The sequence below is a fragment of the Rathayibacter sp. AY2B7 genome (assembly GCF_002931635.1).
Classification (GTDB): domain Bacteria; phylum Actinomycetota; class Actinomycetes; order Actinomycetales; family Microbacteriaceae; genus Rathayibacter.
Map to the genome: position 1 here is coordinate 1 of NZ_PSUC01000014.1, position 42,705 is coordinate 42,705.

Here is a 42,705-nt window from a genome sequence, read left to right on the forward strand (position 1 = left end):
GGCCGAGCGAGTCCAGCGACACGGCGCTCGCCTGGGTGCCGCCCGCGTTCCCCGCGGTGTTGCGCCACCTGGAGTCGCTGCGCAGGGCACCGGCGGCGGCGGAGGAGGCGAGGTCGGCGTGAGCACCACCGCCCCTCCGCGGGCCCTCGTCACCGGGCTGCTCGTGACCGAGCTCTCGGAAGGACCCGACGGGACCACCGTCTGGACCCGCCGCCTCGGAGAGCAGGCGCCGCTGCCGTTCTCGCCGGTGCCCGTCCGCCTCGCAGCGCCCGATCCCCGGATCGTGCCGGGAGGCGCCGACCCGTCGATCCGCCGCTACCGCACCACCGCCCGCGCCCTGCTGCCCGCGCTCCTCCACGAGCTGTCGGAGGAGGCGCTCGTCTCCGTCGGCCGCGAGTGGAAGGGCGCGCTGGACGCGCTCCACGGCGCCCGGCCCGCCGGGGAGCCGCTCCCTCCGCGTCCGCTGCAGCGCGCCCGCGGCTGGCTCGCCGGTGGCTGGGCGCCCGCCGCCGAGGAGCTCGGCGTCGGCGGTCTCCTCGAGCTCGCCGACTGGGCGGAGGCGGTCGTCGCCTCGCCGGCCGCGGTCGTGGTCCACGGCCACCCCGGCCTCGCCCACCTCGTCGTCGACGGGACCCGCGTCGCTCTGCTCACGGGCGAGGACGTCGGGCTCGCCGACCCGGTCTGGGACGCCGCCTGGGTGCTCGGGGAGCTCGCAGAGCTGCACGCCTTCCACCCCGCGCTCCGCCCGGCCCTCGACGCGCTCCGCCGGGGACTCTCGCTCGAGGAGGACCACGACGCCGAGCTGCTGCGGGTCGGCACCGCGTTCCGGCTGGCCCAGCACGCCGTCGACTGGCACCGCTCCGGGGGCGCCAGCAGCGATCAGGCGCGGCTGCTGCTGCGCCTGTCCGCCGCACAGCTGGGGGAGCGGGCGGAATGAGCGCCCGCGACGTCCCGACCCTGTCCGCCGCCCTGCCCTCCGGCGCCCGCGCGCTCGTCGTGCACCGGCCGGAGGTCCGCAACGACTCGGTCGCCCTCGCCGTGCCCGCCGGCATGCGCCACGAGCGCGACGGCGAGGAGGGGATGCTGCACCTGATCGAGCACCTCGTCTACCAGGACAGCGAGGGGGTCGCCGGTCTCGTCCGGCAGACCCGCGTCGCCGAGAGCGGCGGCGTCCTCGGCGGTCACACGCACCTCGACTACTCCGAGTTCTTCGAGACGGGTTCTCCCGGGTCGGCCGCCGTGATCGCGGAGCGGCTCGTCGAGCAGGTCTTCCGCCCCGCCTTCCGGCCGGAGCAGATCGCGGAGCAGATCCGCGCGGTCGCCTCTGAGCGGGCCGCGCGCTTCGCCCCCGCTCCGGGCGGCGTGCTGCCGTGGCCGCACCTGACCGCCCGCTACTGGGCCGACGCCCCGAACGCGCACGACGGCAGCGGCGACCTCGACCTCGAGGGCCGCGCGACCGAGCCCGTCCTGCGCGCGCTGCACCGGCGCCACTACCGCCCGGCCGGCTCCGTGCTGGTCGGCGTCACGGCCGACGACCCCGCCCGGCTCCTGGACCGCCTGGTCGCGGCCCTCGCGGAGGCGCCCGATCGCCCGGCAGGACCGGTCGCCGTCCCACCTGGGACGGCCCGCCCCGAGTACCGCGCCGAGCCCGCCGCCCGCCGGCTCGCCGCGACCGCCGCCGCGCCGTCGACCCGCGTCTCCGACGAGCTGCTCGGCGACCTGATCGCCGCCGAGGCGCTCGCTGCGCAGGCCGGACTCGACGCGAGCGCCGGACTCTTCGGCCCGGGCGACACCGTCGCCGACGACCTCTTCGTGCTGGTCGACGACACCGCCGTGCCCGTCGATCCGTGGCACCGCCTCCGCGCCCTCGCGGTGAGCGACGACTCCGCCCTCGAGCACGCCCGGCACCGCGCGGTGCTGCGTGCGGAGCGGCTGGTGCACGACGACGAGCGTCTGGCCCGCACCGTCGCCCGGGATGCCCTGCTGCGCGGTGCGCCCGGCTTCGCGGGCGAGCTCGTCGACTCCCTCGCCGCGCGGCCGCCGCGCCCGCTGCTCGCGGACGCCGCGGCCCGCCTGGCCGAGCAGCCCTTCGCCGCACTGGGCGTTCCCGCCGCCTCCACCCCTCCAGGAAGGAGGAGCCCATGACCGCCGCACCCCCGCTCGCCGTCGTCGACGAGCGCTCCCGCTTCGCCGTCGTCGCCCTCGGCTGGCGCGACCCGGCCGGGGACGACGGGCCCGACCGCGCTGCCCGCCTCCGCTCGGCCGTTCCCCCCGGAGCGGTCTCGCTCGCGTGGACGGCGACGGCCGGGGCGCAGAGCCTCACCGCGGTGCTCCCTCCGGAGGGCGCCGCGGCCTGGACCGCCCTGACGCTCGAGCGCGCCCAGGGAGCCGGGGATCCGGTGCTCGCCGTGGTCGGGCCCGAACGCGCCGTCCGCGAGACGTCCCGGCCCGTCTCCGTGCCCGCCGCGGCTCCGCTGCCGAGCGCTCTGCACCAGTCCCGCGAGCAGGGCTACGAGAGCACGATCGTCACCGGCGCGGACCCGTCCGGCGATGTCGGCCACGCCGCGACGTTCCTGGCGCTGTGCCGCCTCACCGCGGGGGCCGAGCCGCTCGTCCCCGCCGCACTGCGCTCCGCCGGCGGCGATGCGGCCGCCCAGGTCGCGCGGGGCCTGCGCTCGAGCCGCCCCTCCCTCACCTGGCAGGTCGTCTCCCCGGCCGGCCACGGCATCCCGACCCTCGAGACCGTGCTGCGCACCGTCCTCGACGGCCGCGCCGCGCACGGGGAGGGAGCACGCGCCGCGCACGCGTTCGCGCGGGCGAACCTCCTCCGCGCCTGGCGGTCGCCCGAGACGCTCGCGCGCACCCTGGTGGAGTACGAGGTGATGGGCTGGGGCGGCGCCCTGGTGCTCGATCCGGAGTCGGCGCTCGCCGCGGTCGACGAGAGTGCGCTCGAGCGGGCGGTCGCGGGGCTCGTGCGGCCCGTCGCCGACGTGGTCGGCTGGGGCTGAATCCGGCGGGCTCGATCAGCTCCGGCCGGGACGCGTCCCCAGGTCGACGAGCCCGTGCTCGATCGCCGAGACCAGGATCTGCACCCGGTCGCGCACGCCCAGCTTCTCCATCACCTTCACGAACCGCGCCTTCACGGTCGACTCGGTGACGAACAGCTCCTGCGCCATCTCGCGGTTGCTCATCCCGCGGGCGAGCAGGCGGATCACCTCGAGCTCCTTCTCGGTGAGCGCCTCGAGCAGATCGGGGTCCGGCACCGTCTCCGCCGGCACCGACTCCTCGAGCCCCTTCACCACGTGGCGCGTGACCTCGGCGGAGAGCACGGACTCGCCCGCGAGCACCGCGTGCACCGCCGCGATGATCTCCCGCGGCTTCGTGTCCTTGACCAGGTAGCCGGAGGCGCCCGCGCGGAGCAGGTCGACGACGTAGCGGTCCGTGGTGAACGTGCTGAGCCCGAGGATCGCGATGCCCGGGTGCTCGGCGTGGATCCGCTCGGTCGCGGCGACGCCGTTCATGACCGGCATCTGCATGTCCATCAGGATCAGGTCGGGCTGGAGCGTCGCCGCCTGCTGCACCGCGATCCTCCCGTCGGAGGCCTCGCCCACCACCTCGATCGCCGGGTCCTGCGAGAGGTAGTCGCGGAGGATCTCGCGGGTCATCGATTCGTCGTCCACCAGCAGCACGCGGGTCATCGCTCTCGTCCTTCGTCGGTCGCCCCCGCGACGAGCGCACCGGACGCCCGGCCCTCGAGAGGGATGGTCATGGTCGTGGTCCAGCGGCCGCCGCGGGCTCCCGCATCCAGCCGCCCGCCGAAGACGGCGCAGCGGGCCGACATCGCCTCGATCCCGAGGTGCGAGGAGACGATCGGAGCCGCGGAGGCGATCGCGTTGGAGGAGCTCAGCTGCACCTCGCCCCCCGACACCTCGAGCCGGAGCTGCACCTCACCGGCGGTGTCGCCGTGCTTGAGCACGTTCGTGCCCAGCTCCCGGACCGTGCGCCGCAGCACCTGGCGGAGGCTCGCGGGCACCTGCGCCACGGAGCCCGCCACGTCGAGGCGGACCCGGAAGCCCGCGCGCTCGATCGCGTCGGCGACGTTCCGCACGTCGTGGACGAAGCCGACGGCGGTGGTCGTGGCGCCCGAGACCTCCGGGGTCCCGAGCAGGTCGGAGTCGCCGCGGGCGGGAGCGCCTGCCTCGTCCTCGTCCTGGAGGAGCGTCACGAGGCTCCGCAGATCCTGCAGCGCCTGCTGCGCCGCGTCGCCGATGCTCTCGAGGATGCGCTCGGTCTTGGCCGGGTCCTCGACCGAGGTCGCGCGGCGGGCCTGCATGGCGATGATGGTGACCTCGTGCGCGACGATGTCGTGCAGCTCGTGCGCGAGCCGGGTCCGCTCCTCGTTGCGGATCCGCGCCTGCTCCTCCTGGATGCGGTCGGCCCGGCGCTCGCTCCGCTCGCTGCGGCCCCGGAAGGCGTTCAGGCCCAGCCCGGCGGTGCCGCCGAAGAGGACGAACGCGCCCAGGACGTAGACGGCCGTGCCCATGGCGCGGTCGACGAGCAGCACCGCGGGCAGGAGGACGAGGGTGCCGAGCACGAAGACGAGCCCCGCGCGCCAGGGGAGGAGGAAGGTGACGAAGCCGACCACCACGATGGTCGGGAAGATCAGCGCCGCGAGCAGCAGCGGCGGGGCGCCGAGCATCAGGACGACGGCGTAGACGAGGTAGAGCGAGACCGCCGCGGGGATCGCGCCGGCGAGCAGCGCCAGGAGCGGCAGGTAGGGGAGCGCCAGCTCGATCCAGCCGCGGACCGACGTGAGGTCGACGCTGCCGCCCATCAGGTCGATGACGACGAGGAGCGTGAAGGAGCCGAGGAGGAGGGACCGGGTGATCCAGCCGCCGGGCAGCGTCCGAACGTCGTTCGTCCACCGCGTCGTCCCCACCACGGGACCAGGGTACCGAAGCCTTCTCCGAGCCCCGTCGGCCTTCCGTACAAGGGCGGACTGGTCTTTCGTACAGGAGCGGTGCGACGGGGCGTCGCCATGCTGGTGGAGCGGTCGAGCCGATCGCACCCCTCGATCACAGGAGAACGACCATGGCCCCGATCCTCGCCGCCGCCGCACTCGCCCTCGGAGCCGTCCTCGCTCCCGCCGCTGCTCCTGCCGCCGCTCCCGTGCAGGCCGCCTCGTCCGCCGGCGTGCAGACGGTCGCCGCCTCCTACGAGCTGCCGAAGGTGCAGAAGCCGGGCGGCATGGAGTCGATCCAGGACCGCGGCGCCCTCTGCAACCTCTTCGGGATGTGCTGAGCGCAGCTCTCGGACCGGGTCAGCCGTTCAGCGGGTCGTTGCCCCAGTTCATCAAGGAGTAGCGCCACTTCGTCTCGGTGACATCGCCCGAGGGACGCTGCTTCGCGTGCCGGTGCACGTAGCCGACGACCTTCGTCATGTGGGCGTAGTCGTCGTCGCTCAGGTCGGCCTGCTTCGTGCCGAGCAGGTCGACGATGCGGCGCCCGCTCTCGTGGCCGACGGACTCGCCGCCGCCCTCCGGCTTCTGGCCGACCTCCTTCGACTCGTCGGTGCCGAGCCACTCCTCGAGCTCCTTCGCGGTCATGTTCACGGCGTCGTGGAACTCGTCGCGGGTCGTCCGCTTCTCGTCGTCGGTGGGCATCGCGGGGCTCCTCGGGTCGGTCGGTGACCTCCAGCGGAGCGTGTCGGAGGGGGAGAGGTCAAGCCCCGTGCGCGGTTCCAGGGCGCGCGTAGCGTCGGAGGAGTCCGCACCAGCCGACCACCGCCGGCGTCCGCCGTCGGCAGAGAAGAGGCCCACATGCCCTCCCGCAACACCCTCGTCCGCAGTCTCCACGACCTCGGAGCCGCCGCCTGGTTCGGCGGCTCGCTCATGGGCGCCGTCGGCCTGAACGGTGCCGCGTCCACCTCGTCCGACCCGGCGGAGCGCCTCCGCCTCTCCTCGAACGGCTGGGCCCGCTGGACCCCCGTGCAGCTCGCCGCGATCGCCGCCCACGGCGTCGGCGGCATCGGACTCGTCCTCGCCAACAAGACCCGCCTGGCCAACCAGCAGGAGAGCCGCACGAACACGGTCGTCAAGACCGTCGTGACCGGGCTCGCCGGCGCCGCCTCGGTGATCGCCGCGGTCGCCGGAGCGACGCAGGCCAAGCACGCCGACGAGGGCGCCCCCGGGGTGACCGAGGCGTCGGAGCAGAACTCGCAGGAGCTGACCACGGCCCTCCGCGTGCAGAAGGTCACCCAGTGGGCGATCCCCGTGCTGACCGCCGTCATCATCGTCCTCGGCGCCCAGCAGGGCGAGCAGCAGCGCCCCGTGAAGGGCCTCTTCGAGACCACGGCACGGATGTTCCGCAAGTAGTCCCCGCGCTCGCGCGCAGAACGTCGGCCGAGAGTGCCCGCCGTCCCCGAGGGTGGAGGGCGGCTGCTCTCGGCCGACGCTCTGCGTGCGGGGTCCGGCGGCCGTGTCCGCGGCTGCTGTGGGGTCGACGACCGGATCGCGGAGGCGGACGCGCCTGTGCTCGTCTGCTCGGCGACGTCCCGCCGGGAAGGGTGATGCGTCAGCTGATCCCGCCCTGGTCATCGGAGGATCAGGGCGCCGATCTCGCCGATCAGGGCGGCGGGGCCGGAACCGACTCCGGTCCTCCTCGGACGGGGGCGGCGAAGTCGTCGCACGACTGAGGGCCCGACCGCGGCCGGGGAGTGGAGTGGTATCGCCCGTACGCACGGAGGCGATCCGATTGACTCCGCTATCTCTACATAGGTAGCGTCGGCCCTGTGCAGCCACTCCCTCGCCTCACGTCCGCCACCGCGGACGTCCTCCGGACCCTCCTCGATGCCGACGGCCCGACCTGGGGCATGGTCGTGATCAAGGCCACCGGGCGACCGGCGGGCAGCGTCTACCCGATCCTGGAGCGGCTCGAGGGAGCGGGCTGGGTGGTCTCGGAGTGGGAGGCCGCGAGCGAGCGGAGCGGCCCGCGTCGCCGGCTCTACGAGCTGACCGCGGAGGGCGCCCCGGCAGCCCTGGCCGCCGTCGAGCGGATGCGGTCGACCGCGCGGACGGCGCCGCGAGCGGCGGAGGCGACCGCATGAGCGCGCTCCTGCGGCTCCTGTCGCTGCTGCTGCCCCCGCTCGCCCGCGAGCGCTACCTCGAGGAGTGGCGGGCCGACCTGGCCGGGGCCGCCGAGCTGGGACTGCCCCGGCGCGGCGTCGTCCTCGGAGCGCTCGCCCTGCTGGTGAGCGTCGACCGCGACCTGCCCGCGCACACCGGCGAGGCGCGGGGCACGCTCCCGCGCCGCCTCGCCCGCCGCGGACTCGCGCTCTTCGCCGCGGCCGCGCTGATGCTGAGCGGCATCGCGCTGACCGGCGGCGGGATCGTCCCCGAGCCGGGTGCTGCCTCCGACACCGCCCTGGCCGCCGTCGGCGCCGTGCAGACCGCGGTGCTCGTCGCCGCCGTCGCGGTCGCGGTCCTCGGCGCGATCCACCTCCTCGGCGCCGCGGCGTCGGCCCGCACGGTGCTCGCGCGGATCTCCCTGGTCGCGGCCGTCGTCGGCCCGGTGCTCACCGCGGCCGGCCTCCTCCTCCCCGGACCCCTCGCCCTCGTCGGCCTGCCCGTCTCCCTCGCCGGACTCGTCTGCGGGGCGATCGTCCTCGGCGGCTCGCGGACCATCGCCCTCGCACCGCGGACGGCGACCCGCGCTCAGCGCCTCCCCGTCGCCCTCGCGGGCCTCGCGCTCGTGGCGGGCGTCACGGTGGTGGGCGCGGTGGATCTGCTGGTCTGGAATCCGCAGGCGAAGGTCCCGGGCGTGGCCCTGGCTGAGATCTACGCGACCATGTCCGAGCGCGACGGCTTCGAGTTCGGCTCCCACGCGATCTGGGTCACCGGCTGGGCCGCGTTCTGGACGGCCGCCGCGATCGTCGTGACGGTCGGCGCCCTCGTCGGCCGGAGGTCGCCGCTCACTCCGCGGCGGATCGCGGTGCTCATGCTCGCCCTGGTCGCCGGCGCCGTCGCCTTCCGCTTCTTCGCCGGGTTCGGCTTCGGGATGTCGGTCGCCGACACCTTCGTGACCTCCGGCGGCGACGGCTCCCTGGTCTCGGCGATCCTGCCGCCGCTCGGACAGCTCGCGCTCGCCGGCGCCGCGATCGCGGTGGGCTGGGCGCCCCGGGTCGCCCGGCCGACGGCGGCCTCCGCGGCCTGACAGTGCTCGTGCCGGCGGAGACTTGCGCCCGGGCGGCTCGGGATGCACGAGAACGGGGCTGCCTGCCGACGTACTTCCCTTCGTGGTGAACACGGACGGCCCGTTCCGGCGCGGCTGAGCGCCCGCCGACCTACTCCAGCCGGCGCAGGAAGCGGGCCGGCTGGTCGAGGAAGCCGCGCCAGGTCCGCACCAGGTCGAGGTCGTCGTAGCGGCAGGGGCGCAGGCCCGTCTCGTCGAGCTCGTAGAGGTCGGCTCCGGGGAGGGCCGCGAGGATCGGCGAGTGCGTGGAGAGGACGACCTGCGAGCCGCCGGCGACCAGGTCGCGCAGCTGCCCGATCAGGGCGAGGCAGCCCGACACCGAGAGGGCCGACTCCGGCTCGTCGAGGAGCCACAGCCCGCTGATCCGGGAGCGGTTCGCCACGATGTCGAGGAACGACTCGCCGTGGCTCCGCTCGTGGTACCCGCCGTCGATCCCCACCTCCTCCAGGTAGCTGAAGAAGCCGTGCATCGTCTCGGCGCGGAGTAAGAAGCCGCGCTTGGACGCCCCGGCCCCGCGGACCAGCTGGAGGTGCTCGGCCAGGTCCGACTCCGAGGCGCGGGAGGAGTGCATCGCACCCGTGGATCCGCCCTCCGCGTTCAACCCGTAGGCGAGGGCGACCGCCTCGAGCAGCGTCGACTTGCCCGAGCCGTTCTCGCCGGTGATCACCGTCACCTGGCCGAGGTCCCAGCCCTCGGCCAGCACCTGCCGCACCGGCGCGAGCGTCGCGGGCCACCGCGCGAGGTCGGCGGGGTGCTCGGGTCGGGCCTGCACGCGGCGCACCGGGAGGGTCGAGAACACCCGGTCAGTCAAGCAGGTCGACGCTCCAGCCGGCCTCGGCCAGCGCGCGGGCCGTGTCGGCGCGGGGCGAGTAGGGGAGGTCGTCGGCGCCGACCACGCGGTAGTCGGTGTCGCCGGGGCCGACCCAGAGGACGGAGTCGGACGGGCCGGCCCGGTGCAGCGCGGCGCGGACGGCGTCGGCCGGCTCCGCGATCTCGAGCACCTCGCAGCGCTCGACGCGGCGGGCGCCGTCGACCAGGGCGCGGCGGATCCGCGCGGGGTCCTCGAAGCGCGGGTGGTGGTCGATGACGATCACCAGGTCGGCGCGCTCGGCAGCGGCCCGGCCCATGGGCGCGCGCTTGCTCGGGTCGCGGTCGCCGTCGGCGCCGAGGAGGACGAGCACACGGCCGGGCGTCACCTCGCGGAGGGCGTCGACGGTGCGCGCGACCGAGTCGGGCGTGTGCGAGAAGTCGAGGAACACCCGCGGCCCGTCGGCGCCGGACACGAGCAGCGTCCGCCCGGGCCCGGTGACGTCGATCCCGGAGACGACCGCATCGGCCACCCGGTCGCGCGCGTGGCCCGCCTGGATCAGCATCACCAGCGCGAGGGCCGCGTTCGAGGCCATGTGGCGTCCGAGGAGCGGGACGGAGGTGATCGTCGACCAGCCGTCGCGGGCGGTGAGTCGGAAGCGGGTGCGGTCGACCGCGGTCTCGAGCACGTCGATCCGCCAGTCGGCTCCGTCCCCGGCCGAGAGCGTGACGACCGGGACGGAGGCCTCGCGGGCGACCCGGCACCCCGCCTCGGTGTCGACGACCACGACGCCGCGGCGGCTCCGCTCGGGCGTGAACAGGCGCTGCTTGGTGCGGAGGTACTCGTCCAGGTCGCCGAAGTCGTCGAGGTGGTCGTGGCTGAGGTTGGTGAACCCGGCGACGTCGAGCACAATCCCCTCCATCCGGGAGCGCACGAGCGCCTGAGCGCTGACCTCGATCGCCGCCGCCTCGACGCCGTCCTCCGCCATCCGGGCGAGGAGCGCGTGCAGCTCGGAGGCCTCGGGCGTGGTGAGGCGGCTGGCGACCACGTGGTCGGCGCTGCGGCGCTCGGCGGTGGAGCTCAGCCCCGAGACGACGCCCAGCTGCCGGAGCATCGCGTCGAGGAGGTGCACGGTGCTGGTCTTGCCGTTGGTGCCGGTCACGCCGAGGAGCACCGGTCCGCTCCTCGTGCCGTACACCTGCGCGGCGACCGGGCCGAGCGCGGTGCGGGGGTCGTCGCTGAGGAGGACGGGCAGTCCGGAGGCGCGCGCCTCGTCGAGCCCGCCCGCGTCGGTGAGCGCGGCGACCGCTCCTGCCGCCGCCGCGTCGGCCGCGAACCGGGCCCCGTGGCTCCTCCTCCCGGGGAGCGCGGCGACGAGGGCGCCGGGGCCCGCCTCGGTGTGCGCGACGGTCACCGCGGTGATGCGGACGTCGGAGCCGTCGCCGTGGAGGCGGAGCCGATCGCTCGCGAGGTCGGTGAGTGCGACGCCGGCGGCGTGGTGCGGTTCGAGGAGCCGGAACACCGGCATGCGGGCCTCCTGCGGGGCGGGCGGGGCGGCGTCGCGGAGGGCCCGCGGGCGCCGCCGGGCGACCGGAGGGGAGGACCGAGAGGCCCAGGCCTCAGCCTGCGCGCCGCTCCCCCCGATCGGGGAGGCCCTTGCCACCGCCCGCGCGGGCCGCCAACCGCCTCCGCCTACTGCCGCGAGAACGCCTCCTGGTACAGCGCCGCGAGCTCGGGGGAGCTCTCGCCGCTGAGGCCGCAGGTCAGGATCGTGTCGCCGTCGGCCGCGACCAGGTAGTCGACCCCGGTCTCGAACACGATCGGGGCACCGTCCACCGCCGTCTCCCTGCCCTGGGTCACCGTGACGCCGTCGCCGACCTCGCCCGCGTAGCGCTCGAGCACGTGCAGGGTGACGGTGCTCCCGTCGATCGAGCGGACCTCGGCCCGGAACGCGAGCTGAGCGGGGGCCAGCGCGGCGGCCGTCACCGGCGAGCACGCGGCCATCGGCCCGCCCGTGCTCGGCAGGATCAGCGTCGAGGTGCTGCCCCCGCCCACGCCGAGCGCGAAGGGCAGCAGGAGGGAGGCGGCGGCCCCGGCGCTCAGCGCGCCGACTCCCACGATCAGCCAGGGGGAGCGGCGGCGGGAGTGCACCGTCCGCGTGCCCTCACCCGTCGCGGCGGCGATCTGCTCGGCGAGCTCGTCGCGGTCGAGCGCGGGGAGGCTCCGCGCGGGGTCGACCGTGCGGAGGAGGCGGCGGACGTCCTCGTCGTCGGTTCCGGTCATCGGAGTCCCCCTTCGGGCGCGTGCGGGTCGGTGGAGTCGTAGAGCTCGGCGAAGCGGCGCCGCGCGCGATGGAGGCGGATCGAGACGGCGTTCGCCGTGACTCCGAGGACCGCGGCGATCCCGCGGACGTCGAGCTCCTCCCACGCCCAGAGGCGCAGCAGCTCGGCGTCCTGCTCGCGCATCCGGGCGAGCACGAGGCGCACGGTCTCCGCCGCGCCCGACGCCTCGCCCTCGTCGATCTGCACCTGCGGCGGATCGACGACCGCGATCCGCTGGGCGAGCATGACCTGGCGGCGCTGCATCCGCCGGGCGTTCTGCAGCTGGAGCCGGGCGACGCCGATCGCCCACGGCACCGGGTCGTCCTCGGGGACGTCGGCGCTGCGGCGCCAGAGCACCGAGAGCGTCGCGGCGAGCACGTCGTCGGCGGTGGCGGAGTCGGTGCGCCGCCAGAGGTAGCGGCGGACGGGATCGGCGACCGCGGCGGCGACCGCGGCGAACCGGTCGGGACCCGCGAGGGGAGCTGGCATGTGCCTCATGCTCCCTCCTGTCCGGGATCGGCGCACATCTTTCACCGGCGCGCCGAGCGGGACTCCGCGCTCTCCCAGCACCGAGGGAGCGCGGGTCGGCGCTCAACGCCGCGAGGCGCCCACGAACTCCAGCCAGCCGGCCACGAACGGCTCGATGTCGTCCACCTCGTTCAACGCGAGAGCGTCCAGATCGACTCCGCGGCACTCGAGCGTGAGGACGTGCCCCCGCACCCAGGCGGCCGCGCGCACGGCCCCGGCTCCCTCCCACACCTCGAAGGGCTCCGGAGCCCCGTCGACGGGGATCTCCGCGATCCGCGTAGGAGCGGGCAGCGCCTCCGGCTGCACGAACGAGACGGGCGCCTCCTCCCGGCAGCAGAGCAGCGCGACGTCGTGCCGCGGATCGCCGAGGGTCGTGCGGATCTCGACGGAGGGCCCCGGCCCGCCCGGGACCGCGTCGTCGGCGAGGAACGAGAGCCCCCGCGGGCCGCCCGTCAGCGTCCACTCCGCCAGCAGCCGCGGACCGCTCCAGCCCGAGACCGCCCAGAGCGGGAGGTCGCCGAACGACCCGCGGATCCGCGCGACCCGCTCGGCGAGGTGCGCGGAGAACTCCTCCTCGCCGAGACGCCGCGCTCCGTCCATGGCCCGATCGTAGGTCGGGTGCCGCGGCACGGCCAGACCCCTCGCTACTGTGAACGTCGACCCCCGCCTCCCTTCCCCGCCGAGGAGCCCCATGCCCATCTGGACCCTGCACGGAGACGGCCGCACCGTCGAGCCCGGCGCCGTCGTCGCCCCCGGCGAGCGGCTCGCCTGGCCGGCCACGATCGCCATCGGAATCCAGCACGTCGTCGCCATGTTCGGAGCGACGTTCCTCGTGCCCGTGCTCACCGGGTTCCCGGTCGCCACGACCCTGCTCTTCTCCGGAGTCGGGACGCTGCTGTTCCTCCTGATCACGCGCAACCGGCTCCCCAGCTACCTCGGCTCGAGCTTCGCGTTCATCGCGCCCGTCACGGCCGCGACCGCCGTCGGAGGGACGGGGTCGGCGCTCGCCGGAGTCGTCGCCGTGGGCCTCCTCTTGGCCGCCGTCGGCGTCCTCGTGCAGGTCGTCGGCCTCGGCTGGATCGACAGGCTGATGCCGCCGGTCGTCGCCGGCGCGATCGTCGCCCTGATCGGGTTCAACCTGGCTCCGACCGCGTACCTCAGCTTCAAGCAGGCGCCGATCACCGGGACGATCACGCTCGCCGCGATCATCCTGTCGAGCGTGTTCCTCCGCGGCTTCCTCGGCCGCGTCTCGATCTTCCTCGGCGTGGTCATCGGCTACGTCGTCGCCCTGCTCCGGAACGAGATCGACTACTCCGCGGTCGGTGCGGCCGACTGGTTCGGGCTGCCGCCGTTCACCTTCCCCGACTTCGCCTCCGGATCCACGTGGTCGGGCATCGCGATGTTCCTGCCGGTCGTGCTCGTCCTCATCGCCGAGAACGTCGGACACGTCCGCGGCGTCGCGACGATGACCGACGCCTCCGCCAACGCCAGCACCGGCCGGGCTCTGATCGCGGACGGCGTGGCGACCACCCTCTCCGGCGCCTTCGGCGGCTCCGGCACCACGACCTACGGTGAGAACATCGGAGTGATGGCGGCCACCCGCGTGTACTCGACGGCCGCCTACTGGGTCGCCGGCGTCACCGCGATCCTGCTCAGCCTCTCGCCCAAGGTCGGCGCCGTCTTCAACTCGATCCCGGCCGGAGTCCTGGGCGGCGCCACCACCGCGCTCTACGGCCTGATCGGCGTGATCGGCATCAAGATCTGGATCGACAACCGCGTCGACTTCTCGCGCCCGGTCAACCAGTACACCGCCGCGGTCTCCCTCGTGATCGCGATCGCCGGCTTCTCGTTCTCCTCCGGCGGCTTCGAGCTCGGCGGCATCGTCCTCGGCGCCGGCGCCGCCCTCGTGATCTACCACCTGGGCAACGCCATCGCCCGCTGGCGCCGCACCGGCGCCGACGACGGCGGCCCCCTCCCCGCCATCGGCCAGCTCGGCGGCGACCCGCAGGACCGCTGACCGCGGCCAGCTCCGAGACACCGCTCCAGCGCCGAGGCACCGGCCACGACGCGGTGTCTCGGTGCTGAGGGCGGTGTCCGGGTGCGGCGAGTCGCTTCGACGGGCCGGCGTCCCTCGATCGCCCGGGTCGTAGGGTTCGAGGGTGCTCGAACCCCTCGTCCCCGTGCTCTCCTTCACCCGCTACGACATGAGCGCCGCAGGATCGGCGGCATCGCTGTTCCTCGACCGCACCACTCTCTGCGGGATCTACGTCCTGGAGTTCGAGAACGGCCAGCGGTACGTCGGTCAGACCACGAACATCGTGAGCCGGTACGCGACGCACAGACGCCACCACGGCGACGTCGTCGCCTTCCGCTTCGCTCCGTGTCGACGTGACGACCTCGACCGCGCGGAAGTGGCCGAGATCCGGAGGCAGGAGGCCGAGCACAGCCTGCGCAACCTCGCGCTCACCGGCTGGCCGGGAGGCGTCGACGACCTCGGTGTCACCCCGGAGGAGGGGCGGAGCGTCCTTCTGCCCTGGAACAGGGCCGACCGTCCGCGTGTGGGCGAGGAGGGCGAGGCGACGATGCCGGGCCGGTTCTGGGAGCTGGTCCGCCGCGAGGACTACCTCGACCTCTCCGCCGCCCTGGGCAGGTACATCGGCGAAACGGTCCCCGATCCGTTCGGAACACAGCAGATCCTGTGGACGGTGTCCGCTCTGCCGTCCACGAGGCGGACGAAGAAGCGGCGCCGCCTCCTCACTCTGAGCTGCGGAGTGCTGGAGACGGTCTTCGTTCAGGAGGACCTGGAGACCGGGGAGATCGTCATCGCTGTCAATGTCGATGCACCGACGTTCGCGGAGCGGCTGGGTCAGCAGGGAGTCAGTGAGCTCCCGCCCGCTTTCGGCATCGAGTACTCGACCAGCTACAAGAGCGCGGAGGTCAGCTCCTGGGAGTTCGAGTCGTGGGAGCAGTTCTGGGAGGCGCTCGACTTCGAGCCGTTCGTCGAGGCCGCATACAAGCTCAATACGACGCTGATGCGGCGAGGCGGCAGCCCCCTCCGCCGTCATCACAACCCGTTCTTCGCCAGCGACCTGCTGTCCTCCGCGGTCAGGTTCGATGCCGAGGGCGATCGACCGATGGAGGAGCCGGCCGGCTGAGCGGCGCTGCCGCTCCCGAGACGCCGCCGTGCCGTCCGGAAGCCGCCCTCCCGCGGACGTCCCGGCGCGCGCACCGCAGCACCGCCTCCGCCTACCACGTTCGAGGGAGTCCGCAACCCGGTGCGTTCCCAGGCGGCTCCCGCCTAACGTCGAGCGTGACGACCGCAGCAGCGGAACGCCGCACACCGAGTGAGACAGCAAGGAGCACCACCGTGCCGCAGATCATCGAGACCGTCGACGTCAACGTCCCCGTGTCCGTCGCCTACAACCAGTGGACCCAGTTCGAGGAGTTCCCGCGCTTCCTCGACGAGGTCGAGTCGATCCAGCAGGTCACCGACACCCTCACCGTCTGGAAGGTGAAGGTCGGTCCCGTCGAGCGCGAGTTCGAGGCGAACATCACCGAGCAGCACCCCGACGAGCGCGTCGCGTGGAACAGCACTGGCGGCGAGACCGACCACGCCGGCGTCGTCACCTTCCACAAGCTCTCCGACACCGAGACCCGCGTCACCGTGCAGCTCGACTGGGAGCCGAAGGGCTTCCTCGAGACGCTCGGCTCGCTCGTCGGCGCCGGCAGCCACGCCGTGAAGAAGGACCTGAACAACTTCAAGGAGTACATCGAGAAGCAGGGCACCCCCGACGGTGCCTGGCGCGGCGACGTCGAGGCCTGAGCCGTGACCGACGCAGCCACCTCGTCCGAGGGCGAGAAGAAGGCGAACGGTCTCGGCGACGACGAGACCATCCCGCACTCCGAGGACGGGCTGGCGGTGGGGGTCTCCGGAGACTCGCACTTCAACCCCGAGGAGGACGCTCCCGAGGAGCCCTCCGAGAGCTGACGCTCTCCTCCGGGGAGCCCGACCGCTCTCCTCCGCGAGATGCCACTTGTGCATACGACACGCCGCGAGGCGTGCGCACAGGTGGCATCTCGCGGTTGATGGCTCAGCGCCAGGCCCGGGTGTACTGCGGGGGCACCGGCAGGTCCGCGCCGAGCTCGTGCGCCATCCGCACCGGTGCGTTCGCATCGCGCAGCAGCTCGCGCGCGAGCAGCACGACGTCGGCGTCGCCGTTCGCGACCACGCCCTCCGCCTGCTCCGCCGTGGTGATGAGTCCCACGGCACCGACCAGCGCACCGGTCGCCTTCCGCAGGTCGCGCGCGAACGGCACCTGATAGAGCGGCGCCACCGGGATGCTGGCGTGCACGAGTCCGCCGGTCGACACGTCGAAGAGGTCCACGCCCTCGGCGCGCGCCCACTCCGAGACGGTGATCGTCTCCTCCAGCGTCCAGCCGCCCTCGGCCCAGTCGGTCGCGGAGAAGCGGACGAGCAGCACGAGCTCCCCGATCTCGGCGCGGACCGCGCGGACGACCTCGAGCAGCAGGCGCGCCCGGTTCTGGAGCGAGCCGCCGTAGGAGTCCTCGCGGGTGTTCGAGAGCGGCGACAGGAACTGGTGGAGCAGGTACCCGTGCGCGGCGTGCAGCTCGATCACATCGAAGCCGGCGTCCGCGGCGCGGCGGGCGGAGGCGCGGAACGCCTCGACGAGGCCGGGCAGCTCCTCCGCCGCCAGTTCGCGCGGCTCCGCGTAGCCCTCGAACGCGACGGCCGAGGGAGCGGCGGTCGGCCAGCCGCCGTCCTCCAGCGGCACGGATCCGCGTCCGCTCCACTCGCGGTAGGTCGACGCCTTCCGGCCCGCGTGGGCGAGCTGCACGCCCGCGAGCGCGCCCTGCCCGTGCACGAAATCGACGATCGGAGCCCAGGCGTCGCGCTGCTCGTCGTTCCACAGCCCGGTGTCCCAGGGGCTGATCCGCCCCTCGGGGACGACGGCGGTGGCCTCCGCGATGACGACGCCCGATCCGCCGCGCGCGAGCCCGCCGAGGTGCACGAGGTGCCACGAGGTGGGCACGCCGTCCTGCGCCTCCACCGAGTACTGGCACATCGGCGCCGCCCAGAGGCGGTTGCGCGCGGTCCTCGAGCGGAGCGTCAGCGGCTGGAACAAGGCGGTGTCGGACATGTCTCTCCTGTCGTGCTTCTCCGCGGAACGCCGCTTCGGTACGCGATACGCCGATGAGGGCGCACGCCGACGGCTTCTCGCGGAGGGGGTCATGTGCTCCAACCGGGAGGAGAGCCCGGCTATGCCCGGATCAGCGCGGCCAGGTCGCCCCGGGCGCGTCCTGCCAGACGGTGCTCGGCGGAGCGAGCGACTCCAGCTCCTCGAACAGCGCGTCGGGGATCTCGAGCGCGTCGTCGGCCACGAAGGAGTCGTAGTGCTCGGCGGACGTGGCGCCGACGACCGTCGTCGTCACGCGGGGGTCGCGCGTCGAGAACTGCAGCGCGGCGGCGGCGAGCGGCACGCCCGCCCGGTCGCAGGCCGCTCCCATCGCCGCGACGGCGTCGACGATCTCGCGCGGCGCCGGCTGGTAGGCGTAGGAGGCGACCGGCTCCGGCCAGCGTGCGAGGGCGCCTCCGCCGTAGACCGCCGCGTTGACCACGATCACGCCGCGGTCGACGGACGCGTCGATCAGCTCCTCGGAGGAGCGGTCGACCAGCGTGAAGCGGTTGTGGGTGATCACGGCGTCGAACAGGCCGGTGTCGACGTAGTGGCGCAGCATCGGCGCGGGTCCGCCGGAGATCCCGATCGAGAGGGCGACGCCCGCCTCCTTCATCGCGACGAGCGCGCGGACCGGGCCGTCCTCGGCGAAGGCCTCGTCGTACGAGATGCGCTCCGGGTCGTGCAGGTAGAGGAGGGGGAGGACGTCCATCCCGAGGCGCTCGCGGCTCTCGTCGAGGCTGCGGCGCATCCGCTCGGCCGAGTAGCTGCCGGTGCTCGGGTCGCGGTCGAGCTTGGTGACCACGGTGATCCCCTCGGGGACGCCGCCGCGGGCCTGCAGGGCCTCGCCTATCAGGCGCTCGCTGTGGCCGCCGGCGTACTCGTTGGACGTGTCGACGACGGAGACGGCGCGGGTGGCGGCGTCGGAGTCGAGGACGCGCTCGAGGGCCGGCACCCGGTCGAGGTCGGCGACGCGCTCGGGGCGCCAGGAGGTGCCGAGGGTCAGCCGGGTGACGGTGGCGCCGGACGGGCCGAAGGGTCGGAGGCGGGAGGACTGCGGAGTCATCCGCTCAGCCTGGCAGCGCCGGGGCCCTCCCGCATCCCGCGGAGGATGAACGGTCAGTGGACGAGAGTGCTCAGCCCGACCACGCCGAAGCCCAGGAGCGTCGTCGCGAGCGTCCCGGCGGAGAGGTGGGCGATCCGGAGGACGGTGTCGGAGCGGAGCGGCGCGGCCGCCTCCGAGGTCGACGAGGTGTCCTGCTCGACGGGATCCATCCGCGGGGCCTTCCGCGGGGCTCGACGACCGGCGGCGGACCGGCCCGAGGCCGCCGTGACGGCCGGACGAGGGCCGGTGGTTCGGCCTAGGCTCGGCGCGTGACCGTCGATACCGCCGCCGACTCCTCCGGCCGCTCCGCCGTGCTCGACGCTCTCGCCACTCCGGCGCTGGTGCTCGACGAGGCGGTGCTCGACCGCGACATCGCCGCCGTCGCCGCGGCTGCCCGCGAGCGGGGCCTGGCGCTCCGCCCCCACGCGAAGACGCACAAGTCGCTCGAGATCGCCCGCCGCCAGCTCGCCGCGGGGGCCGTCGGCCTCACCATCGCGACCGTCTCGGAGGCCGAGGTCTTCGCCGCGGGAGGGATCGGCGACCTCTTCATCGCCTACCCGCTCTGGCTCGACGCCGAGCGCGCCGGGCGGCTCGGCCACGTCCTCGCGAGCGCCCGCGTGCGGGTCGGCGTCGACTCGGCGGAGTCGGCCGAGCGCCTGGCCGCGGCCCTGCCCGAGCGCGAGAGGCTCGAGGTCGTCGTCGAGATCGACTCCGGCCACCACCGCAGCGGCGTGCTCCCCACCGAGGCCGGCCCGATCGCCGCGGCCGCCGTCTCCGCCGGGCTCGACGTCGCCGGCGTCTTCACCTTCCCCGGCCACAGCTACGCGGCCGGCAACGGAGCGGCGGCCGCCCGCGACGAGGCGCGCGCGCTCGCCGAGGCGGTCGCGTCGCTCGCGGCGTCCGGAGTCGAGGCCCGCGTGGTCAGCGGAGGCTCGACCCCCTCGGCGGCGTTCGCCGACTCCTCGGTGCTCACGGAGCTGCGCCCCGGAGTCTCGGCCCTCGGCGACGCCCAGCAGTGGGAGATCGGCACGATGGCCCCCGAGGACATCGCCGTCACCGTCCTCGCCACGATCGTGTCCCGCCGCGCCGACCACCTGATCGCCGACGCGGGCAGCAAGGTGCTCTCCTCCGACCGCGGCGCGGCCTCGAGCGGCTTCGGCCGCCTCCCGGAGCACCCGGAGGCGCGCATCCCAGTGCTCTCGGAGCACCATGCGACGATCACCGGAGTCGACCTCCCGGTGGGGACGCGCGTGCGGATCGCGCCGAACCACGTCTGCGTCGCGGTGAACCTGGCCGACGAGTACCGCGTCCTCCTCCGCGACGGCGGCGGCGCCGTCTGGCCCGTCGACGCCCGCGGGCGGAACAGCTAGGCGATCGGCGAGCGCGGGATCCGCAGGCCGAGCAGCGCGCTCGCCGCCAGCAGCACGAAGGCGGAGGCGAAGGCCGCGGTCGGCGACGCGGCGTCGGCGAGGGCGCCCGCGAGCAGCGGCCCGATCACGCCGCCCAGGTCGGACGCGGCCTGGAACACCGAGACCGGCTTGCCGCCGCGCTCGCCCGCGGCGTCACCGACCAGCGCACCCGGGGCCGTGCCCATGAAGGCGGCCGCCGCTCCGTAGACGCAGAGCAGCACGACGAGCAGCCACAGCTCCGAGACGAACGGCATCGCCAGCATCGCCACCGCCGCGACGGAGAACCCGCCGATCAGCGCTGGGCGCCGGCCGACCGTGTCGACGAAGCGGCCGGCGGGCGCGAGCGCGATCGTCTGCACCACCGCGGCGATCGCGAACGCGATGCCGGTCCAGGCGGGCTGCCCGCCGAGCCCCTCGACGACGAGCACGGGGACGAGCGTCGCGCGGACTCCCATCGCCGACCAGCCGAGGGCGAAGTTCGCCAGCACCGCGCTCTGGTACCGGCCGTCGCGGGCCACCTCGCGCAGCGGCTTCGTCCGAGCCGCGGCGGACGGCGCCGCGTCGCGCTCGGGCCTCTGCAGCAGGATCAGCCCGACGAGCCCCGCGATCGCGAGCGTGCCGGCGTAGAAGAAGAAGGGGGCCGTGAGCGAGATCGCCGTGAGCACGCCGCCCACCGCGGGGCCCGCCATGCCGCCGAGGAGGAAGCCGCCCTGGTAGAAGCCGATCGAGCGGCCGCGCCGCTCCGGGCTCGCGGTGCGCAGGAGGAGCGTCATCGCGGCGACGGAGAACATCGCGGAGCCGATGCCGCCGACTCCGCGCAGCAGGAGGAGGTGCGGGTAGTCGGAGGCGAAGCCGACCAGCGCCGAGGAGAGCGCGACGATGCCGATGCCGACGGCGAGCACGACCCGCTCGCCGAACCGGTCGACCAGCGGCCCCACGAACGGATTCGCGACCAGCCGCATCAGCGCGAACGCCGAGACGACCGCGCCGACCGCCGTGTAGTCGACGCCGAAGCTGCGCACGTAGGTCGGCAGCACCGGCACGACGACGCCGAACCCCAGCATCACGAAGAAGGCGACGACCCCCAGCACGAGCACGTCCCGCGGCAGTCGCTCGCTGTCTCGGGAACGCCACGGGAATCGCACCTGTCGACGCTACCCCTTCTCGAGGGCCCGGCCCGCGCCTCGATGTGTCGAGTTCGCGCCGACCGTCCGACACCCTCTCCTCGATGGACACGTTCCCAGGATCCGGCGGATCTGCCGGCGAATGAGGAGACGTCATGAAGAGTTCTCTGTGGTTCGGGTCCGGTCTCGCTGTCGTCGCGCTGGCGCTGACGTCGGTTCTCGGGGCGCAGGTGGCCTCGGCCGCTCCGATTCAGCCGAACAAGAACTGCGAGGACGAGTTTCAAGGGGGGTGCGTGAAGTGGTACACCGGCGTCTCGACCTGCGATCACATCTTCGAGACCAGTGCCCCGGAATATCGCAAGAAGGCCTGCGCGGTCCGGGTCACGACGGGGACGATGCACATCGAGCGATGAACGATGGTGGACCGCACGACCGCCTCATCGGCGGTACTCGTATCCGTGCTGCTCCTCGTGGGCTGCACCGAGCCGGGAGGCGATCAGGAGGCCGCTCCCTGTGTCCCGCTCGAGCCCACGTTGAACGACTACGCGCCGGAACTCGATCCCGTTCTGCGTCCACCGTTTCGCGAAGCCCTCGAGGGCTTCGACGAGAGCTCCTCGAACTCGATCGCGTCCGACGCTGCTCGTCTCGCCACGAGCAATCTGCTCTCCGCGATCTCCGGGGATCGACGAGCGAGCGAGTACTTCTGGAACGCCATGGACCTGATCGGCCGTGAGTGCGCCGAGGCGGGAGTCCCGCTGTCGTTCGACCACCACGGCGAGCAGCTGACGACGGGGAGCAGCTGACGACGGGGAGCAGCGCCGACCTTGGGCGCCCGCCCTGGGCTCTCGATCCGCCGCCTCAGCCGGAGAGCGGCACGATCGAGCCGACGATCCCGGAGTAGCTCACGTAGTAGAGGACGCCGTCGCGGTGGAGGACGCCGCGGCCGGGGTAGCTCTCGTCCGGTCCGTCGGGCCCGTCGAGGAAGCCCGGAGCCGCGGTGTCGTCGGCGGTGAACCCGTCCGCGAGGAGCGCGGCGCTCCGGTCAGGCCACTCCGCGTCCGGGACCGCCAGCTGCCCGACCACGACCGACACGTCGCCCTGGCCGCTCCACCGGCAGAGCACCCCGTCCTCGGCGATCTCCTGCACGACGGGGTAGTCGACGTCGTAGACCGTCGTCTCGGGCGAGAGGGCGAGACCGTCCTCGGCGAGCGACGCCTCCTCCTCGGCGGTGAGCAGGTCCTCGCAGGGGAGCAGGGCGGTGGCCGGGGTCGCGGTGGGCAGAGGAGTCGCGCTGCCGGCGCTCGCGGTCGGCACGGCACTGCTCGGCGTCGGAGCGCTCGAGACCAGCGGTGGAGCGGTCGTCGGGGCCGTCCCCTCGTCGGCGCTTCCCGTGCAGCCGCTCAGCGCGAGCAGCCCCGCCCCGCAGGCGAGCAGCGCACCGGCGCCCCTCGCGGTCGTCGTCCGGATCATCGCGAGCCCCCTCGTCCGCGGCGGCCGCGTCGCCGCCCCCTCGATCCTCTCCTCCGCCCTCGCCGGCTGTCCACCGCCCCCGGCCGGCGCAGAGGCGACTACCGCTTCGGCCCCGCGCCGATCGCCCAGACCCGCGGCGGCACGGTGCCGTTGACCGCGTGGTCGCCGACGATCCGCGCCTTGAACACCCACGGATTGTGGCTCGCTGCCGTGCGCGCATTGCGCCAGTGCCGGTCGAGGTTCTTGCGGGTGCTCACCCCGGAGGCGCCCAGCGCGTCGAAGAGATCGGAGGTCGCCCGGGTGGCCAGCTGCGTCAGGACGATCTGGGCCTGCGCCGTCTCGAGCTCGGCGAGGTCGTTCTGCCGCTCGTCGTCGAGCGGGTCGCCGTCGAGGGCCGCGTCGTGCGCCCGCTGCAGCGCGACCGCCGCGCGCTCCACGATCGCCGCTCCCGCATAGGCGGCGGCCGAGACCTGTCCCACCACCTGCAGGATCTGCGGATCCGCCGCGAACGACTCGGCGTTCCCGTGCGAGAAGATCCGGGTCCGCGCCCGCACCTCGGCCGCGATCTCGCGCTCGGCCCCCGCGATCGAGCCCGCCAGCACAGCCAGCAGCACCGCCTGGTAGAACGCGGTCTGGTAGCGGAACCGGGTCTCGAAGTCGATCACGTCCTCGGCCGCGACCACCGCCTCCGTGAAGGTGCTCGTTCCCGAGCCGGTGGTGCGCTGGCCGAAGCCGTCCCAGTCGTCGGCGTGCTCGACGCCCGCCTGGCGAGCGTCGACGATCGCGATCACCTTCTGCCCGGTGTCGGTGCGCTGGGCGAAGGTGTCGATCCAGTCCGCGAAGACGCTGCCGGTGGAGTAGTACTTCGTGCCGGTCACCGTGAACCGCGTCGGGTCGCCGTCGACCGGAGCGACCTTCGTCTGCACATCGCCGATCGCGACCGTGCCGACCTCGGTCCAGGCGTTGCCGCCGAGCTCGCCGTCGGCGAAGCGCCGGAGCCAGCGCTCGCGGGTCCCGTCGGTCGCGAGCAGCCGGTCCTCGACCAGGGCGAAGTGGCCGCGGAGCGCCTGGGGCAGGTTGGAGTCGGCGGCGGCCAGCTCCGTCAGCAGACGGAACAGCTGAGGGAGGCTCGCGCCGGCCCCGCCGGACTCCAGCGGCACGCGCACCGCGCCGAACCCGGCGTCCGCCAGCGCTCGGATCTGCGCGACCGGCAGCTCGCGCGCGCTCTCCCGCGCCGCCGCCCCCGCCGCGATCTCGGCGAACAGCGGCCGGAACCGCCCCGCCAGCTCCTCGTAGTCCACCTCGGGCACGGCCCGCACGTCGGTCGCGGTCATCGTCGGCTCCTGTTCCGCTGCGCCCACCCCGGGCGGCTCGTGCTCGACGGTAGGGGAGGAGCCCGGTCCGCGGTCCGCCCGTGACGCCCGGTGTCCCTCCGTGACCTCCGGTGTCCCTCCGTGACGCCCGGATCGGGGAATGCCTCGCCCCCGGGGCTGTTGGCCCAGGGGATGTCCTCCACCACTCCCGTCCCCCCGTCCGACCCCCGCAGCGCCCTCGTCGTCGGTGCGACCGGCATCGGCGGCTCCGCCCTCGTCGACCTGCTCACCGAGCAGGGCTGGCCGGTGACCGCCCTCTCGCGCCGCCCGATCGACGCGCGCCCCGGCGTCACTCCGCTCGCCGCCGACCTGCGCTCCGCCGAGGACCTGGCCCGCGTGCTCGCCGACCAGCGCCCCACGCACGTCTTCTTCACCGCCTGGTCGCGCCAGGCGACGGAGGAGGAGAACATCGCGGTCAACGGCGGCATGGTCCGCGACCTCCTCGCCGCGCTCGCGCACGCTCCCGTCGAGCACGTCGCGCTGGTGACCGGCCTCAAGCACTACCTCGGACCGTTCGAGGCGTACGGGCAGGGCGCGATGCCCGACACCCCGTTCCACGAGGAGGAGGAGCGCCTCGACGCCCCGAACTTCTACTACGCGCAGGAGGACGAGCTCTTCGCCGCGGCCGGGCGCGCCGGGTTCACCTGGTCGGTCCACCGCTCGCACACGGTCATCGGGCACGCCGTCGGCAACGCGATGAACATGGGGCTGACCCTCGCGGTCGCGGCGTCGATCCACCGTGCCGAGGGCACCCCGTTCGTGTTCCCCGGCTCGCTCACGCAGTGGAACGGACTCACCGACATGACCGACGCGACGATCCTCGCCGAGCAGATGCTCTGGGCGTCGACGTCGGAGGCGGGCCGCGACCAGGCCTTCAACGTGGTCAACGGCGACGTCTTCCGCTGGCGCTGGATGTGGACCCGGATCGCTGAGCACTTCGGCGTCGAGCCGGTCGGCCCGGGGGAGGAGCCGCAGCCGCTCGAGCAGCAGATGGCCGATGCCGAGCCCGTCTGGCGGCGCCTCGTCGACGAGCACGGGCTGATCGAGCCCGACCTCTCCCGCGTCGCCTCCTGGTGGCACACCGACGCCGACCTCGGCCGGAACCTCGAGGTCGTCACCGACATCGGCAAGTCCCGCCTCGCCGGCTTCACGGCGTTCCACCGGACGGTCGACTCGTTCACGGCGCTCTTCGACCGCTACCGCGCGGAGCGCCTGATCCCCTAGCCCGTCGGCCCTCATCCGTCGCCGCTCCGTCGTCCGCCGGACACCCCGTCGACACCCCTCGTCTCCCCGCCGTGCCTAGCGTCACGGCATGGCGGCGAGCGGATGATCGAGCGGGTGGACCCGTTCCTGGGCACGGAGGCGACCGCGCTCCCGGAGCCGACCGGGCTCGCAGCGACGTGGTGGTCGCCGAAGCCGCAGATCGGGAACACGCACCCCGGAGCCACCTACCCCCTCGGCATGGTGTCCGCGTGCTCCTACTCCGGCGCCTATCCGACGGGCTACGGCCGCTACGACCTCGCGCTCGAGGGGGTCCCGCCGACGCTCCACGACGGCCTCGAGGCGAGCGGATTCACCCACTTCCAGCAGTCGGGCACCGGCGCGATCCGCAAGTACTACAACTACCTGCGGGTCACGCCGATGCTCGAGCCGCTCGACGAGCTCGGGCGCAGCTGGGCCCTCGAGGACGAGGTGGCGGAGCCCGGCTACTACGCGGCCACCCTCTCCTCCGGCGTGCGGGCCGAGCTCACCGTCGGGCCCGCCTCCGTAGTGCACCGCTACACCTTCCCCGAGCACCGCAGCGCACGCGTGGTGGTCGACCTCAGCCTCGGGGGTCTGGCGATCCCGAGTGGAGCGACGGTGCCGCTGCGCGCGCAGCTGCACTCGATCTCGCCCGGAGTCGCGGCCGGCGAGGTCGTGATGGAGGGGGCGCCGCTCGCGGTGCACCTGGAGTGCGACGCCCTGCAGTGGCGGCAGATGCTCTGGTACGACCGCCGGCTGATGCCCGGCGGGACCCGGCTCGACTTCGACCACATCCGTCCCACCACGCTGCGCCCCTTCGGGCTGATGTGGGCGGGACCCAGCACGGCCGGGCAGACCGTCGAGCTCCGGATGGGCTTCTCGCTGCGGGGCACCGACCGCGCCCGCGAGAACCTGCATCGCGACGTCTCTCCTGCGGGGACCGGGTTCGACCAGCGCCGCGATCGCACCCGCAAGACGTGGCGGAAGCGCCTGCGCACGATCGCCGTCGACACCCCGTCCGCCGAGCGCGAGACGGTCTTCTCGACCGCGCTCTACCACTCGCTGATCAAGCCGTGCCTCGCTCCCTCCGAGAGCCCGTTCTGGCCGACGGACGGACCCTTCGTCTTCGACATCAGCACGATGTGGGACATCTACCGCACTCAGCTCCCGCTGCTCACGATGCTGCTGCCCGAGCGGGCGGTCGAGATCGCGGCTGCGCTCCTCACCATCTGCGAGGAGGAGGGCAACTTCCCGATCGGCTACCGGATGGCCAAGGGCAGCGACCGGTTCTCGCGCCAGGGCAGTGCCCTCGCGCACACCTTCCTCGCCGACCTCTGCCGGCTGGGGCTGCCGGGCATCGACTGGGACGCCGCTCTCGTGCACATGAGCGAGGACCTCAAGCGGATGTACGGCGAGGAGTTCCTCGCCGCAGGGGAGGCTCACCCGATCAGCCACACGCTCGACCTGGCGCACGGCTACTGGTGCACAGCGGTCGTGGCCCGCCACGTCGGCGATCTCGAGCTCGCCGAGCAGCTCGAGGAGCGCGCCGCGCAGTGGGTGAACGCGTTCGACCTCCGCTCCGGCCTGCTCAAGGACTCGACGTACTACGAGGGCACCCGCCACAACTACTCCTTCCGCCTGCTGCACGACATGGCCGGGCGCATCGCCCTCAGCGGAGGGGACGAGGGCTTCATCGCCCAGCTGGACGAGTTCTTCGGCTACGGAGCCGAGCCGGTCGTCCAGCCCGGGTTGCGCCCCGAGCGGAGCGAGATGCTCGCGGGAGCCGAGCTCGGACGCTTCGAGGGGCTCAACAACGAGCCCGACATGGACTCGCCGTGGGCGTACCACTACGCGGGACGGCCCGACCGGACCGCCGAGATCGTGCACGGCGTGCTGCACCAGCGGTTCGGAGCGGGCCGGGGCGGCCTGCCGGGGAACGACGACTCCGGCGGCCTCAGCTCCTGGTGCGTGTGGGCGAGCCTCGGGCTGTTCCCCGTCGCCGGGCAGGGCCTGGTGCTGGTCAACGCGCCGAGCTTCGCGCGCGCGTCGGTGGCGATCGGAGGGGCCGACCTCGAGATCCGGACCACCGGCTTCGTCGAGCCCGAGCCGGGTGGTCCGGTCCAGTACGTGCAGTCGGCCGAGTTCGACGGCGCGCCCCTCCTGACGAGCGTCCTGACCGCGGCCGCCCTCCATCGCGGCGGTGAGCTGCTCCTGCACCTCGGTCCGGAGCCCTCCGACTGGGGGACCCTGCCGGAGCACCGGCCGCCCTCGTGGCCGTCTCGCCGGCACTGAGCCCCGCTCGCCGTCACCCCCGCCACCACCGACCCCGCGCGTTCGGCCTCCGCCGCCGCACCCGACCGACGACCCCTGAAGGAGACCCATGGACCAGAGCACGCACGCGAACACCGTGCAGAACAGACTCGTCATCGTCGTCCGCGCCGATCCGGTGATCTGCGGGCACTCCGTCGAAGCGCGCAATCTCGCCGAGACCGCCCGGGAGCGCGGATTCGACGAGGTCCGGATCGTCACCTGGCCGATCGACCGGCTCGAGGCCGCGGGCCTCCCGCTCAAGCCGCTCGACGCCGTGCTGCCCTACAGCGACGGCATCGTCGTGGAGCGGCCGGGACCCGTGGGCGACTACAAGGTCCCGGACGGCCGCTGGCTGGCCGGGATGACCGGACGCCTGATCGAGCTGTTCACCGACGGCGTCCCGACCGTCTGCCTCTCGCTCTACCTGAGCCCGCACACGCTCGTCGTGGCCGACGCCCTCCGCGCCGCCTGGAGCACCGGACTCCCCGTCGAGGTCACCACGATCGCCGAGGCCGTCGGCTCCGACGTCACCAACGTGGTCCGCCGGGCGGTGGAGGAGGGCCGGCTGGGCGCCGCCGCCCACATCCTCTCCTCTTACCTCTCGCAGGACCACTGCGTCGCGGTGTCGGAGTACACGCGCGACCTGATCATCGAGGAGGCGGAGCGCGTCGACGCCGCGCACGGGACGCGCTTCGCTCCGCAGTGCCGGGAGCGCATCGCCGTGTCCTACCCGGCGATCGACGCGGACGCCTACCTCGACCTCGACCCCGGCGTCGTCGAGGAGGTCGTGCGGGCCCGCGGGCTCCGGACCGACGGCTACGTCCTCTTCCTCTCGCGCCTGACCGAGGCGAAGGGCGTGGAGGACCTCATCACCGGCTACGAGCGCAGTGCCGTCCACGAGCGCCACGAGCTCGTCATCGCGGGTCGCGGTCCGCAGGAGGCGGAGCTGCGCCGGATCGCGGCGGCGTCGCCGCTGGCGCACCGCATCCGCTTCCTCGACGACGTCGGCGACGCGGAGAAGCCCTTCCTGATGGCGGGCTGCGCGGCGTTCGTGCTCCCGAGCAAGCCGCGGCCCGAGTTCGTCGAGACCTTCGGCATCGCGCTGGCCGAGAAGATGCTCGCCGGGGGCGGGCCGATCATCACCACGCTGACCGGCGGCATCGGCGAGGCGATCGGCGAGCACGCCTTCGTGACCCCGGTCGACAGCCCGGACACGATCGCCGCGCTCCTCGACCACGCCGTCCTCGAGCTCAGCGCCGACGATCGCGCACGCCGAGCGGCGGCAGCCCGGGAGTACGCCCTGCAGTTCGATCGACGGGTCGTGTTCGACCGCCTCTTCGCCCGCCTGGCACGGCCCGCCGTGGCGACGGCGGCGCTCTAGCGGCGGGAGTCCGGAGAGGCCGTCGCTGCGGCGCCCCTTGCGATGAGCACGTCCGGCGAGAGCTGGTGGCGCACGAAGCGGAGGGTGAAGCTGCGGCGGTCTCCTCCGGAGACCCGCTCGGCGAGGACGCGGATGCCGAGGACGGCGACGACGCGCCACTGCTCGGTCTCGTGGGCGACGACGGCGCAGAAGAGGTCGCCCGGGCGCACCTCGTCGACGGTGGTGGTGAGGCTGTTCGTTCCGTGGATCATCTGGCCGCTCCTGGTTCCGGCGGACCTCGCGGACGGCGCTTCGGGTGCGCCGCGCAGCCGTCCGCCGGTCGCTCGAGAGGGGGGCCCGAGCGGCCGGCGGCCGGTCATGCGTGCGACAGCAGGGACGAGCCCGCCGGAACGACCCCGTGCCGCAGGAGCAGTGTAGGACTGCGACCCTGACCGTGGCGCGGAATGTCAACCACTTGCGAGCGCGCTCCCGGGGTTCTCAGGCCCGCAGACGACGGAACCCGCCTCCCGGGCGGGAAGGCGGGTCGTGTCGGTGTGCGGCGGTGGAGCCTGATCGGGAGCGGCTCCGGCGCGGAGGGTCAGGCGGCGGGCTCGGCGCGGCGCAGCGGGACGGCGGCGTTGCTCGTCGGCTCGGGCACGATGCGGAGGCCGGCGCCGCTGTTGGCGCGCTCCATGAGGGCCTCGACCCACTCCGGGTTGATCGTGGGCTGGCGGCTGCCCTTGAACTCGAACTGGATCGGGATGGTCGGGTGCATCCACACGCCGCGGCGGCCGGTGCCGGCCTGGGGGCTCGCGTCGAGGGTGAGCAGGAAGCGCTCGTCGCGGCGGAACTTGTTGATGATGACGATCTGGAGGTGGGCGAGGGCGCGGTCCTCGACCTCGATGGCGGCGGGGGGAGTGCCGTACAGGATGTTGCCCATGGTGTGCTCCGATCTGACGTGCGAGTGGCTGACATCCGTCACTCTATATCGCTAGAAAGACTTCCTACTAGTTGAGCTAGCTACTTACGTCACGGAGTGCGTTTTCTGTCCATCGCCGCCGGACCAGTCGATTCTCCGATGGATCCGGGGCGCGGCAGAAGGCCCTCGGAGTGAACTCCCGGGGACGAGCGGTCGCGGCGGTGGGGACGCCGGTCAGGCGCGGCGCTGCTCCAGCACGCCGTCGGCGTACTCGCCGATCGGCTCGCCCGCGAGCTCCTGGGCCGCGTCGACGGCCTCGTAGTCGGCCGGGCGCTCGACGATGTCGCGCATCGTCTGCAGGAAGCGGATGACGGTCCCGGCCTCGGAGGAGTTGAGCGTCTCGGCCGCCTCGAGCATGCGGCGGTGCATCTCGTCGAGCGTCTCGCGCACCTCGCGGTGGGAGGTGGGGGTGGCGACGATGCGGATGGCGCGGCGGTCGCTCGGGTGCGGCTCCCGGACCACGTGCCCGCTCTTGACCAGCCGGTCGATGAGCACGGTCGTGGAGGCGGAGGAGATGCCGAGGTAGGAGGCCAGGTCCTTCGGGCTGACGTGCACGCCCTTCTGCTGGCGGCGCATGAGGAACTGCACGGCCAGCAGGTCGTTCTCGCCCATGCCCATCGATCCGCGGGTCCGGCGGCGCATCGCGGCCTCCGCCGTGCGGAAGGCGCGCATCGCGGCGAGGACCTCCACCGCTCCGGGCTCGGTCGCCTCACCCGAGAACCAGAAGGCCCCGGGTCGCTTCGGCGTGACCTCATCCATGCCGAACAGTCTAGACAGTCTTGTAGCAAGAAGATCTAGTCAAGCCAACCTCCCCCGAGGTGCTTGCCCGAAAGGGCGGCGACCACTACGAAGGGACTACTAGTTAGACGAGCTAGTGACTCATTCGAGAAGGGAGCTGCCCGTGCTGGACGAACTCGACCGCCTGCAGCCGCTCCCCGCCGACGTCGTGGATCCGCTGGTCGGCTCCACCCTGGCCGGTCGCTACCTCGTGCTCGAGCGGGTGGGGGAGGGCGGCAGCGCCGTCGTCTACCGGGCCCGCGACCTCCGCCTCGCCCGCCAGGTCGCGGTCAAGGTCCACCGCGACGTCCCGGACACCCCGAACGAGCGGGCGCGTCGCGAGCGCGAGATCCGCTTCCTGATCGACTCGCGTCACGCCTCGGTGGTGGACGTCCTCGACCAGGGCGAGATCCCCGGCGAGGAGGGCGACCTCGCGTTCCTCGTCCTCGAGTACTTCGACCGCAGCGATCCGGCGGCCGACTGGTTCGTCTCCGGCGATGAGCGGCTCATCGCGGAGGTCGGCGCCCAGGTGGCCGATGCTCTCGCGCACCTGCACGCGCAGGGCGTCCTCCACCGCGACGTGAAGCCCGAGAACGTCCTCGTCCGCTCCCGCGCCACCGCATCCGGCTTCTCCGCGCACGAGGCCAAGCTCAGCGACTTCGGGATCGCCCGCTCGGTCGACGACGCCCGGCTCACCCGCTCCGACGTGCTGGTGGGCACCGCCGCGTACCTCAGCCCCGAGAGCCTCGGCTCCGGCCCGGTCGGACCGGCGTCCGACGTCTACTCGCTCGGGCTGGTCCTCCTCGAGGCAGTCTCGGGCCGCAGGGCCTACACCGGCACGACGCTCGAGATCTCGATCCAGCGCCTCCACCACGCGCCCGTCGTCCCGGAGTCGGTCCCGGCGGAGTGGCGCGAGCTGCTGACCGAGATGACCGCTCTCGACCCCGCCGACCGTCCCTCCGCCGAGGAGGTGGCACGTCGGCTCTGGGCGCGCCTGGCCGGCGGCCCCGCGGCAGCCCCCTCCCGCAGCGGAGTCACGGGCACGGTCGCCCTGGTCGCCGCGGGCCTGGTCGGCGCGGTGACGGCCCTCTCGCTCACCGGCTGGCTGGGCTGAGCGCCCCGAGCGGTCCCCGTCCGCTCAGGTTCCTCGCGAGCGTGCTCCCGTAGGCTCCGGGCGACCCTCGACCGACCCCGAGCCGCGTCGCCGCGGACCGAACGGAGCCGATCCCATGAGCCCGCGCCGCCTCTTCCGCCTGCTGTCGATCGTCGAGGCGGTGACCTGGACTCTCCTGATCGTCGGGATGCTGCTGAAGTACGCGGCCGGTGCCGGCGACTGGCCGGTGAGCGTCGCCGGACCGATCCACGGGTTCGCGTTCCTCGCCTACGGAGCCGCGGCCCTGGTGCTCGCGGTGAACCAGCGGTGGTCGGCGGGCGCGACGGCGCTCGCCGTCGTCAGCGCGGTCGTGCCCTACGCGACGGTCCCGCTGGAGCGCGGCTTCGAGCGCCGCGGCCTGCTGGAGGGGCCCTGGCGGACGCATGCGACGGACGACCCGCGCGACCGGCGCGTGACGAGCCGGCTCCTCCGCTGGGCGCTCGCGCGGCCCGTGCTCGCCGGGGCGCTGGTCCTGGCTCTGGTCGCCGTGGTCTTCGCGGCGCTGCTGGTGGTCGGCCCGCCCGGGGGCGGCGAGGCCTGATCCCGCGCGCGGCGCGCCTCAGACGGGGCGCGTCTCCGCGTCGATGAGGATCTCGGCGGCGCGACGCGCGTGCAGGGCGGCCTCCGGGGTTCCGGCGATGGCCGCGGTGGTCTGGGCGCCCTCAGCGAGGATCGCGAGCTGCGCGGCGAGCTCGGCGCCGCCTCCCGCCTCCTCAGCGAGGGTCGCGAGGAAGCGCTGGAACGTCTCCTTGTGGTCGCGCGCCATCTCGGCGACCATCGGGTTCGACGAGCCGAGCTCCCCGAAGGCGTTGATGAAGCCGCAGCCGCGGAACGAGTCCTCGGAGAACCAGTCGAAGAGGAAGTCGTAGATCGCGAGCAGCTTGCCGCGAGGTCCGTCCGCCGCGGCGACCCGGGTGGTCACGCCGAGGGTCCACTGCTCGTGCCGGCCGTGCAGGACGGCGACCACGACCGACTCCTTGCTCGGGAACTCCGAGTAGAGGCGCTTCAGCGAGACGCCCGCGGCCGTGCGGAGCTCGTCCATCCCGACGGACTGGATGCCGCGCTCGTAGTAGAGCCGGTCGGCGGCCGCGAGGATCGCCTCGCGGGGAGGGCGCTCGTCGAGGATCGGGGACATCCCTCCATGGTAGGCGGTACCAGAACGGGCGTTCTCGGTCGGCGGCCGCGCTCTCCGCAGGGGGTCCGGGGGCCGGACGCTGCTGCTAGCGTCGCGCTCGGGTGCACGGGCGCCCGGGGACGGGAGGCGGACGCATGGTCGTCGCGATGCAGGCCGAGGGATTCGACGGGCCGGAGGCGCTGCGCGTCGTCGAGGTCGATCCGGGGGAGCCGGCGCCCGGCAGGGTGCGGATCGCGGTGCGCGCAGCGGGCGTGAACCCGGCCGACGCGAAGCTCCTGCGCGGGATGTTCGGGCGCGGACGGGTGCCGGTCCGGCCGGGCAGCGAGGTCTCCGGAGTCGTGACCGCGGTCGGCGAGGGGGCCGAGGGGCCGCTCGGACCGATCCGCGTGGGCGACGAGGTCGTGGCGTTCCGGGTCTCCGGCGGCTACTCCGCCGAGCTGGTCGCGCCCGCGAGCGCGGTCCTGCCCAAGCCCGCCGGACTCGGCTGGGAGGCGGCCGCGGGCCTGCTGCTGGCCGGGACGACCGCCGAGCACCTCGTCGAGGCCACCCGCGTCTCCTCCGGGGACACCGTCCTGGTGCACGGGGCGAGCGGAGCCGTCGGCTCGCTCGCTGTGCAGCTCGCGGTCGCCCGCGGAGCACGGGTGCTGGGCACCACGAGCGAGCGCGGCGAGGAGGTCGTCCGCCGCTTCGGCGCGGAGCCGGTCCGCTACGGCGCCGGGCTGGAGGAGCGCGTGCGCGTCCTGGCCCCCGGCGGCGTCGACGTCGCGCTGGACACGGCGGGCACCGACGAGGCGCTGGACGCCTCGGTGGCTCTGGTCGCCGACCGCTCGCGCATCGCCACCGTCGCCGGCTTCGAGCACGCCGCCCGCCTCGGCGGCATCCTGCTGCTCGGCGGCGGACCGGGAGCCGATCCCGGCACCGCGCTCCGCGACGCCGCCCGGCCGGGCCTGCTCGACCGCGCCGGTCGTGGGGAGCTCGAGGTCGTGCTCGCGCCCTCCTTCCCGCTGACCGAGGCGGCCGCCGCGCTCGCCCTCGTCGAGTCGGGCCGCGCGCGCGGCAAGACGGTCCTGCTCCCCTGAACGAGACGTCCTCCCTCGACCTGCCGGCCCTCGGGCCCTTCGACTCCGCCGGCGCCGCGAGCCTCCTCCGCAACCACGCACTCCCCGGAGTGGAGCGGGTCTCGGCCGACGGCCGGCGCCTGGAGCGCCTGCTCACCCTCGACGGGGCGCCGCGGCCGATCGCGCTCGAGGTGACGGAGACCGGGCTGCGGGTGGATGCGGAGCCGGACGTGCTGACGCCGGCGGCCGCGGTCTTCCGAGCCTGGTTCGACCTCGACTCCGACGTGGTGGCGATCGGCGCCGAGCTCTCGCGGGACCCGCTGCTCGCCCGCTCCGTCGCGGCCCGGCCGGGGCTGCGCGCGACGCAGTACCCGGAGGCGTTCGAGGCGGCGGTGATGGCGGTCCTCGGCCAGCAGGTGTCCGTCGCCGCGGCCCGGACCTTCGGCGGACGCACCGCCGCGGCCTTCGGCGCCCCGGGGGAGCGCGGTCTGCTGGCGTTCCCCGAACCCGCCGCCCTGCTCGCACCGGAGTTCGAGGCGCTGCGCTCGGCCATCGGGATCACCAACGCCCGGGCGCGGACGGTCCGAGCCGTCGCCGAGGCCTTCGTCGCCGGACCCGTGCTCGACCGCGCGGGCGATCTGCCGGAGCAGCGGCGCGCGCTCCTCGCGATCCCGGGCATCGGGCCGTGGACGGCCGACTACCTCGCGCTCCGGTTCCTCGGCGATCCGGACGCGTTCCCCGCCGGCGACCTGGTGCTGCGGAAGGCGCTCGGCCGGGTGAGCACGGCGGAGGCGGAGGCGGCGTCGCAGGCGTGGCGGCCGCACCGGGCGCACGCGGCGTTCCACCTGTGGGCGAGCACCGGAGCGGTCTGAGCGGGTGGACGACCCGAGTCGAGAGCCGCGCCCGGACCGGCGGCCGGGACCGGCCGCCGACGGATCAGGTCAGGTACTCGACGTCGTCGTACAGGATCGGCGCGTCCTCGGCGTCCGGATCCTCGACCGGGACGTCCTCGTGCTCGAGGATGACCGCGACGCCCGGGGAGACCAGCACGCAGACCTCGCGCTCGCCGGCGACCGTGAAGCTCACCATGTCGCCGCGGTTGCGCACGGCCTCGACCAGGCGCTTCTCGAGCTCCTCGGTGTCGAGGGAGACGGCGAGGAGGAAGCGGCGGCCGTCGATGCTGAGCGTGGTGCGCCGCATCGTCGCCTCGGGCTCGGGAGGCGTGCCGCGTCCGCCGCGGCCGGGCGTGACCGCCTTGACCCGCAGCGACGAGGCGTGCATCCGGATGACGGCGTTCACGAGCCCGCCTCCGGGCGCGACTCGTGGTGGCGGCGGCCGCCGGAGCGGCGGTCCTCCTTCATCTCGGACTCGAACAGGTGGCGGCGTCCGCCGGCGAGCTCGTCGCGCGCGGCGCGCTCCTGCTTTCGGAACGCGGCGTAGTAGGTGTCGTCGTAGTCCTCGACGATCTGGAAGGTCCAGCGCCCCTCGATGACGTTGCGGCCGACGAGCTCGGCCTCGATCCGCTCGGCGGTCGCGGCGTGGCCGGCCTCGCGCAGCGCGTCGACGGCCTCGCCTAGAGCGAGGTCGGCCGCGCCGGTGAGCCGGTGGAAGCCGTAGAGCAGACCGCGGGCGTGCTCGACCGTCTCGAGCGCCTCCGAGAGCTTCCCGAGCGCCGCCACGGTGGCGTCGTCGAGACCCTCCGGGCGCAGGTACGCGGAGTCGGGGTGGTCGTGTGAGCTGCTCATCCAGGTGAGCTTAGGCCGACCTAAATGCTCTGTGACCCCCTTGCGCCGCCGCCGGGAATGGTTCGTGCCCGGAGCGGCAGCGCGGTCAGGTGCACGTCGCGGAGCGCTCCGTCGTCGGCGACGGCCGTCAGGAAGGTGCAGGCCGGCTGGCGCCTCCGATCCGTCGGGGAGCCCGGATTGAGCAGGCGGAGACCCGCCGGGGAGACGGTGTCCCAGGGGATGTGGCTGTGCCCGAAGACGAGCACGTCGGCACCCGGATGGGCGGCGTCGGCGCGGGTCTCGCGGCCGGTCGCCGCTCCGGTCTCGTGCACCACGCGGACGTCGAGGCCGGCGACGCGGGCGCGCGCGACCTCGGGCAGGCGAGCGCGCAGCGGCTCCGGATCGTTGTTGCCCCACACGGCCAGCAGGAGCGCCGCCCGCTCCTCCAGCGCGTCCAGTGTCGCCTCGTCGACCCAGTCGCCCGCATGCACGACCAGGTCGGCCTCGTCGACCGCGCGCCACACCTCGTCCGGGAGGGCCTTCGCCCGCTTCGGGAGGTGCGTGTCGGCGAGCAGGAGGAGGCGGACCGGGCCGTCGACCTCGGGCGGAGCGCCGTCGCGCCCGGGCTGGAGCAGGGGCATCAGCGGGCGGGGCCGGGCGTCGGCTCCACTCCGCCGTCGGCGCCGGGCTCGGTCGCAGTGCCGGAACTGCGGAGGCGGGCGTCGAGCGCCTCGAGGTCGGCGGCGAACCAGAGGTGGTCGCCGCGGTTCGACTCGACGACGAAGGCCTGCAGCGCGCTCGACTCCGCCACCGGTCCGCTGACGTCGCCGAGGATCACCAACCGCTTGCCGTACGAGACGAACTTCTGCACGAACTCCCCGGCGATCCCGGAGCGCAGGCGGAGGAACTCGGGGTCCAGCCGCACGACGGGCACCACGATCGTCTCGACGTCGCCGCCGTAGGTCTCGCCGATCAGCGCGATCGCGTCGTCCGGGGTCGAGAGCGCGCCTCCGTCGTCGTCGACGAGCAGGAGGGGGACGCCCTGGCGGGTCTCGGTTCTCATCGGGCCAGCCAATCACGTCGGCCGGGGAGAGGCGAGCGGTGCCGTCCGGGCCTCCGCTCGGATCGTCCCCTCCTGGGCCGGCCGTGCTCGCGGGACACGCCGATCAGACGTCCGGACGGGCTGCCCGCGCCGCCGCTACGAGCCCGGCAGCTCGACGCGGAGCTTGAAGCCCACGTGCGAGTCGACGAAGCCCAGGCGCAGGTAGAAGCGGTGGGCGTCGGTGCGGGCGGCGTCCGAGGTCAGCTGGACGAGCGGCGTGCGGAGCTCGATCGCAGCGACGTCCAGCACCCAGCGCATCAGGGCCGTGCCGATCCCCGCCGACCGCTCGGCGCTCGCCACCCGGACCGCTTCGACGAGCAGGCGGGAGCTGCCGCGGCGCGCCATCCCGGGGATCACGGTCAGCTGCAGCGTCCCGACCACGGCTCCGGCGCCGTCCACCGCGACCACGAGATCGTTGCCCGGGTCCTGCGCGATGCTCCGGAAGGCGGCCTCGTAGGCGGCCTCGTCCTCGTCGGCGGCGACGTCTCCGCGCCCGGCGCTGATCGGGTCGTCGGAGAGGAGCCGGACGAGCGCGGGGAGGTCGTCGAGCACCGCGCGGCGGAGGAGGAGGCTCCTCTCCCCGGGGCCGGCGTCGCAGGGGAGGGTCAGGTCGGCGATCATGCCCTCATCCTCCCTCTGCTCCACGGCGGGAGCGGTCGTCGGAGGCGGGCAGGACGCGGCTGAGAGCGGCAGGGGGATCCTGGTGCCCGGTCCGCACGTCCACGCGCCGCGTCCCGCAGCCGACGCAGCGGACGTACACGACGACGCCCTCGCTGGTCCGGTGGGCCGACTCGGTCGTCCAGCCGTGCTCGTGCGGATCGACGGCGGGGGCGAGCGGCTCGGAGGGGTGCGGGGAGGGAGTGGAGGTGCGCATAGGAGTCACTGTGCTGTCATGGTCTTATGCAGCTCAACCCTTACGGCGAGTACGCGGTCCTGCTCGCCGCCTCCCTCGCGAACGACTGGCCGTCCGACCGCGCGGGCATCGAGGCGCGCACGCGCGAGTTCGGCATGACGATGGCCTTCGAGTCCGGCCCGGACGACCACGCCCGGACGCGCGACGTGATCGACGAGTGGCTGGAAGTGGTCGACGCGCCGACTCCGAGCGACCGGGCGACGTCGCTGAACCGCCAGATGGCCGCGATCGCCGCGTACCCGCGCCTGACCGATCACGACGACGAGGGCTGGCACCTGCACTACCGCGACCAGGACCAGTCCCTGGCTCACGTCCTCCACGCCGTCATCGCGGTCGGCACGGCGCTGCACCTGACGACCCGGGGGATGAGCCGCCTCCTGCGGTGCGAGGCCGGTCGGTCGCCGGGCGACCACTGCAGGAATGTCGTCGTCGACGTGACGCGGAACGGCCGGCAGCAATACTGCTCCGTCCGCTGCGCGAACCGGGCCGCGGTCCGGCGGCACCGCCTGCGGCACGCGGACTGAGTCCGCGCGGCCCCGTCACTCCGCCGCGTCGCCGCCCGGCTTCATCCAGAACGGGGAGTAGTGGTAGCCGTCGAGGTCGTCGAACTGGCGCTGGTACATGAAGGAGTAGTCGTCGGTGCCGCCGATCCGGCCTCCCGCGGCAGCGGCCCGCTCGACGAGCTCGTCGACGGCCGCGCGGCTGTCGAGGTCGAACGAGACGGTCACCTTCGAGGGGGTGCCGGGGGCGCCGATCAGCTCCTCGGTGGCGCCGACGCTCTCGTACATCGCGCGGCTCGCCAGCATGACGGACGTGTCGGGACCGATCGCGAAGCAGGAGACGTCCTCGCGGGACATCTCGGCGTTCAGGGTCCAGCCGAGCGCGGTGTAGAAGGCGGTGGCGCGCTCGACGTCGTCGACCGGGCAGGTGATGAAGAGGCTCATGCGCTCACCCTCGCCACCTGCGGGCGGGCCGTCAAGAGCTCGGCGAGGGAACTCCGGACGGCCCGCCGGGACTCAGCGGAACGACCGCAGCCGCAGGCTGTTCAGCACGACGAAGACGCTCGAGAACGCCATCGCGGCGCCGGCCACGAGCGGCCCCAGGAGTCCGGCCATCGCGAGCGGGATCGCGGCCACGTTGTAGGCGAAGGCCCAGAAGAGGTTGCCCCGGATGACCGCGAGGGTGCGGCGCCCGAGGCGCAGGGCGTCGGGCACCCGGCCGAGGTCGTCGCCGACGAGCGTGATGTCGCTCGCCTCGATCGCCGCGTCCGATCCGGCGCCCATCGCGATCCCCACGTCCGCGGCGGCCAGCGCGGCGGCGTCGTTCACACCGTCGCCGACGAAGGCGACGTGGCGGCCCTCCGCACGGAGGCGCTCGATCACGGCGAGCTTCTCCTCCGGCAGCACCTCGGCGACGACCTCGTCGATGCCGACGGCCGAGGCGACGGCCTGCGCCGCCCGCGGGTTGTCGCCGGTCAGCACCATCACCCGCAGGCCCCGCTCGCGCAGGGCGCGGACGGTGCGGGACGCCTCCGGCCTCGGCTCGTCGCGGAGGACCGCGAAGCCGCGCAGCGCCCCCTCCCAGCCGACGCCGACGACGGTGCCGCCCTCGGCGGTCGCTCGCTCGGCGCGCTCGGTGAGACCGCCCGGCGCGAAGCCCCACTGCTCCTCCAGCCAGCGCAGCCGGCCGGCGACGACCAGGCGGCCCTCGACCCGGGCGCGCACGCCGAACCCGGTGCTGGAGCGGAATGCGGTCGCCTCGGGGACCTCGAGGTGCGCGGCCCCGGCCACGATCGCCGCGGCGAGCGGATGCTCCGACCCGCGCTCGACGGCGGCGAGCATCCGCAGGCTCTCGTCGTCGCTGGACTCGACGACCTGGAACGCGCCGGTGGTCAGCGTGCCGGTCTTGTCGAGCACGACCGTGTCGATGCGGCGCCCGGCCTCGAGCACCTCCGGCCCGCGGAGGAGGATCCCGAGCTGGGAGCCGCGGCCGGTGCCGACGAGGACGGCGGTCGGGGTGGCCAGGCCCAGCGCGCACGGGCACGCGACAACGAGGACGGCGACGGCGGGAGAGACGGCGGCGGCGAGGTCGGCGCCGGCGATCAGCCAGCCGGCGAGGGTGGCCAGGGCGAGCACCACCACGACCGGCACGAAGACGGAGGAGACGCGGTCGGCGAGCCGCTGGACGCGCGCCTTGCCGGCCTGCGCGTCCGAGACGAGGCGGCCCATCCGCGCGAGCGTGGTCTCGGAGCCGACGCGGTCGACGCGGACGGTGAGCAGGCCGTGCGCGTTGAGCACTCCGCCGGTCACGGTCGAGCCGGGGCCGACCTCGACCGGCACGCTCTCGCCGGTGAGCATGCTCGCGTCGATCGCGCTCGAGCCCTCGAGCACGGTGCCGTCGGCGGCGACGGTCTCGCCGGGGCGCACGCGGAGGACGTCGCCGACGGCGAGCGAGGACGCGGGCACGCGCTCCTCCTGTCCGTCGGCGGCGACGCGCACGGCGTCCTTCGCGCCGAGGCGGAGGAGCGCCCGGAGCGCCGCACCGGCGTCGCGCTTCGACCGCGCCTCCAGGTAGCGGCCGGCCAGCACGAGGACGGGGACGGCGGCGGCGACCTCGAGGTAGATCTCGTCGTGGCCGGAGCGGCTGCCCAGCAGCTCGAACGGCATGCTCATGCCGGGCCGCCCCGCGTCGCCGAGGAACAGAGCCCAGACCGACCAGGCGAAGGAGGCGCTGACACCGAGGCTGATCAGGGTGTCCATGGTGGTGGAGCCGTGCCGCAGCGCCCGCCAGGCGTTGCGGTGGAAGGGGAGCGCGCCCCAGACCGCGACCGGTGAGGCGAGGGCGAGGCACAGCCACTGCCAGTTCGCGAACTGCAGCGGCGGGATCATCGAGAGCAGGACCACCGGCACGGCGAGCAGCGCGGAGACGCGGAGCCGGGTGCGCAGGGCGCGCCGCTCGCGGTCGTCGTCGCTCTGCTCCTCCTGCTCCTCCGTGGGAGCCGCCTCGCCGGTGGAGGGGACCGTCGCGCTGTAGCCCGCGGCCTCGACGGCGGCGATCGCGTCGGCCGGAGTCGTGCCGGGCGGGAGGGTCAGCGTCGCGCGCTCGAGGGCGAGGTTGACGGTCGCGTGGACGCCGGGGAGCGCGTCGAGGCGCTTCTCGACCCGCGCGACGCAGGAGGCGCAGGTCATCCCTCCGATGGCGAGCTCGAGCGGGGTGCCGGTGGTCTCGGTCACGTCAGCTCAGGGGAGCGAGGCGGTAGCCCGCGTCGGCGACGGCGGCGGCGATCTCCTCGCGGCCGAGCGGCCGGGAGGAGCCGACCGTGACGGTCGAGACCCCGTCGGGGGCGAGGGACACGTCGACCGCCGAGACCTCGGGGTAGGCGGCGAGCTCCTCGGTGACGCTGCGGACGCAGTGCTCGCAGGTCATGCCCGCGACGCCGAAGCTCTGCACGGACGCGGCCGACAGGGAACCCTGCGCCGGGTGGCCGCCATCGGAGCGGCCAGAGCCGTGGCCGCCGCACGCGCAGGCGCCGCCTCCGCCGCAGCCGCACCCTCCCGTCGATCCGCTCGCGGTCAGGCCGAGGTCGATCCTGGTGCTCATGGGTCCTCCTGTGTGGTGCGTCCGGTCCGATCCGGTCGATCGGCCCGGTGGGCGTCCGGTCGGCACGCCGGTCACGGCATACCCCCGGGGGGTACTCCATGGTAAGCCCGCCGAGCCCTCTCGGCAAGGCGGGAGGGCGGAGGAGGGATGATCTCAGGGGCGGCTCGGAGCCGCGCGAGGAGGGAGGGGCGCATGGATCCCGCATCGACGCCGCACTGGGGCGAGCCCCCGCCGCGCACGCCGCCGGCGGTCCCGCTGCCCCCGCGCACGCGGTTCGAGCCGACCGCGCTGCTCGCCGCGCCCCTGCCCGCCCCGGCCGCCGTCCGGGCCCGGGTCCGTCAGGCCGCCCCGGAGCGGCAGCGCCGGCTGGCGGCGCTCGCCGCCGTCACCGAGGGGTTCGCCGTCCTGCGCACTCCCGAGCTCGCCCGGGCGCTGCGCCGGATCGCGGCACCCGCCTCCGCCGCTCCGGCCGCCGCCGCCGCGGTGCTGGCCGTCGGCCGCGACGGACTCGAACTCGCCGCCGAGCGCGCAGACGCCCTGCGCATCGCCGAGTGGGATCGGATCGTCTCGGTGGGCGTCGGCACCTCGCCCTCGGGTGCCCACCGGGTCCGCGCACTGGTCCTGGCGGTCCTCGCCCCGCCGCCCGCCTCCGCCGTCCTGCGTGCGGCGAGGCGGCGCCCGCGCACCGTCCTCGTGCCCCTGGTCGTCGCCGCCCCGGCCGCCCTCGGCTGGCGCGTGGCCGACGACCGCACGTTCCTCCTCGCTCTCGACCGCCTCCAGCGCGCCCTCGAGGAGCGTGCCCGGTGAGGGCGCGGTTCCGCTTCGCCCTCGCGGCCGTCGCCGTGCTCGGCCTGGGCCTGGCGCTGCGGTTCGTGCTCACGGGGCTGCTCGCCGACCTCGCCGGCGGAGTGGCCTACGTCGTCCTGGTGGCGCTGCTGATCGCGGTGCTCCTGCCGCGCATCCCGGGCGTGACGGCTGCCGGGATCGCGCTGGCCTGGTCGATCGCGATGGAGCAGCTGCAGGCGATCGGAGTCGCGGGGCGCCTGGTCGAGCTGTGGGCGCCGCTCCGCCTCGTCGTCGGCACCACCTTCTCCTGGCTCGACATCGCGGCCTACGTCCTCGGCGCGGTCGTCGCCGCGGCCGTGCACCTCGCTGTCGCTCCGCGCGAGCAGTCCGCCTGACGGGAGGCCGCGCCCGGCGTCTCCCGCTCGCCTCGTCAGCGGGGCTCCCGCGGGGCGTCCCGGCGTCCGCCGAGGCGCCGGCCTCGCCCACCGGACCGCCGAGGTGTTCGTGCGCTCCCCGAGGCGCCGCCGTCCCCGCGGTGCCTCGCCGGCGGACGCGGTGTCTCGCCGCAGGAGCGACGCCGACCGGAGGAGCGACGCCGACCGCCGGAGCGGCGCGGTCCCTCCGCCCCCGCGCCCCTGATTAGGGTGAAGCCATGAGCGAGCCGGCACTCCCCGAGACGACGGCCCCGCACGACCACCGCCGCGACCGGCGCATCCCCGAGCCGGTCGACCGGTTCGCCACCGGCGAGGAGTACCCCGAGTACCGCGTCGACCTGGAGCGGATCCGCTTCTCGCCGTACTTCGCCCGACTCTCCGCGGTGACCCAGGTCATCTCGCCCTCCGGCGTCGGCCAGGTCGTGCACAACCGGCTCACGCACTCGATCAAGGTCACCGCGGTCGCCCGCGCGATCGCGATGCAGCTGACCACCACCGATCCCGCCCAGCGCGAGCTGGTCGAGCGGCTCGGCGGCTGCGACCCGGTGGT

At 74.2% G+C, this 42,705-nt stretch carries 51 protein-coding genes and 1 pseudogene; 25 read left to right on the forward strand and 27 right to left on the reverse strand.

Annotation, left to right across the window (positions count from 1 at the left end; translation table 11 throughout):
* Window positions 1–118 precede the first annotated feature (118 nt).
* Genes C5C27_RS04460 through C5C27_RS04470 form a run of 3 tightly spaced genes read left to right on the forward strand, consistent with a single transcriptional unit; the run spans window position 119 to window position 3,008 of the window.
* Window positions 119–937, forward strand: coding sequence for a hypothetical protein (locus C5C27_RS04460; RefSeq protein ID WP_104313729.1), 819 nt, complete (start codon window positions 119–121; stop codon window positions 935–937).
* Complete coding sequence (locus C5C27_RS04465; RefSeq protein WP_104313730.1) at window positions 934–2,145, forward strand: pitrilysin family protein; 1,212 nt, start codon at window positions 934–936, stop codon at window positions 2,143–2,145. Before C5C27_RS04460 ends, C5C27_RS04465 begins: the two co-directional genes overlap by 4 nt.
* On the forward strand, window positions 2,142–3,008 hold the full coding sequence (locus tag C5C27_RS04470) for a hypothetical protein (protein ID WP_104313731.1): 867 nt from the start codon (window positions 2,142–2,144) through the stop codon (window positions 3,006–3,008). Before C5C27_RS04465 ends, C5C27_RS04470 begins: the two co-directional genes overlap by 4 nt.
* Before the next feature lie 15 nt (window positions 3,009–3,023).
* Here C5C27_RS04470 and C5C27_RS04475 read toward each other — a convergent pair whose 3' ends face one another.
* Together C5C27_RS04475 and C5C27_RS04480 are read right to left on the reverse strand one after the other, a co-directional pair.
* Entirely contained in the window at window positions 3,024–3,698 is a 675-nt protein-coding gene (locus C5C27_RS04475) for a response regulator transcription factor (RefSeq protein WP_104225096.1), read from the reverse strand.
* Complete coding sequence (locus tag C5C27_RS04480; RefSeq protein ID WP_258059356.1) at window positions 3,695–4,942, reverse strand: sensor histidine kinase; 1,248 nt, start codon at window positions 4,940–4,942, stop codon at window positions 3,695–3,697. The genes C5C27_RS04475 and C5C27_RS04480 overlap by 4 nt, the downstream gene beginning before the upstream one ends.
* Window positions 4,943–5,091: 149 nt before the next feature.
* Here C5C27_RS04480 and C5C27_RS04485 point away from each other — a divergent pair, with 149 nt between their 5' ends.
* Window positions 5,092–5,301, forward strand: coding sequence for a hypothetical protein (locus C5C27_RS04485; RefSeq protein ID WP_104225965.1), 210 nt, complete (start codon window positions 5,092–5,094; stop codon window positions 5,299–5,301).
* Window positions 5,302–5,320: 19 nt separating this feature from the next.
* Here C5C27_RS04485 and C5C27_RS04490 read toward each other — a convergent pair whose 3' ends face one another.
* Entirely contained in the window at window positions 5,321–5,662 is a 342-nt protein-coding gene (locus tag C5C27_RS04490) for a DUF3140 domain-containing protein (protein ID WP_104313732.1), read from the reverse strand.
* Window positions 5,663–5,818: 156 nt separating this feature from the next.
* Between C5C27_RS04490 and C5C27_RS04495 the strand changes: the two genes are divergently transcribed.
* From C5C27_RS04495 to C5C27_RS17910, 3 genes are all read left to right on the forward strand, one after another.
* Entirely contained in the window at window positions 5,819–6,373 is a 555-nt protein-coding gene (locus C5C27_RS04495) for a hypothetical protein (RefSeq protein ID WP_104225093.1), read from the forward strand.
* Window positions 6,374–6,789: 416 nt separating this feature from the next.
* A complete protein-coding gene (locus tag C5C27_RS04500) occupies window positions 6,790–7,104 on the forward strand; it encodes a PadR family transcriptional regulator (RefSeq protein ID WP_104237814.1) in 315 nt (104 codons plus the stop codon).
* Window positions 7,101–8,210, forward strand: coding sequence for a hypothetical protein (locus C5C27_RS17910; RefSeq protein WP_181133446.1), 1,110 nt, complete (start codon window positions 7,101–7,103; stop codon window positions 8,208–8,210). Before C5C27_RS04500 ends, C5C27_RS17910 begins: the two co-directional genes overlap by 4 nt.
* A 130-nt stretch (window positions 8,211–8,340) precedes the next feature.
* On the opposite strand, the gene C5C27_RS04510 is transcribed toward C5C27_RS17910, so the two are convergent.
* The 5 genes from C5C27_RS04510 to C5C27_RS04530 all read right to left on the reverse strand — a co-directional run bounded on the left by C5C27_RS04510 (window position 8,341) and on the right by C5C27_RS04530 (window position 12,506).
* Window positions 8,341–9,048: an AAA family ATPase gene (locus C5C27_RS04510; RefSeq protein ID WP_258066495.1), complete on the reverse strand. Its 708-nt coding sequence runs from the start codon at window positions 9,046–9,048 to the stop codon at window positions 8,341–8,343.
* A gap of 4 nt (window positions 9,049–9,052) precedes the next feature.
* Entirely contained in the window at window positions 9,053–10,585 is a 1,533-nt protein-coding gene (locus C5C27_RS04515; protein WP_104313733.1) for a Mur ligase family protein, read from the reverse strand.
* A 164-nt stretch (window positions 10,586–10,749) separates the two neighbouring features.
* Window positions 10,750–11,340 (reverse strand): hypothetical protein, encoded by a 591-nt coding sequence (locus tag C5C27_RS04520; protein WP_104237812.1) that lies wholly within the window; start codon window positions 11,338–11,340, stop codon window positions 10,750–10,752.
* Window positions 11,337–11,867 (reverse strand): RNA polymerase sigma factor, encoded by a 531-nt coding sequence (locus tag C5C27_RS04525; protein WP_104313734.1) that lies wholly within the window; start codon window positions 11,865–11,867, stop codon window positions 11,337–11,339. Before C5C27_RS04525 ends, C5C27_RS04520 begins: the two co-directional genes overlap by 4 nt.
* Window positions 11,868–11,969: 102 nt before the next feature.
* The gene (locus tag C5C27_RS04530; RefSeq protein ID WP_104237811.1) at window positions 11,970–12,506 is read right to left on the reverse strand and encodes a hypothetical protein; all 537 of its coding nucleotides are present in this window, start codon (window positions 12,504–12,506) and stop codon (window positions 11,970–11,972) included.
* Window positions 12,507–12,597: 91 nt separating this feature from the next.
* Between C5C27_RS04530 and C5C27_RS04535 the strand changes: the two genes are divergently transcribed.
* The 4 genes from C5C27_RS04535 (at window position 12,598) to C5C27_RS17915 (ending at window position 15,894) form a co-directional block, all read left to right on the forward strand.
* Window positions 12,598–13,923 carry a uracil-xanthine permease family protein gene (locus tag C5C27_RS04535; RefSeq protein ID WP_104225956.1) on the forward strand — a complete coding sequence of 442 codons (1,326 nt, stop codon included), beginning with the start codon at window positions 12,598–12,600 and terminating at the stop codon, window positions 13,921–13,923.
* A 142-nt stretch (window positions 13,924–14,065) separates the two neighbouring features.
* Window positions 14,066–15,061, forward strand: a complete 996-nt coding sequence (locus C5C27_RS04540) for a GIY-YIG nuclease family protein (protein WP_104313735.1) — start codon at window positions 14,066–14,068, stop codon at window positions 15,059–15,061.
* A gap of 212 nt (window positions 15,062–15,273) precedes the next feature.
* Entirely contained in the window at window positions 15,274–15,729 is a 456-nt protein-coding gene (locus C5C27_RS04545; protein WP_104224157.1) for an SRPBCC family protein, read from the forward strand.
* A gap of 3 nt (window positions 15,730–15,732) precedes the next feature.
* Window positions 15,733–15,894, forward strand: a complete 162-nt coding sequence (locus C5C27_RS17915; RefSeq protein WP_167299017.1) for a hypothetical protein — start codon at window positions 15,733–15,735, stop codon at window positions 15,892–15,894.
* 103 nt (window positions 15,895–15,997) lie between these two features.
* Here the strand turns inward: C5C27_RS17915 and C5C27_RS04550 are convergent, their stop codons facing one another.
* The 3 genes from C5C27_RS04550 to C5C27_RS17920 all read right to left on the reverse strand — a co-directional run bounded on the left by C5C27_RS04550 (window position 15,998) and on the right by C5C27_RS17920 (window position 18,376).
* Window positions 15,998–17,065, reverse strand: a complete 1,068-nt coding sequence (locus tag C5C27_RS04550; RefSeq protein WP_104313736.1) for an NADH:flavin oxidoreductase/NADH oxidase — start codon at window positions 17,063–17,065, stop codon at window positions 15,998–16,000.
* Window positions 17,066–17,195: 130 nt separating this feature from the next.
* The gene (locus C5C27_RS04555; protein ID WP_104313737.1) at window positions 17,196–18,167 is read right to left on the reverse strand and encodes an aldo/keto reductase; all 972 of its coding nucleotides are present in this window, start codon (window positions 18,165–18,167) and stop codon (window positions 17,196–17,198) included.
* Window positions 18,168–18,220: 53 nt separating this feature from the next.
* Window positions 18,221–18,376, reverse strand: a complete 156-nt coding sequence (locus C5C27_RS17920; protein ID WP_181133447.1) for a hypothetical protein — start codon at window positions 18,374–18,376, stop codon at window positions 18,221–18,223.
* 99 nt (window positions 18,377–18,475) lie between these two features.
* Between C5C27_RS17920 and C5C27_RS04560 the strand changes: the two genes are divergently transcribed.
* Complete coding sequence (locus tag C5C27_RS04560) at window positions 18,476–19,576, forward strand: alanine racemase (protein WP_258066496.1); 1,101 nt, start codon at window positions 18,476–18,478, stop codon at window positions 19,574–19,576.
* Here C5C27_RS04560 and C5C27_RS04565 read toward each other — a convergent pair.
* Window positions 19,573–20,760 carry an MFS transporter gene (locus C5C27_RS04565; protein ID WP_258066497.1) on the reverse strand — a complete coding sequence of 396 codons (1,188 nt, stop codon included), beginning with the start codon at window positions 20,758–20,760 and terminating at the stop codon, window positions 19,573–19,575. The genes C5C27_RS04560 and C5C27_RS04565 overlap by 4 nt on opposite strands.
* 134 nt (window positions 20,761–20,894) lie before the next feature.
* On the opposite strand from C5C27_RS04565, the gene C5C27_RS04570 reads away from it, so the two are divergent.
* Together C5C27_RS04570 and C5C27_RS04575 are read left to right on the forward strand one after the other, a co-directional pair.
* Window positions 20,895–21,152 (forward strand): hypothetical protein, encoded by a 258-nt coding sequence (locus C5C27_RS04570; protein WP_104237808.1) that lies wholly within the window; start codon window positions 20,895–20,897, stop codon window positions 21,150–21,152.
* 3 nt (window positions 21,153–21,155) lie between these two features.
* The gene (locus C5C27_RS04575; protein ID WP_104313738.1) at window positions 21,156–21,542 is read left to right on the forward strand and encodes a hypothetical protein; all 387 of its coding nucleotides are present in this window, start codon (window positions 21,156–21,158) and stop codon (window positions 21,540–21,542) included.
* Between the two features lie 55 nt (window positions 21,543–21,597).
* Here C5C27_RS04575 and C5C27_RS04580 read toward each other — a convergent pair whose 3' ends face one another.
* Complete coding sequence (locus tag C5C27_RS04580; protein WP_104313739.1) at window positions 21,598–22,209, reverse strand: hypothetical protein; 612 nt, start codon at window positions 22,207–22,209, stop codon at window positions 21,598–21,600.
* 98 nt (window positions 22,210–22,307) lie between these two features.
* Entirely contained in the window at window positions 22,308–23,543 is a 1,236-nt protein-coding gene (locus C5C27_RS04585) for an acyl-CoA dehydrogenase family protein (RefSeq protein WP_104313740.1), read from the reverse strand.
* Between the two features lie 171 nt (window positions 23,544–23,714).
* Between C5C27_RS04585 and C5C27_RS04590 the strand changes: the two genes are divergently transcribed.
* The 3 genes from C5C27_RS04590 (at window position 23,715) to C5C27_RS04600 (ending at window position 28,515) form a co-directional block, all read left to right on the forward strand.
* On the forward strand, window positions 23,715–24,806 hold the full coding sequence (locus C5C27_RS04590) for an SDR family oxidoreductase (protein WP_104224165.1): 1,092 nt from the start codon (window positions 23,715–23,717) through the stop codon (window positions 24,804–24,806).
* 114 nt (window positions 24,807–24,920) lie between these two features.
* Window positions 24,921–27,116 (forward strand): glycoside hydrolase domain-containing protein, encoded by a 2,196-nt coding sequence (locus C5C27_RS04595; RefSeq protein WP_258066498.1) that lies wholly within the window; start codon window positions 24,921–24,923, stop codon window positions 27,114–27,116.
* Between the two features lie 88 nt (window positions 27,117–27,204).
* Entirely contained in the window at window positions 27,205–28,515 is a 1,311-nt protein-coding gene (locus C5C27_RS04600; RefSeq protein ID WP_104249746.1) for a glycosyltransferase, read from the forward strand.
* Here the strand turns inward: C5C27_RS04600 and C5C27_RS04605 are convergent.
* The 3 genes from C5C27_RS04605 to C5C27_RS04615 form a co-directional block, all read right to left on the reverse strand.
* Window positions 28,512–28,766, reverse strand: a complete 255-nt coding sequence (locus C5C27_RS04605; RefSeq protein WP_104313742.1) for a hypothetical protein — start codon at window positions 28,764–28,766, stop codon at window positions 28,512–28,514. The genes C5C27_RS04600 and C5C27_RS04605 overlap by 4 nt on opposite strands.
* A 326-nt stretch (window positions 28,767–29,092) precedes the next feature.
* On the reverse strand, window positions 29,093–29,434 hold the full coding sequence (locus C5C27_RS04610) for an ATP-dependent DNA ligase (protein WP_104224199.1): 342 nt from the start codon (window positions 29,432–29,434) through the stop codon (window positions 29,093–29,095).
* A gap of 213 nt (window positions 29,435–29,647) precedes the next feature.
* Window positions 29,648–30,232 (reverse strand): MarR family winged helix-turn-helix transcriptional regulator, encoded by a 585-nt coding sequence (locus tag C5C27_RS04615; protein WP_104237800.1) that lies wholly within the window; start codon window positions 30,230–30,232, stop codon window positions 29,648–29,650.
* Window positions 30,233–30,374: 142 nt separating this feature from the next.
* On the opposite strand from C5C27_RS04615, the gene C5C27_RS04620 reads away from it, so the two are divergent.
* Both C5C27_RS04620 and C5C27_RS04625 read left to right on the forward strand, forming a co-directional pair.
* Window positions 30,375–31,364, forward strand: a complete 990-nt coding sequence (locus C5C27_RS04620; RefSeq protein ID WP_181133448.1) for a serine/threonine-protein kinase — start codon at window positions 30,375–30,377, stop codon at window positions 31,362–31,364.
* Between the two features lie 115 nt (window positions 31,365–31,479).
* Window positions 31,480–31,944, forward strand: a complete 465-nt coding sequence (locus tag C5C27_RS04625) for a DUF3817 domain-containing protein (protein WP_104225947.1) — start codon at window positions 31,480–31,482, stop codon at window positions 31,942–31,944.
* 18 nt (window positions 31,945–31,962) lie between these two features.
* Here C5C27_RS04625 and C5C27_RS04630 read toward each other — a convergent pair whose 3' ends face one another.
* Entirely contained in the window at window positions 31,963–32,538 is a 576-nt protein-coding gene (locus tag C5C27_RS04630; protein ID WP_104224170.1) for a TetR/AcrR family transcriptional regulator, read from the reverse strand.
* Window positions 32,539–32,672: 134 nt separating this feature from the next.
* Here C5C27_RS04630 and C5C27_RS04635 point away from each other — a divergent pair, with 134 nt between their 5' ends.
* Entirely contained in the window at window positions 32,673–33,617 is a 945-nt protein-coding gene (locus C5C27_RS04635) for an NADP-dependent oxidoreductase (RefSeq protein WP_258066499.1), read from the forward strand.
* 20 nt (window positions 33,618–33,637) lie between these two features.
* The gene (locus tag C5C27_RS04640; RefSeq protein ID WP_258066501.1) at window positions 33,638–34,468 is read left to right on the forward strand and encodes a DNA-3-methyladenine glycosylase; all 831 of its coding nucleotides are present in this window, start codon (window positions 33,638–33,640) and stop codon (window positions 34,466–34,468) included.
* 64 nt (window positions 34,469–34,532) lie between these two features.
* On the opposite strand, the gene C5C27_RS04645 is transcribed toward C5C27_RS04640, so the two are convergent.
* The 6 genes from C5C27_RS04645 to C5C27_RS04670 form a co-directional block, all read right to left on the reverse strand.
* A complete protein-coding gene (locus C5C27_RS04645; RefSeq protein ID WP_104224172.1) occupies window positions 34,533–34,895 on the reverse strand; it encodes a hypothetical protein in 363 nt (120 codons plus the stop codon).
* Complete coding sequence (locus C5C27_RS04650) at window positions 34,892–35,341, reverse strand: hypothetical protein (protein WP_104313744.1); 450 nt, start codon at window positions 35,339–35,341, stop codon at window positions 34,892–34,894. Before C5C27_RS04650 ends, C5C27_RS04645 begins: the two co-directional genes overlap by 4 nt.
* Window positions 35,342–35,361: 20 nt before the next feature.
* The gene (locus tag C5C27_RS04655) at window positions 35,362–35,961 is read right to left on the reverse strand and encodes a metallophosphoesterase (RefSeq protein ID WP_104313745.1); all 600 of its coding nucleotides are present in this window, start codon (window positions 35,959–35,961) and stop codon (window positions 35,362–35,364) included.
* Window positions 35,961–36,383: a DUF4180 domain-containing protein gene (locus C5C27_RS04660; protein ID WP_104237796.1), complete on the reverse strand. Its 423-nt coding sequence runs from the start codon at window positions 36,381–36,383 to the stop codon at window positions 35,961–35,963. The genes C5C27_RS04655 and C5C27_RS04660 overlap by 1 nt, the downstream gene beginning before the upstream one ends.
* A 135-nt stretch (window positions 36,384–36,518) precedes the next feature.
* Window positions 36,519–37,043 carry a GNAT family N-acetyltransferase gene (locus C5C27_RS04665; protein WP_104313746.1) on the reverse strand — a complete coding sequence of 175 codons (525 nt, stop codon included), beginning with the start codon at window positions 37,041–37,043 and terminating at the stop codon, window positions 36,519–36,521.
* Between the two features lie 4 nt (window positions 37,044–37,047).
* Complete coding sequence (locus tag C5C27_RS04670; RefSeq protein ID WP_104233452.1) at window positions 37,048–37,296, reverse strand: hypothetical protein; 249 nt, start codon at window positions 37,294–37,296, stop codon at window positions 37,048–37,050.
* Between the two features lie 26 nt (window positions 37,297–37,322).
* On the opposite strand from C5C27_RS04670, the gene C5C27_RS04675 reads away from it, so the two are divergent.
* On the forward strand, window positions 37,323–37,859 hold the full coding sequence (locus tag C5C27_RS04675) for a CGNR zinc finger domain-containing protein (RefSeq protein WP_104313747.1): 537 nt from the start codon (window positions 37,323–37,325) through the stop codon (window positions 37,857–37,859).
* A 15-nt stretch (window positions 37,860–37,874) separates the two neighbouring features.
* Here C5C27_RS04675 and C5C27_RS04680 read toward each other — a convergent pair whose 3' ends face one another.
* From C5C27_RS04680 to C5C27_RS18490, 3 genes are all read right to left on the reverse strand, one after another.
* Window positions 37,875–38,279 (reverse strand): VOC family protein, encoded by a 405-nt coding sequence (locus tag C5C27_RS04680; protein WP_104313748.1) that lies wholly within the window; start codon window positions 38,277–38,279, stop codon window positions 37,875–37,877.
* Between the two features lie 72 nt (window positions 38,280–38,351).
* Complete coding sequence (locus C5C27_RS04685; RefSeq protein WP_258066500.1) at window positions 38,352–40,568, reverse strand: cation-translocating P-type ATPase; 2,217 nt, start codon at window positions 40,566–40,568, stop codon at window positions 38,352–38,354.
* 1 nt (window position 40,569) lies between these two features.
* Complete coding sequence (locus C5C27_RS18490) at window positions 40,570–40,935, reverse strand: heavy-metal-associated domain-containing protein (protein WP_104237794.1); 366 nt, start codon at window positions 40,933–40,935, stop codon at window positions 40,570–40,572.
* A 192-nt stretch (window positions 40,936–41,127) separates the two neighbouring features.
* Here C5C27_RS18490 and C5C27_RS17925 point away from each other — a divergent pair, with 192 nt between their 5' ends.
* From C5C27_RS17925 to C5C27_RS18495, 3 genes and pseudogenes are all read left to right on the forward strand, one after another.
* Complete coding sequence (locus C5C27_RS17925; RefSeq protein ID WP_181067801.1) at window positions 41,128–41,742, forward strand: hypothetical protein; 615 nt, start codon at window positions 41,128–41,130, stop codon at window positions 41,740–41,742.
* Window positions 41,739–42,116: a DUF2809 domain-containing protein gene (locus C5C27_RS17930; RefSeq protein WP_181133449.1), complete on the forward strand. Its 378-nt coding sequence runs from the start codon at window positions 41,739–41,741 to the stop codon at window positions 42,114–42,116. The genes C5C27_RS17925 and C5C27_RS17930 overlap by 4 nt, the downstream gene beginning before the upstream one ends.
* A gap of 257 nt (window positions 42,117–42,373) precedes the next feature.
* Window positions 42,374–42,705, forward strand: a pseudogene (locus C5C27_RS18495) (hypothetical protein); the annotation flags it as partial.

Bases quoted from the DNA above. Each gene is read 5' to 3' on its own strand.
- C5C27_RS04465 (WP_104313730.1), top strand. From the start codon at position 934: ATGAGCGCCCGCGACGTCCCGACCCTGTCCGCCGCCCTGCCCTCCGGC.
- C5C27_RS04470 (WP_104313731.1), top strand. From the start codon at position 2,142: ATGACCGCCGCACCCCCGCTCGCCGTCGTCGACGAGCGCTCCCGCTTC.
- C5C27_RS04475 (WP_104225096.1), bottom strand. From the start codon at position 3,698: ATGACCCGCGTGCTGCTGGTGGACGACGAATCGATGACCCGCGAGATC.
- C5C27_RS04485 (WP_104225965.1), top strand. From the start codon at position 5,092: ATGGCCCCGATCCTCGCCGCCGCCGCACTCGCCCTCGGAGCCGTCCTC.
- C5C27_RS04490 (WP_104313732.1), bottom strand. From the start codon at position 5,662: ATGCCCACCGACGACGAGAAGCGGACGACCCGCGACGAGTTCCACGAC.
- C5C27_RS04495 (WP_104225093.1), top strand. From the start codon at position 5,819: ATGCCCTCCCGCAACACCCTCGTCCGCAGTCTCCACGACCTCGGAGCC.
- C5C27_RS17910 (WP_181133446.1), top strand. From the start codon at position 7,101: ATGAGCGCGCTCCTGCGGCTCCTGTCGCTGCTGCTGCCCCCGCTCGCC.
- C5C27_RS04515 (WP_104313733.1), bottom strand. From the start codon at position 10,585: ATGCCGGTGTTCCGGCTCCTCGAACCGCACCACGCCGCCGGCGTCGCA.
- C5C27_RS04520 (WP_104237812.1), bottom strand. From the start codon at position 11,340: ATGACCGGAACCGACGACGAGGACGTCCGCCGCCTCCTCCGCACGGTC.
- C5C27_RS04525 (WP_104313734.1), bottom strand. From the start codon at position 11,867: ATGCCAGCTCCCCTCGCGGGTCCCGACCGGTTCGCCGCGGTCGCCGCC.
- C5C27_RS04530 (WP_104237811.1), bottom strand. From the start codon at position 12,506: ATGGACGGAGCGCGGCGTCTCGGCGAGGAGGAGTTCTCCGCGCACCTC.
- C5C27_RS04535 (WP_104225956.1), top strand. From the start codon at position 12,598: ATGCCCATCTGGACCCTGCACGGAGACGGCCGCACCGTCGAGCCCGGC.
- C5C27_RS04550 (WP_104313736.1), bottom strand. From the start codon at position 17,065: ATGTCCGACACCGCCTTGTTCCAGCCGCTGACGCTCCGCTCGAGGACC.
- C5C27_RS04555 (WP_104313737.1), bottom strand. From the start codon at position 18,167: ATGACTCCGCAGTCCTCCCGCCTCCGACCCTTCGGCCCGTCCGGCGCC.
- C5C27_RS17920 (WP_181133447.1), bottom strand. From the start codon at position 18,376: ATGGATCCCGTCGAGCAGGACACCTCGTCGACCTCGGAGGCGGCCGCG.
- C5C27_RS04570 (WP_104237808.1), top strand. From the start codon at position 20,895: ATGAAGAGTTCTCTGTGGTTCGGGTCCGGTCTCGCTGTCGTCGCGCTG.
- C5C27_RS04575 (WP_104313738.1), top strand. From the start codon at position 21,156: ATGGTGGACCGCACGACCGCCTCATCGGCGGTACTCGTATCCGTGCTG.
- C5C27_RS04580 (WP_104313739.1), bottom strand. From the start codon at position 22,209: ATGATCCGGACGACGACCGCGAGGGGCGCCGGTGCGCTGCTCGCCTGC.
- C5C27_RS04585 (WP_104313740.1), bottom strand. From the start codon at position 23,543: ATGACCGCGACCGACGTGCGGGCCGTGCCCGAGGTGGACTACGAGGAG.
- C5C27_RS04590 (WP_104224165.1), top strand. From the start codon at position 23,715: ATGTCCTCCACCACTCCCGTCCCCCCGTCCGACCCCCGCAGCGCCCTC.
- C5C27_RS04600 (WP_104249746.1), top strand. From the start codon at position 27,205: ATGGACCAGAGCACGCACGCGAACACCGTGCAGAACAGACTCGTCATC.
- C5C27_RS04605 (WP_104313742.1), bottom strand. From the start codon at position 28,766: ATGATCCACGGAACGAACAGCCTCACCACCACCGTCGACGAGGTGCGC.
- C5C27_RS04610 (WP_104224199.1), bottom strand. From the start codon at position 29,434: ATGGGCAACATCCTGTACGGCACTCCCCCCGCCGCCATCGAGGTCGAG.
- C5C27_RS04615 (WP_104237800.1), bottom strand. From the start codon at position 30,232: ATGGATGAGGTCACGCCGAAGCGACCCGGGGCCTTCTGGTTCTCGGGT.
- C5C27_RS04625 (WP_104225947.1), top strand. From the start codon at position 31,480: ATGAGCCCGCGCCGCCTCTTCCGCCTGCTGTCGATCGTCGAGGCGGTG.
- C5C27_RS04630 (WP_104224170.1), bottom strand. From the start codon at position 32,538: ATGTCCCCGATCCTCGACGAGCGCCCTCCCCGCGAGGCGATCCTCGCG.
- C5C27_RS04635 (WP_258066499.1), top strand. From the start codon at position 32,673: ATGGTCGTCGCGATGCAGGCCGAGGGATTCGACGGGCCGGAGGCGCTG.
- C5C27_RS04650 (WP_104313744.1), bottom strand. From the start codon at position 35,341: ATGAGCAGCTCACACGACCACCCCGACTCCGCGTACCTGCGCCCGGAG.
- C5C27_RS04655 (WP_104313745.1), bottom strand. From the start codon at position 35,961: ATGCCCCTGCTCCAGCCCGGGCGCGACGGCGCTCCGCCCGAGGTCGAC.
- C5C27_RS04660 (WP_104237796.1), bottom strand. From the start codon at position 36,383: ATGAGAACCGAGACCCGCCAGGGCGTCCCCCTCCTGCTCGTCGACGAC.
- C5C27_RS04665 (WP_104313746.1), bottom strand. From the start codon at position 37,043: ATGATCGCCGACCTGACCCTCCCCTGCGACGCCGGCCCCGGGGAGAGG.
- C5C27_RS04670 (WP_104233452.1), bottom strand. From the start codon at position 37,296: ATGCGCACCTCCACTCCCTCCCCGCACCCCTCCGAGCCGCTCGCCCCC.
- C5C27_RS04675 (WP_104313747.1), top strand. From the start codon at position 37,323: ATGCAGCTCAACCCTTACGGCGAGTACGCGGTCCTGCTCGCCGCCTCC.
- C5C27_RS04680 (WP_104313748.1), bottom strand. From the start codon at position 38,279: ATGAGCCTCTTCATCACCTGCCCGGTCGACGACGTCGAGCGCGCCACC.
- C5C27_RS18490 (WP_104237794.1), bottom strand. From the start codon at position 40,935: ATGAGCACCAGGATCGACCTCGGCCTGACCGCGAGCGGATCGACGGGA.
- C5C27_RS17925 (WP_181067801.1), top strand. From the start codon at position 41,128: ATGGATCCCGCATCGACGCCGCACTGGGGCGAGCCCCCGCCGCGCACG.